This is a genomic window from Xenorhabdus szentirmaii DSM 16338 (genome assembly GCF_002632585.1).
Taxonomy (GTDB): domain Bacteria; phylum Pseudomonadota; class Gammaproteobacteria; order Enterobacterales; family Enterobacteriaceae; genus Xenorhabdus; species Xenorhabdus szentirmaii.
The window spans coordinates 1,553,326-1,610,996 of sequence record NZ_NIBV01000002.1; the positions used below are offsets into that span (position 1 = coordinate 1,553,326).

A 57,671-nucleotide genomic window follows, 5' to 3' on the forward strand; every position below is an offset into this window, starting at 1 on the left:
TAAAAAAGTTTCTTTCACATTACGAAAAAGTAGATTTTTTCTTTATAGAATGTTATTGTTTCCAGCACTAAATTTTATTTATTCAAACAATTAAATACCAACGCAGTATACCTTATATTATTATTCTTAAGTTAACATTCCTCGCTCTATATAAATAAAAGTAATATAAGTAGCTTGCATATGACCCTGATTGAACATTTATCCGTTGTTAAAGAAACACGCGCTGATATTAATCGTCAGTACGATCTGATTGATGTGATTTTCCTTGTCGTCAGTGCCATAAGGGGGTTGGTAGTACTCAAATCTAATTTGAGTCCGTTTGATTGGTTAGGCTAGTTTAATCTGCTTTAGGTTATAAAATGGTTAACTAAGTTTGTGTATACTCAATCTGAGTGCATATTGATAAGATTAGTTGGTATACAGTTAACTTACTTATTTATCCTATCCATTCTATGTAATTCCTTAACCTTCATTATGGTTCCATTTCTCCCCAAACCCCTAATTAAAAGGTATTAAAATGAAAAGACTATGTTATTACGCTTCATTAATGAGTATATTTATTTCTTTGATGCCCAATACGGGCTTAGCGAAAAGTTTAAAACAAAGCGACCCATATCCGAATCCACAATGCCGCATACAGGCTGAGAATATATGCCGACAGTATATTGATAAATCCTGGTTATATGATAGGTGTATGAAGATTGAATATGAAGAATGCATGGGGACGGGGGAATAGGCACTAATGTCGTGACCGAATCCAATGCCCTCGGCAAGTTGGGGTTTTGCGCCCATTTCATCGAAAAGTTCCATGATGTTAAAGTAAACTAAATATTTCATCATGTTGCCCAAAATTTATTAAATCCGGGCCTGAATGAGGAGGCCCTGCTCAACCTCCATACATTTATGAAAGGCAAGGAAGCCTTTGTGGACAACACCTGGCAGCAACTGATGAAGGCCAGCCGGTTATGGTGTCAATGGTGTATTGCCAAAGGGCGCCCGTATCTGCCGGCACTGCATGAAAGCAGGCTGGCACCCGCCACCATCAGTACGCCGCCATGCTGGACCTGTTACACCGGCAGGCAGGGCTGATCCCCGCGGGGACAGCCAGAAGGGAAACGGGTGTTAGAAAAAATCCACCGGGTGGCGATAGTGCAGGGTGAAAAAGCCGGCCAGGCGATCCCGTTCCGGATTGATACGGCATGGAACACGTCAAGGTTTGGTTTGATTGGCAATAATGCATTCAAAAAAGCCGGTAAAAAAACCGGCATTATGGTGATATCCTTCTCTTTCAATTGACTATTTTGCCAACGATTATCACTTAAAAGAGCTTGGATAGAAAAATAAGATTAATTCACAACAGCTTTATTTGCTTTTTCCAATTCTTCATTACGCAATTCTTTACGCAGGATCTTACCCACGTTGGTTTTTGGCAATTCATCGCGGAATTCAATGAGTTTCGGTACCTTGTATGCTGTCAGGTAACGGCGACAATGTGTTTTAAGTTCATCCTCGGTCAGGCTCGTGTCTTTACGAACTACAAATATTTTAACGGTTTCCCCCGAGTTTTCACTTGGAACCCCTACAGCTGCCGACTCTAATACTTTAGGGTGGGAAGCCACAATATCTTCGACTTCATTCGGGTAGACATTGAACCCCGAAACCAGAATCATGTCTTTTTTCCGGTCAACAATGTGGAAAAAGCCATTTTCATCAATGTTGGCAATATCCCCTGTTGCCAGCCAACCTTCTTTCAGTACTTCATCCGTCGCATCAGGGCGGTTCCAGTAGCCTTTCATTACCTGCGGACCACGCACCCACATTTCACCGGCTTCTCCCGGCAAAACTTCATTGCCGTCATCACCAATGAGTTTGAGTTCTGTTGACGCAACAGGCAAGCCGATACTGCCACTATAATGAGCCAAATCATAAGGGTTAGCGGCAACCAAAGGTGAACATTCCGTTAGCCCATAACCTTCCAGCAAGTGGCAACCAGTCAGGTTTTCCCACTTCTCAGCGACGGCTTTCTGCACTGCCATTCCACCGCCAACCGATAAATTCAATGAAGAAAAATCCAGTTTCTGGAATTCAGCATTATTCACCCAGGCGTTAAACAGCGTATTCACACCTGATAATGCGGTAAAACGATAGCGTGATAGCTCTTTGACCGTGCCATGGACATCGCGGGGGTTGGTGATCAGCAAATTCTGTCCGCCCAATTCAATAAAGAACAGGCAGTTTATCGTCAATGCAAAAATATGATATAGCGGCAATGCGGTAATAATGAGTTCTTGCCCTATTTTCAGTAACGGAGCATAACTGGCTTTGGCTTGTTCCAGGTTGGCCAACATATTGCGATGCGTTAACATTGCGCCTTTCGCTACGCCTGTCGTGCCACCGGTATATTGCAGAAATGCCAAATCCTCGCCATTAACATCGGGTTTGACATATTGCATACGATAGCCTTTATGCATTGCACTACGGAATGATATGGCATCCGGTAAGTGATATTTTGGTACCAACCGTTTAACGTATTTAACAACGAAATCGACAAGTGTTCCTTTTGGCCGCGACAGTTGATCGCCCATCCGCGTCAAAATAACGTGCTTAACTTGTGTATTGAAGACAACTTTTTCTAAGGTGTGTGCAAAATTAGAAACAATAACAATGGCAGATGTGCCGCTGTCATTCAGCTGATGTTCCAACTCACGCGGGGTGTAAAGCGGGTTGACGTTGACGACTATCATCCCTGCTCTTAAAATGCCAAACAATGCCACGGGGTATTGCAGCAAATTTGGCATCATCAATGCCACACGATCCCCTTTCTTCAGCCCCAACCCATTCTGTAAATAGGCAGCAAAGGCTCGGCTACGTTCTTCCAGTTTACGGAAAGTCATCACCTCGCCCATATTGATAAATGCGACTTGATCGGCATAACGCGCCACAGCATTTTCAAACATTTCAATCAACGACGAATAGCGGTCGGGATCGATTTCTGCCGGAACATCTGCCGGATAATGTTTTAGCCAGACTTTTTCCAAGTTGAATACTCCTGAAATCTAATTGCGATGTAACCACTGACCATAAAACAAACCAGACCTGTATATTTAACAAATTATTAACTCAGCGTACCAGTTTGGAAAGTGACAATGTTCAGGTTGGCGATATACATCACTAATTTAATGCGATCCATTGCTGCAAAAAAAATAAGGCAGCCTCCGCCACCCATATATTTTTTATTAATTATCAATTAGTTAAAACAAAAATAAACGAAAATGCTTATAATTTGTTGATTATACACTTATTTACAGATTTTTGACTTAAAGTCTAATGATTATTCCAAATAGCTATAAAAATAGCATATTAATAAAAAATACTTATTAAGAACATCATATATGACCGTTATCTCGTAAGATAACCTCAACATTTATTAGGTTATCTTACGTCATTTTCTTAATAGTGCGGTCAATTGGTTTTTAATCAGTCAACACTTTTTCAACTAATGCTGGCTGAAGTGGTGAAGAAATTCGCCAAAACGGGTCATAAGGCGTGCCATAGTAGTTCCATGGATCTGTGCCAGCAGAAGGAGGGAAAATGACCCGCTGTGATTCATGCCAACGTTTCAATCCCGTGACATCCACCGCAACGTAATCATAGGGACTATGACCAACCACTCCCTTTTCAAGCCCAACAACCCGACCAACAACAGTGACATAATGGTCTTTAAAATCGCTGGGCTCCAAGAAGGTTTTCACATACGCGTAAATACGCCCCAGAGAAGGTGCTTGCAAACGCGGGGCTGCATTATTTGCCAGGGGCATGGCAGAAATTTCCAACCGGGTCTGGTCTTTTTCGTTTAAAACACTCAGAACCTTTCCACCAAATCGTCCTTCATGCCCAATGTATAATTCAGGCATGTTCTTGACAGCAAACAAGTTTTCCACCGGTGTTTTGGTTGTCCCTTTGATAACGTCAGGAACACTTGAACAACCTGCAAGTATCAATGTTCCTAACAATATCACCGCTTGCAACATGCTTCGATTGATTGTTCCATTGGGCATAGTTCCTCCCACTCGGTATGAAATTGATAAGATAGATTAACTATAACTTATTTAACGACCGGGTAATTTCTTCCATGTTACTTCATTGCGTAAGTAAACGGGTTCAGCATGCTCAACCGCAGTTGCTTCTCCTGCTTCCCATTTCTGTAATGCCAGAGGGAGCATATCTTCTGCATGAGGTAAAGTAATGCCACTTACCAACAGTGTTAAAGAGGTATCCAATAATTGAGGATACGCCTCCCACCCTGTTCCAGCAATTGCCCACTCACCAGATAATGAATTCATTATCGTTCGGACTTGCTCAGGCTTCAGAACTGCTTCTGTTTCATCGCCTTCCCATTCATTCCGTGAATTGCGGGTATATTTCCCCCAATAAACTTCCCCCATACGCGCATCAATGGCAACCAAAACATTTGTTGCCCCTTTCAGGCGAAAAGCGCCCTGTGCCATCGTTTTTAAAGAAGAAACACCCAGCACCGGCAATTCAGCGCCCAATGCCAGTCCTTGTGCAATCCCAATCCCAATGCGTACCCCCGTAAAACTGCCCGGCCCCTGACCAAATGCTAATGCATCCAATTCTTGCAGGGTTATATGACTCTTCGATAACACGTCCTGAACCATGGGTAAAATACGTTGAGTATGCTCTCGTGGGGAAATTTCAAATTGTGTTTCAACAACACCGTTATTCCAAAGTGCAACAGAACAGGCTTCGGTTGCAGTATCAATAGCTAAAATCCGCGTGGACATGCCTTAACTCCGGCAAGAATAGAATTCAAAACAAAGGGCTATACTACCATAGCCCCGACAATTTTACCCTGACTGTAATGGGCGGGATTTGAGAAACTTGATTGCTTTTGATAAATCACGGGTACGGGGCGCCGGGGGCAGGCTGTTAAGAAAAACCTCGCCGTACGGACGCACCACCAACCGATTATCACAAATAATAACAACGCCATAATCATCAATATCGCGGATCAAACGTCCTACACCTTGCTTCAGGCTGATGACGGCATCAGGCAGCTGAACCTCATGAAAAGCATCTCCCCCTTTCAATTGGCAATCTTCAATACGCGCTTTAAGCAAGGGATCATCCGGCGCCGTAAAGGGCAATTTATCAATGATGACACAAGATAACGCATCTCCCCGAACGTCCACACCTTCCCAAAAACTGCCCGTGGCCACCAGCAATGCATTGCCAGAAGCAATGAACTTCGATAACAGCTGGCTTTTGCTGGTTTCCCCCTGCACTAATACCGGTAGCGTCATACTGGAACGAAATTCTTCCGCCAGACTACGCATCATTTGGTGGGAAGTGCAAAGAAAGAAACAACGTCCCTGATTACTTTCAATTAATGGCTTCAACATACGGGCCAGCCATTTTGCCCCGCCATTCTGATTGGGAGATGGCAAATGGCGAGGAACGCACAGCAACATCTGGCGTTGATAATCAAAGGGACTGGGCAGAAGCAATGTCCGGGCTTTTTTTAGCCCCAAACGTTCTGTGAAATGGTTAAGCTGTTCATTGACTGATAAAGTGGCCGAAGTGAAAACCCAGCATCCCGATTGTTCATGAATAATCTCGCTGAATTTGTCAGAAACGGACAATGGCGTGAGTGCCAGCAAAAAATGTCGCCCATGGCATTCAAACCAATAGCTATAGTTAGGCACTGTAACGTTAATGATCCGCTTCAGGCGATTTCGATAAACCGTCGCCCGCTCAAAAGCGGTATCCAGCATTGCGGAACGTCCCAAAGAAAGTTTCATCACGTCATAGCACAATTCCAAAGCATCATCCAACCGTATTAATGCACGTTGAATTTGTTGCTGTTGCAAGGCATCTCGGAGGTTTCCCCGGTAACTGCTTTCGCCCAGTAACAAGCGAAAATCCTGAGCGCTTTGAGTGAGGCGATCTGCACTTTTTTGCAATTGAGCCTGATCCCGTACGTCAGTGCGATAAGCCATAATGATATCACGTGATAAATCCATCAATTGGCGGCTACTGAGTTGTTGTCCGAAATATTGGCTGGCTATATCAGGAATTTGGTGTGCCTCATCAAAAATCACCACATCTGCCTGTGGGATAAGCTCGCCGAATCCGGTGTCCTTAACGACAATATCTGCCATAAACAGATGATGGTTAACGACAATCACATCCGCTTCCATCGCTTTGCGGCGAGCCTTGAGAACAAAACAGTCCTGATAATTCGGACAATCGCTTCCCAGGCAATTATCATTCGTACTTGTGGCTAGGGGCCAGACAGGGCTGTCTTCCGCAACATCATGGCAAGTACTGATATCGCCATTTTCCGTGTGCGTTGACCAGTGTTTCAGTTTGATGATTTCTGACAACATGTCAGCTTCTAGCTGAGAACTGCCCATTGACTGCTGTTCAATGCGTTCAAGGCATAAATAATTTGAACGCCCTTTCAACAGTGCCAGATTACCCTTAAAGCCCAAGGCATCAACGATGGTAGGAAGATCACGACTGTAAAGCTGATCTTGCAACGCCTTAGAGCCGGTGGAAATAATCACTTTCTTTCCAGAACGTAAAGCTGGCACCAGATACGCATACGTTTTACCAGTCCCTGTTCCTGCTTCCACGACCAATTGTTGCTGTTTTTCAATAGCAAGAGTAATGGCTGAAGACATTTCCCGCTGAGCATCGCGCGGTTTAAAACCCGGTATGGCTTTGGCAAGCACGCCATTTTTCGCAAAATCGTCTGACACGGACAGTCTCTTTCAATAAAATGATTCGAATAATAAAATATTTAATATAAACAAACAATTAATAAAAGACATGAAAAAATCATTAATCAAATCCATCAATAATGAGCACAAAACTCTTTCATTTTGATGAAAACCCATTATCCAAGTATCACCATTTGTAAATTATATTAAATATTATTTGAGTTTATTGACCTTCCCGTAAGGGGAAACTCTATAGTTTTTATCAAATTTACATAACCAAATAGGGTAATGCCATGAAAAAAATACTTCCTTTAGCTACTATTCTGATCACCGCGATTTCATTTGGCGCTTCAGCTAATCAAGCAAACTCCCACACTCACCCCGGCTCCTCAGAAACGACAACAGCCATGCAAAAGGAATTAAATAAATCAATGTCAAAAATGCATGAAAACATGGCTGAGAGCTTGAATATTGAAGATCCGGATGAAGCCTTTGCTGAAGGCATGATTGCTCATCATTTAGGGGCGATCGATATGGCTGCCATTGAACTCAAATACGGTAAAGATCCCGAAATGAAAGCATTAGCGCAAGCCATTATCAATGCTCAAGGTCCCGAAATTGAACAAATGCGAAAATGGCTTGAGAAAAGCAAAGCTAAAAAATAATTTCGCCATCAGACCGCTCTACCGTACACTCCCAACCCACCAAAACGGGATAAATCAACAGGAGATTTAATGACTATCAAACGTATTGATCCGGATACTCGCTGGTCAGAAGCAGTCATTCATAATGAGACTATTTATTATACCAGTGTACCTGAAAATCTGGACGGCAATATTACAGAACAAACCACCAACACACTGGCAGCCATTGATACCCTTTTGCTCCGCCTTGGATCAGATAAAAGCAAAATTTTGGATGCAACGATTTTCTTGGCAGACAAAACGGACTTTGCGGGCATGAATGCCGCTTGGGATGCGTGGGTTGTTGCGGGAAGTGCGCCTGTTCGCTGTACAGTTCAAGCCGCATTGATGAATCCTGAGTATAAAGTAGAAATCAAAGTGATCGCCGCTTTATAATTTGAATTTATCCCATCCTGAATAAGGCACCGGAGTCATTCATATTCGGTGCCTCTAATTCTGCAACATTATCCGGCAATGATAAAAATCATTAACCGGATAATGCTATCTTTAGTATTCCTTTATTTCATTATCGCTTGTCATCCCTCACGAACACCGATATTACAGCACTTCCTCCTCACAATTCATTTCCAATGCCAAGCTTAAGGCTTCAGCCAGAGTCCTTTTATTTTCACTATTTTCCATCAGGCTAAAATGATCCCCCGGAACAGCGGTTAATTGCAGCAAAGAATCAGGGATTATTTGATCCCAACCCAATGACGGTTCCATGGTTATCAACTGTAGCTCAACATCTGTCATAAACGGAAGTTGCGGATAAGGCTCCATCGCATAGAACTGCTGCAAGGTTATTGAAAGGGCTTGCGGCTCATACTTTTTGACCATCTGAACATAGTTACCCATTTGCTCCCAACGCCTTGCAATCAAAGCAGGGCGCAGATTCGATGGGTATAATCCCAACGCCTGCGCAGCAGCAATGAGTTGTGCCAAATTCAGTTCATCCAGTTTCTGATGCAATATCTCAATTTCCTGAGGATGCTCATTCATTGATTTCCTTGCCAAATCAGCCAGAAACTGAAGTTTGGGTTGAATAGCCAGTGTCTTGAAACGGTAAGGCGCAGGTGTATCGATCAGTCCCAAGAAGTTAACCGTCTCTCCTGCATTCAAAAGCTGCTCAGCAATGGCATAAGCCAGTATGCCACCAGAAGAGTAACCGTATATCCGGTATGGTCCCTTCGGCCTCACCGCTTTCATCAGAGTGACCATTCTGGCTGCCAAGGCTTCAATGGTTGGCAGTTCCTCATTAAGGATCGGCCAAGGCAATGCATAAATCGGGTAATCCGACTGAATATGCTGCGCCAGCCCGAAGACATAAGAATAGTCATCCATGCCGCTGGGAACAAAGAATAATGGCGGTTCACTACCCTCCGGCCGTACTGGTATGGCGCTGCTTTGCGATTGGGATAACGGATCTAATGTGATCTCTGCCACGAGTTCTGCCAGGACCGGGAATTGGAACAAATTATTCAATGAGCAAATCAACCCTCTTTCTGCGGCCAGATTCACCATCCGCATGGCAATCAGAGAGTGTCCGCCCAAGGCAAAGAAGTTGTCATGCCGGCCAATTTGCTCAACACCCAGTAATTCACGCCAGATAGCTGCCATCACGATTTCCGCTTCCCCTTGCGGCGCTTCATAAATTTGACGGGCAAAAGCATGTTGCTCCGGCACCGGCAGTGCCCGGTGATCCAGTTTGCCGTTCGGGGTCAATGGAAAGGCATCTAACTGCACAAAAGCCGCGGGGATCATATAGTCAGGTAACAAATCTCTCAAATGGCGATGTAACCGGGCCGCCAATCCATTATCTGCCAGCGCTGCTGGATTATTGGCTTGCTCACCTGCCTTATTCGCTTGTGCTGCATCAGACTGCACTGTGACATAAGCCACCAGCCGTTTATCCTGCCCCTCCCCCAATGCCAAAACCAGCGCTTCACGGACTTCAGGGGATTCCGTCAGCCGTGCTTCGATTTCACCGGGCTCAATGCGGAAACCGCGAATTTTTACCTGTTGGTCATTGCGGCCAACGAAAACCAGATTGCCGTCCGGCAAGTAACGGGCCAAATCTCCGGTTCGGTACATCCGGGCATCCGTTTGATTGCTGAACGCATCCGCCAGAAAACGGTCGGCCGTCAGCTCAGGGCGGTTGAGATAGCCGCGTGCGACACCCGCACCACCAATATACAATTCACCTACAGCGCCAAATGGTACTGGCTGGCTGTCATTATCCAGCAGATAAAGGCGTGTATTTGCAGTCGGGCGACCGATAGGGATTTGCATCTCTGCATAGTCTGGCGGGCAACGCCAACAGGTTGCACAGACCGTAATTTCTGTCGGGCCATAAGCATTGAACAGTGTTACCCGATCCCGCAGGGCCTGAAACAGTGCGGCGCTCGGCGCTTCTCCGCCCAGTATTAAGGTAGGTTTTATTGCCAGCCTCGGTAAATCAGTGCCATCCCGCAATAGTGCCGGCGTCAGGCAGGCGTGTGTTACCTGATGTTCTTCCAGATAATGCCAAAGGCTGAGTGGGTTTTGACGGATAGTATCGACAGGGATGTCCAACGTCGCGCCGCTGCACAATGCCATCATGATTTCCCAGATACTGGCGTCGAAACCGAATGAAGCAAATTGTAATACCCGGCTATTCGGACGAATGCCAAATTGGTTCATTTTATCCCAAATCAGATTAACCAAGCCGCGATGTTCTACCATCACCCCCTTTGGCATACCGGTAGAACCGGATGTATAAATGATATACGCCAGATGTCGTGATGTTAGCGCAGAAATGTAGGGATTATCGTCCGGCTGGTCAGGCTGGACAGTCGGATCAAGGACCGTTAATCCGGCAAGCGCCTGTTCGCCTAACGCGGTACGGCCCGCGTTGTCTGCCAATACAACTGATGGTGCTGCATCGTTGAGCAGATAAACCAGCCGTTCGACTGGATAAGCAGGATCTAAAGGAACATAAGCCCCACCCGCTTTCAGTACCGCCAGAAGTGCGATGATGCCTGCTGGTGAACGCGTGACGCAAATCGCTACCCGCTGGTCTGGCTTCACGCCCAATGCCATTAACTGATGGGACAATCGGTTGGCACGCGCATTCAGTTCCGCATAGCTGAAAGCTTGTGTTTCATAAATCAGCGCCGTTGCATCAGGGTTGTTTTCCGCCTGATGTTCAAACAGGTGATGAATACACAACGAATCCGGATAGGCAATTTGCGGAGCGTACCCGGTTTTCAACAATAAATGCCTTTCTGCTGCCGGTAAAATGTTCAGTTGTTGGATCGGGGTTTCCGGGGCATGTTCAAGTGCTGACACTAAACTCTCCAGCGCCTGTTGCATGTAACCGCACACCCTCCCTGCATCAAACGGCTGGGCGATTTGTGCCGTCAATCCCAGTGCATCACCAAAATCTTCCACTGACAGCGTAAACGGATAGTTCGTCCGCTCCTGTGCGCCAAGGAATTCAACACCGCTCATGATTTCATTGGAGGTTGCCGAACCGACATTGTGCCGATAGTTCAGCAAGGTACTGAACAGCGGTGTTCCACCTTGTACACCGCTGCAACGTTGGGCCAAGGCCAGTGAGGCATATTCATGTTCCAGTAATCCCGCCAGACGGTGATGGGTTGCCTGTACACTGTCCCGCACAGAGATGCCATCCATATCCAAGCGCAGTGGCAAGGTATTGATGAACAGCCCCATGCCATTTTCAGCCCCTTCACCTACGGCCATGCGTCCGAACAAGACCGTGCCGAATACCACCCGCGGCTGTCCGCTGGTACGCGACAGCACCTGTGCCCATGCCAGATGACACAGCGCTGCCAGACTGACTCCCGACAATCGGGCTTGATCACGCAAACGGCCATTTAATTCAGGCGATAACATCCGGTGCGATTCGGTTACCTGTGAACCATCATGGCGAACTTCTGCCAATCCAAACGGCAATGTCGGTTCATCGATTTCAGCCAACATCTCAGTAAAGAAACGGGTATGTTGTTCCTGACTCATCCCAAACCGGGCCTGTGCCACCAGATTGCGGAATGGTGCCGGTGCTGGCAGGTGCCCGCCCTGTCCATCAAGGTATGCCTGAACTTCGTTGCTCATTACATCCAAGGCAGTATGGTCACCAATTAAATGGTGCATCAGCTGCAATACAATCCAGCGGCCCTCGCCCTCCTGTGCCGCTATTTCCTTCGCTACAACTTCCTTCGCTATGACAAAGCGCAGCAATGGCGCCTGCCCCAAATCGAGCCGGTATCGACGTGGGTTGAATCGCTGTGCCAGTTGTTCACTGACCGAACCATCAGCCGGATCTAATGTCAATTCCGTCACCGACAGCGGCACCTGACGACAAACAACCTGAGCCGGCACAGACAATCCCTGCCAGATAAAGGCGGTACGCAGAATGTCATGGCGGTTAATCACTTGTTGAACCGCCGCCAGATAACGATCCAACAAAGAGCGGTCAGCAAAGGCCATCTGACCCGCCAACAGATAGGGGTCACCTTCATCAGCCAATAGATGGTGAAACAAGATCCCATCCTGCAACGGCGACAGCGCATAAATATCCTGAATATTGGCTATCCCGCCCGGCACTTGCCCGACGATATGATCAATCTCAGGCTGAGTGAGATCAATCAACGGCAGCATTTTCGGCGTTAACGCTGTGATGGCCGGTGTAATCACGTTGGCCGGCACTTTTTCGGTTTGATCCCATTTCAATTTTTGCGCCAGTTCAGACAGAACCGGAGATTGGAACAGCTGACGCACCGCCAGTGTTAAACCCAAATTACGCAGGCGCTCAACCATGCGCACCGCAAGCAGCGAATGACCGCCCAAGGCAAAGAAACTGTCATGGCGGCTGATCTGTTCAACACCCAATAATTCGCGCCAGATAGCAGCCAACGCGATTTCAGTTTCTCCCTGTGGTGCAACGTAAATCTGACGGGCAAACGCATCCTCACCCGGAGCAGGCAACACCCGGCGATCCAGCTTGCCGTTGGGCGTCAGCGGGAAAGCATCCAACCGAACAAAAGCTGCCGGCACCATATACTCAGGCAACAGTGCACTCAGATGCTCACGCAGGCGGTTAACCAGCCCGTCATCGGTTTTCGCCACCACATAAGCCACCAACCGTTTATCCTGACCATCACCCAATGCCAGCACCAATGCTTCATTCACTTCAGGGTATTCTGTCAGCCAAACTTCTATTTCCCCCGGTTCAATGCGGAATCCGCGGATTTTAATCTGCTGATCGTTACGGCCAACAAAGAGCAGATTGCCATCCGGCAGATAACGTACTAAATCCCCAGTGCGATACATTCTGGCATCAGCAACATCACTGAATGGGTCGGCAAGGAAACGCTCTTCTGTCAATTCAGGGCGATTGAGATAACCACGCGCTACACCAGCTCCACCAATATAAAGCTCACCTATGGCTCCTGATGGTACAGGCTGACCAAGGGCATTCAGCAGATAGAGGCAGGTATTCGCGGTCGGGCGTCCGATAGGGATTGAGCCATCGGTATAGTCTGACGGGCAACGCCAGTGGGTCGCACAAACCGTAATTTCTGTCGGGCCATATGCATTGAAAACCGTGGCTTTGCTATGCAGTGCCTTAATTAAAGCTACACTGGGTGCTTCACCACCCAATATCAATGTCGGTTTTAGCGTGAGCGAGGGTAACTCAGCCCCATCCCGCAGCAAGGCCGGAGTTAAACAGGCATGCGTCACTGATTGTTCTTGCAGGTAATGCCAAAGTCGGTGTGGATCTTGACGAACCGCATCATCAGGAATAACCAGAGCGGCGCCGCTGCATAACGCCATCATGATTTCCCAGACGCCCGCATCAAAGCCAAATGAAGCAAACTGCAACATCCGGCTAGCAGGGAGAATGCCAAATTGGGAGATTTTATCCTGAATAAGATTGACCAGCCCGCGGTGTTCTACCATTACCCCTTTTGGCATACCGGTAGAGCCGGAAGTGTAAATGATGTAGGCCAGATGCCGTGAAGTTAGCACGGGAATGTGAGGGTTATTATCTGATTGATTAACGTTGTCTGGCCTTTCCGACACAATCCCTTCCAACTCAATAGTGGGATCAAGAACCGTTAATCCGGCAAGCGTCTGTTCACCTAGCGCCATACGGCCCACATTATCTGCCAGTACAACTGACGGTGCCGCATCATTGAGCATATAAGCCAAACGCTCACCTGGATAGGCTGGCTCCAATGGCACATAAGCACTTCCCGCTTTTAATACTGCCAAAAGCCCCGCTATCCGCGCAGGTGAGCTTGCCATGCAAATCGCTACCCGCTGATCTGGCGCAACACCCAATGTGATAAGTTGGTGTGCCAATCGGTTAGCATCCGCATTTAATTCGACATAGCTGAAACATTTGCCTTCATACATAAGTGCCGTGGCATCTGGCGCACTTTTCACTTGTTGTTCAAACAGTTGATGAATGCACAATGATTCAGGATATGCGGTTTCAGTCGTATTCCAGGTTTTTAGCAACAGGGTGCGTTCAGTTTCCGGCATAATGTCTAACTGCTGTACTGGCATATCGGCTGCCTGCTCAAGTGCTTCTGCCAAACTTTCCAATGCCTGTTGCATATAACTGCATATCTGTTCTGGATCAAAGGGCTGCACCACTTGAGCCGTCAGCCCCAAATCAGTGCCGCCATCTTCTACCGACAGCACAAACGGATAGTTGGTCCGCTCCTGTGCCCCAAGGAATTCGATGCCGCTGACGATTTCATTGGGTGTTACCGGCTGCGTATTGTGCCGGTAGTTCAGCAACGCGTTAAAAAGCGACGTTCCGCTGGCTACGCCACTACAACGCTGCGCCAGTGCCAGTGAGGCATGTTCATGCTCCAATAACGCGGCCAGTCGGCTGTGGGCGGTACGTACGCTCTCCTGCACTGAGGTATTATCGATATCCAATCTCAATGGCAAAGTATTGATAAATAGCCCCATGCCACTGTCAGATCCTTCACCTACTGCCATACGCCCGAACAAGACCGTGCCGAATACCACTCTCTGCTGCCTACTGGTGCGCGACAGCACTTGTGCCCAAGCCAGATGGCACAGCGCCGCCACACTGACGCCCAACCGCCGCGCCTGATTACGCAAGCGTTCGTTTAATTCCGCTGCCAGCATCCGGTGAGATTCCGTTACCTGTGAACCATCATGGTGTACTTCCGATAACCCAAATGGCAGCGTTGGCTCATCGACTTCCGCCAACATCTCGGTAAAGAAACGGGTATGTTCTGCCTGACTGACACCCTGCCGAGCCTGTGCAACCAGATGACGGAACGGCACGGGTGCAGGCAAACTGTCTGTTCGATCGGTCAGGAAAGCCTGAACTTCGCTGTTCATTACCTCCAATGTGGTATGGTCGCCAATGAGATGATGCAACAATTGCAGTACAATCCAGCGCCCATCACTCTCTTGTGACACAACAAAACGCAATAATGGTGCCTGACTCAGATCAATACGATACTGGCGCGGATCAAAACGCCGAGCCAGTTGATCACTGATAAGCCCATCAGCCGGGTCGAGTGTCAGTTCCGTCACTGACAAAGGTGCTTGGCGGCAAACAACCTGAGCCGGGGCAGACAGTCCCTGCCAAATAAAAGCAGTACGCAAAATATCATGGCGGTCGACCACCTGTTGAACCGCAGCCAGATAACGGTCGAGTAAATGTCGGTCAGCAAAAGCCTGTTGCGTGACAAGCAGATAGGGATCGCCTTCATTTGCCAGCAAATGGTGGAATAAGATGCCATCCTGCAACGGTGACAGCGCATAGATATCCTGAATATTGGCTATCCCGCCCGGCATTTGTTCGACAATACAATCAATGTCAGCCTGAGTAAGCTCAATCAATGGCAGCATTGCTGGTGCTATGGCCGTCACTTCCGGTGTAATTCGGTTATCAGGCACACTAATTTCACGATGCTGGGCCAAAGACTGGGCCAAAACGCTTAATGTCGGCTGCTGGAATAACGTTTGTACTGACAGGCCTAAGCCAAGGCACCGTAAACGCTCAATCATTTTAACCGCCAACAGAGAATGCCCGCCCAAGGCGAAGAAACTGTCATGCCGGCCAATTTGTTCAACATTCAGTAAGTCACACCAGATAGCCGCTAATGCGAGTTCAATTTCCCCTTGTGGCGCCTGATAAACCTGACGGGCAAAGGCGTGCTGATCAGGGGATGGCAGCGACTGGCGATCCAACTTACCGTTAGGCGTCAGCGGAAAGGCTTCTAAACGCACAAAAGCCGCCGGCACCATATAGTCAGGCAAAATATCATTCAGGTGTTCACGCAATCTGGTTGCCAGTCCGTCATTTGCTTGCGCGATAACATAAGCCACCAGACGTTTATCCTGCCCTTCCCCCAATGCCAAAACCAGCGCTTCACTGACTTCAGCGTGTTCCGCCAATCGCACTTCTATTTCTCCCGGTTCAATGCGGAAACCGCGGATTTTCACCTGTTGGTCATTGCGGCCCATAAAAATCAGATTGCCGTCTGGCAAATAACGGGCCAAATCCCCGGTTCGGTACATCCGGGCATTCGGTTGATCACTGAACGGATCTGCCAGAAAACGTTCAGCCGTCAAATCAGGACGATTGAGATAGCCACGGGCGACACCGTCACCACCAATATACAATTCACCCACAGTGCCGAACGGCACCGGGTGGCCGTGATTATCCAGCAGATAAATAGAGGTGTTCGGGGTCGGACGGCCAATAGGGATCAACATCCCAGTATAATCTGCCGGGCAGTGCCAGCAAGTTGCACAGACAGTGATTTCTGTCGGGCCATACGCATTGAACAGAGTTACCCGATCCCGCAGGGCCTGAAACAACGCGACACTCGGCGCTTCCCCGCCCAATATCAACGTCGGTTTTACCGCTATTGCTGGCAGATCAGCGCCATCCCGCAGCAGCGCCGGTGTCAGACAGGTATGTGTTATCTGATGTTCTTCCAGATAATGCCAAAGGCGCTGCGGATCTTGCCGCACTGTTTCTGTCGGGATCACCAACATGGCTCCGCAACTCAATGCCATCATGATTTCCCAAACACTGGCATCGAAGCTGAATGAAGCAAATTGCAATACCCGGCTATTAGGGCGAATGCCAAATTGGTTCACTTTATCCCAAATCAGATTAACCAAACCGCGATGTTCTACCATCACCCCTTTTGGTTTACCGGTAGAGCCAGATGTGTAAATCACATAAGCCAGATGTTGCGGGGTCAATCCAAGAACCTGCGGGTTATAGTCCGGCTGCGGCAGCAAAGTATCCAGATCGAGCACCGTCAACGTTGCCAGAACTTCCCCACTGAATGCGGCCTGCCCGATACTATCCGCCAATAAAATAACCGGTGCGGCATCAGTGAGCATATAAGCCAGACGCTCACCGGGATAGGACGGTTCCAGCGGTACATAAGCACCTCCTGCTTTCAGGATCGCCAACACCCCGATTATTCTTACCAGTGAGCGTGCCGCACAAATCGCCACCCGCTGATCCGGCACGACACCCAACGCGATAAGCTGGTGAGCCAATCGGTTGGCGCGGGCATTCAGTTCTGCATAGCTGAGTGTTTCATTTTCATACTTCACCGCTATGGCATCCGGCGTCTTCTGCGCCTGTTGTTCAAATAACTGATGAATGCACAGTTGTGTCGGATACGGCTCTTCGGTCGCATTCCAGGTTTCCAGCAATAATTCCCGTTCCGTGGGCGACAATATATCGATGGCCATCACCGGTTGTTGGGGTTGGTTCACCATTGCCCGCAAGATAACCTGCAAATACCCGACCTGCCTTTCGATGGTTTCGTGGTCGAACAAGGCAGAAGAATAATTCAGCTCCCCAACGATTTCCCCCGCCTTCTCCGTTAATTCCAATTGCAGATCAAATTTCGCGATATCGTATTCCAGCTCAAATGGCGTGATTGCCAATTCCGGTAACTGCCACTCTTCCGTTTCACTCTCCTGCCAGGCAAACATCACCTGAAACAGTGGGGTATGTTCTGGCCTGCGCGGCGGTTGAACAATTTCTACCATTTGTTCGAAAGGCAAGTCCTGATGTTCCTGTGCGCCCAATGTCGTCTGGCGTACACGCTGCAACAACGTGACCACATCCGGCATGCCGGATAAATCAATTCGCAGCGCCAGTGTGTTGACAAAGAAACCGAGCAGCGGCTCAATTTCCCGCTGGTTACGGTTGGCACTCGGTATGCCAATGACCATATCATCCTGGCCAGACAGGCGTGATAACAGCGCAGACCACGCGGTCAGCAGTGTCATAAACAATGTGGTGCCGTGCTGTTGCCCCAACTGTTTTAAGTCCTGTACCAACGAGGCATCAAAATGTACGGCTGCTCGGCCGCCGGCAAAGGATTGTCGGGAGGGACGGGGTCTATCCAGCGGCAACTCAAGTAACACCGGAGCATCTGCCAGCGTCCGGCGCCAGTAATCACTCTGTGCCTGAATGCCTTCACCAGAAAATGTTTTCTGTTGCCAAGCCGCATAATCAGGATATTGAATGGTCAATGGCGGCAGCGGATCGGGTTGTTGATTTAAGCAAGCTGCATAAAGCGCCGCCAGTTCTGATTTCAGTATCCCTAAAGACCAGCCATCGGAGATGATGTGATGCTGAGTCAGCAAGAACAGATGTTCTTCTTCCGCCAATTGGAACAGTGCGCAGCGAATTAAGGGACCACGGGCAAGATCAAACGGTGTGTTAGCTTCCTGTGCGCACAAGTTTTTAAGCTGTTCATCCACATTGGCCACTGTACGCAAATCGTATTGTTGCATCGGCAAACCCAATTCTGCCGACAGCAGTTCAACCTGAGGCTGACCCTCTACGGTGACAAAAACTGAACGCAGCGCTTCGTGGCGGGCAAACAGGCGATTCAGGGCCTGCTGCCAAGCGGACAGATCAAGCCGGCCACGTAAACACAAAGCTGCCGGAATGTGATAGGTATCACTGACTCCCTCAAATTGCGCCAAAAACCACAGACGCTGCTGACCAAACGATAACGGCAAAATACTGTCACGGGATATTGGCTTAATTTCAGGCAATTTCGCACTGTTCGCATGACGTTGTTCGCAGATTTTTTCAGTAAATGCCACCAGTGACGGGGACATAAACAAAGTCGCCAGCGGCAGCTCGACACCGAAGGCGGTTATTCTGTTCATCATCCGCACCGCCAACAGGGAATGTCCGCCCAAGGAAAAGAAATTATCATGCCGGCCAATTCTCTCAACGCCCAGCAATTCACGCCAGATGGCCGCTACGGCGATTTCCATTTCCCCTTGTGGCGCGACATAAATCTGGCGGGCAAACGCATCCTCTCCCGGTGCAGGCAAAGCCTGATGATCCAATTTACCGTTTGGTGTCAATGGGAAAGCCGCCAAACGCGCAAAAGCCGCAGGCACCATATAATCAGGTAACACTGCGCTCAAATGAGCATGCAGAATGGATGCTAATCCGCTGTCCGTTTCGGCAACAGCTTCGGCTGTGATATAGGCAACCAGACGCTTGTCCTGCCCTTGCCCCAAGGTCACAGCGACTACCCGTGCTTCATGCACCATTGGATGTTCTGCCAACCGGGTTTCAATTTCCCCCGGTTCAATGCGGAAGCCACGGATTTTAATTTGCTGGTCGTTACGGCCAACAAACACCAGATTGCCGTCCGGTAAATAGCGAACCAGATCTCCGCTCCGATACATTCTGGCCTCAGGTGCATCGCTAAATGGATCAGCCAAAAAGCGTTCTTCAGTCAAATCAGGACGATTGAGATAACCACGGGCGACACCCGCACCGCCAATATACAATTCGCCCACTGCCCCCAATGGAACGGGCTGGCCGTCGTTATCCAGCAGATAAATTCGTGTATTCGCCGTTGGGCGCCCAATGGGGATCTGCATATCAGTATAGTGTGGCGGGCAACGCCAACTGGTCGCGCAGACTGTGATTTCGGTCGGGCCATAAGCATTGAACAGCGTTGACTGACCGCTTAGTGTCCGCAGCAGTGCAAGGCTGGGGGCTTCGCCTCCCAAAATCAAGGTTGGTTTTATTGTCAGCGTCGGTAAATCAGTCCCGTCTCGCAATAACGCCGGAGCCAGGAAGGCATGTGTCACCGATTGCTCTTCCAGATAATGCCAAAGGCGACATGAGTCTTGGCGGACAGTTTCGGCCGGAATAACCAGACAGGCTCCACTGCTCAATGCCATCATGATTTCCCAGACACTGGCATCAAAGCCAAATGAGGCAAACTGTAACATTCGGCTGGTGGGATGAATGCCGAATTGGGCGATTTTATCCTGAATCAGATTGACCAGCCCACGGTGTTCAATCATTACCCCCTTGGGCATTCCGGTCGATCCGGAAGTGTAAATCACGTAGGCTAGATGGCGGGAGGTCAAGGCAATGACTTCCGGATTGCTGTCCGGCTGGTCAGGTAAGACTGTTGGGTCCAGTACCGTCAATCTTGCCAGCGCTTTTTCATCCAATGTGGCTTGTCCGGTACTGTCTGCCAGCAATATATCCGGGGCAGCATCGGTCAGGATGTGTGACAGCCGTTCCCCGGGATAAGCCGGATCTAAAGGCACATAGGCCCCGCCCGCTTTCAGCACGGCCAATACGGCTATCACCCGCGCGGGAGAGCTTGCCATGCAAATCGCTACCCGCTGATCGGGTTCGATTCCCAAGGCAATGAGTCGATGGGCGAGCCGGTTAGCGGCGATATTCAGTTGCCCATAACTTAGCGTTTGATTTTCATGCACCAGTGCTGTGGCATCCGGTGTTTTTTCCGCCAGCTGTTCAATTAATTGATGGATACACAATTGTTCCGGATAGGGGGTTGCAACCGTGCCCCACGTTTCCAGCAACAGCGTGCGTTCCGATGCCGGCAAAATGTTAAGCGCCCGGACTGGCGTTTCCGGTAAAAATTCCAGCGCATCTGCCAGACTTTCCAGCGCCTGCTGCATATAACTGCATACCCGTTCTGAATCAAACGGTTGTACCACCTGAGCCGTCAGGCCCAATGTATCGACACCATCCTCCACCGAAAGAACAAATGGGTAGTTGGTGCTCTCTTGTTCACCAAGGAACTCAATTCCCTCCATCTTCTCATGTGGTATCACCGGTTGTTCATTGTGTCGGTAATTCAATAAGGCACTAAAAAGTGGTGTGCCGCTCTGTACGCCACTGCAACGCTGTGCCAATGCCAGTGAAGCATGTTCATAATCCAGCAATCCGGCTAATCTGGCATGTGCCATCCTGACACTATCGTGTACCGAAGTACCGTCTATATCCAACCGCAATGGCAGGGTATTGATAAACAGCCCCATGCCGCTGTCAGCCCCTTCTCCTGCCGCCATGCGCCCAAACAACACAGTGCCGAATACCACTTTCTCCTGTCCGCTGGTACGTGACAGTACTTGTGCCCACGCCAAATGACACAGGGTTGCCAGACTGACGCCCAGACGCCTCGCCTGCGCCCGCAGACGGTCATTCAATTCAGGAGGCAGAATTCGGTGTGCTTGTATGACTTGTGAGCCATCGCGATGTACCTCGGTCAACCCAAACGGTAATGTGGGTTCATCCACTTCCGCCAGCATCCCGGTAAAGAAACGGGTATATGTTTCCTGATCAACCCCTTGATGGGCCTGGGCCACCAGATGACGGAAAGGAACTGGCGGTGGTAAATCATCCCCCTGCCCGTCAAGACAAGCCCGCACTTCACGGTTCATCACTTCCAGCGTGGTATGGTCGCCAATCAGATGATGTTGCAGTTGCAATACATACCAACGGCCATCCGTTTCTTGTGCGATTACAAAGCGCAACAACGGTGCCTGATTCAGTTCAAGCCGGTAGCTACGGGGATCGAAACGTTTCGCTAACTGGTCACTGACAAGTCCGTCAGCCGGGTTCAACACCAATTCAGTGATCGATAATGAAGCATGACGCCAAACTACCTGCGCCGGAACAGACAATCCTTGCCAAATAAAAGCGGTACGCAAAATATCATGGCGGTTAACCACTTGTTGTACCGCAGATAAATAGCGATCCAGCAAGTCACGGTCAGCAAAGATCATGGGATAGGCCAGCAGGTACGGATCACCGCCTTTCGCCAGCAAATGGTGAAACAAGATACCGTCCTGCAACGGTGACAACGCGTAGATATCCTGAATGTTCACCACCCCGCCCGGCACCTGCCTGACGATGTGGTCGATGTCAGACTGGGTCAAGTCAATCAACGGCAACATCGCCGGCGTCAGTGCCGTGGTTTCTGTGGTAATGACATTCGGCGGCACTGCCACAATCTGGTGTTGCTCCAAGGCTTGGGCCAATTCCGCCAGCACCGGAGACTGGAACAGGTCGCGGGCAGCCAGTGTCAGGCCTAAATGGCGCAGCTGTTCAATCATGCGCACGCCAAGCAGCGAATGACCGCCCAGAGCAAAAAAGCTGTCATGCCGGCTGATCTGTTCAATGCCCAATAATTCGCGCCAGATAGTAGCCAATGCCATTTCCCGCTCCCCTTGCGGTTCGGCATAAATCTGACGGGCAAAAGCCTCTTCACCGGGTGCCGGTAAGGTCCGACGATCCAGTTTGCCATTGGCAGTGAGCGGGAATTCATCCAACTGTACAAAAGCCATCGGCACCATGTAATCCGGTAGCCGCGCGCTTAAATGTTCACGCAAACGGGCAGGCAATGCGTTGTCCGGCTCTGCCAGCACGTAAGCCACTAACTGTTTCTCTTGCCCTTCACCTGACACGATTATCACAGCTTCACGTACTGCCGGATATTCCACCAGCCGGGCTTCAATTTCCCCCGGTTCAATGCGGAAGCCACGAATTTTAACCTGCTGGTCGTTGCGTCCCAGAAACTCCAAATTACCATCAGGCAAGTAGCGGGCTAAATCTCCTGTTCGATACATCCGCGCATCCGGAACGTCACGGAATGGATCAGACAGAAAGCGTTCCGCGGTCAATTCTGGGCGATTGAGATAACCGCAAGCGACACCGTCGCCACCGACATAAATCTCGCCAGTCATTCCCAATGGCACTGGCTGGCCTTGCTCATCCAATAAATAAACCCGTGTGTTGGCAATGGGGCGGCCAATGGGAATGCTGGTCGTTCCTGCGGCCAAAGTTTCAATTCGGTATGTCGTGGTAAAAGTAGTGCCTTCGGTCGGCCCATAAGCATTCAACAATTGCTGAGGCGGGTGACTGCGTAAAACGTGGGCAATGACATGGGGGTCAAGAATATCGCCGCCGACAATAAGTTTTTTCAGCTGCGGCATAATGGGGGATAAATCTGCTACCAATCGATTGAACAGCCCGCTACTTAACCACAGGACTGTAATTTGATGGTGGTTCAATGCCTGTACCAATTCCGGTGGCGTCAATAATGTGGTGTGGTCAATAACTACCAGCGCCCCGCCATTGAGCAAAGGCGCCCATACTTCAAAGGTGCTGGCATCGAATGCAGGATTGGCGGCGAAAGCAACCCGGTCATTAGTTTCAATTTCGGTATAGCCATTATTGATAACGAGCCGGACTACAGCGCGGTGAGGTACGATCACCCCTTTTGGTGTGCCGGTGGAGCCGGAGGTATACATGATGTACGCTGGTGCAGTACTGGAACAAAGTAGGTCGGGATTAAGCTCTTCTTCACCCTTACTTATATCTGCCCCGTCAGAAAAACGAATTAGCGAAATATCCAGATCAGCGGGAACATCCGCCTGTATATCGGTGAGCAATAATTTAGCCAAGCAATCATTTATCAGCCAGTATTTCCTCTCGTCCGGTACATTGGGATCGATAGGAATATAAACCGCCCCCGCCTTGAGAATCGCCAATTGTGCCACGACTAATTCAATAGACCGCTCCAGCATGATTGCCACGTGGTCATTCGGGCCAATTCCTTGTTTAGTGAGCCGATGAGCCAATCGGTTCGCACGGGCATTTAATTGTGCATAACTCAGGATTTTATTGCCTGATATTAATGCCGTTCCTGTCGGTGTTTTTTCTACTTGCCGTTCAAACAACTGATGAATACTTAACTGGTCAGGATAAACGGTTTCAGTGGCATTCCATGTTTCCAACAACAGTGTACGTTCAGCCTCTGACAACTCATTAAATTTCTCGTTACTGCCCTTTCCTGATGATACTTGCACTAATTCTGTGTCAAAGATAATTCCCTTTTTAGCAACCTTGCTATCTTTCATCTACTTACTACCTCAACGAATCTGCTATTTATTTGAAAATTGTCATTCCCAGCAGCCGTCAAAAATGTTTTGCTTTTATTTCTTTATGGAAAGAAATAAAAATAAGAAAACACTGAGCATCAATTAAGATCCTCAGGCAGCACATTTTCTTAGGCATTAAAATTAATAACCCGATTAATAACTGAATAATTAAAATTTTTAGGTATTTATGTCCCCAACGATGTAATAAATAACTCATACGGCGAACTGGAAAAATACGCCGAACTTATTCCTTATTTTTTATTAATCACCTTTAGTTTTATACAACGCTTATAGGCCAGCACAGGATTTCATAATTAAATGAAAAATAATTTATTTAATATATTCATTGCGTTAAGTTAAAAAACCCTGCATTTCCTCCAATCGTAATTAATTTTATTGTGCAATTATTTAATTTGAAATTAATTCATTATGCGGTCTGGGAAAACCTTTATGCTCTCAATTAATATCGACATTTACTTTGATCAATATCAGGGAAATTAACCTCTCAGCATTCAAAAGGGAAAGTCTTCGCTATAAAAACATTATTTATAATTTCATTAATTTATAATTTGTAATGATTACCATGTTCACAATAAATAATTAAACTGACTGAGTTACACCTCATTTTATAATAAAAAAATTAGTTTAATACATACACCAATTGCGTTAATTTTCATCTTAATATGGTTTTTAATTGGAACTAAATTTGAAAATATAATTTCAAATATATAAAGTAGTGAATAAATATATATTCATTAAATTTAGTATGATTAATTGATGGTTTATTTTTGAAATAATAGATAAGTAGATAATATGAAGGGAACCCGGTCTGCTTAGATTCAGCCAATACAGGCAATTTGACCAAGTCATTTAGTGTATATGAGCAGGAAGGATGCAAAAAAAAGCCGGGCATAAACCCGGCTTGAATATTGTGTGTGAATTTTATACGTGAATCTAATGGGAACTAAAAAGCATTCAGTTTATTCAAATTCATTCCATGAGCGCCCGTCACGGGTAATCATGGCAATAGATGCCACTGGCCCCCAAGTACCAGCCTGGTAAGGCTTCGGTGGTTCGTTATCTGCGGCCCAGGCTTCCATAATGGAGTCTACCCATTTCCAGGCTTCTTCCACTTCATCACGGCGGACAAACAACGCCTGAATGCCACGCATTGCTTCCAGCAACAATCGCTCATAAGCATCTGCAAGGTGTTTCTGGTCAAATGTTTCAGAGAAACTCAAATCCAGTTTGGTCGTTTGCAGGCGGTGTTTATGCTCCAGCCCCGGTGCTTTATTCAGTACTTCGATATCAATACCTTCATCGGGTTGTAAGCGGATCGTTAATTTATTCTGCGGTAATTGCTGGTAAGATTCAGCAAACAAGTTCAGGGAAGGCTCCTTGAAGTAAACGACAACCTCAGAGCATTTGGCCGGTAAACGTTTCCCTGTTCTCAAGTAAAAAGGGACTCCGGACCAACGCCAATCATCGATATCTACACGGATAGAAACAAAGGATTCCGTTTTACTGGCTTTGTTCGCCCCCTCTTCTTCGAGATAACCCGGCACTTTTTTGCCATGAACAAAACCGGCAGTATATTGACCACGAACCGTTTTCTCTCTGATGTTGGTATGATCAATCCGGCGCAATGAACGCAAAACTTTGACTTTTTCATCACGAATACGGTCTGCTGTCAAATCAGCCGGTGGTGACATGGCAATCATCGTCAGGATTTGCAAAAGATGGTTCTGGATCATGTCCCGCATCTGTCCGGCCTGATCAAAATAACCCCAGCGCCCTTCAATACCGACTTCTTCAGCGACCGTAATTTGCACATGATCAATTGTACGGTGATCCCAGTTATTGACGAACAGTGAGTTGGCAAAACGCAATGCCAATAAGTTAAGCACCGTATCTTTACCTAAGTAATGGTCAATCCGGTAGATTTGCTTTTCGTTGAAATATTTAGCAACTTCGTCATTGATGGCACGGGAAGAGGCAAGATCCGTGCCCAGGGGTTTTTCCATTACAACGCGGTTAGGTTCTTTATTTAAACCTGCCGCTCCCAGCCCATGGCATACTGCACCAAAGGTACTTGGTGGCATGGCAAAATAATGAATGGCCGGCAAATTACCTTTATTAAGCACCTTTGCCAATTGGGTGAAATGATCCGTTTCATTCACGTCTAAATTGCAGAACTCCAGACGTGAACTCAGCTTATTCCATAATTCTGCGTCCAATTTCTCGGGCATGAATGTCGTTAACGCTTCTTCAACAACTTTGGTGTAGGCTTTTTTATCCCAGTCAGCACGACCAACGCCGATAATCCGGGTATCAGGATGGATATAACCCGCTTTCTCTAACTGGTACAGGGAAGGCATTAATTTCCGGCGTGCTAAGTCTCCTTTCGCCCCAAAAATTACCAAATCACAAGCCTGAGCTGTAGACGTTACCGCCATGTTGCATCTCCTCAATTACGGGATATTGTAATTTTTTTACAGAACCTGCGGGTAATGTACTCTTTTGATTATAAGCAGTAAACACTGTTTTCATAATCCCCTTTATCTTCAATGTCATCGTTCCTTTGATAATCATTCAAAACTGATGAATACCCGGGAATACATTCATGCTGAAATCACATAAAGGCCACAGGGTAAATTCATACCGAATAATGAAAGCAAATTGAAAATTTACAACGTGTAAGAAGTAATATTACCAATTTGAAAGTTAGACACTTGTCATACTTTTATGAAAAATCCCGAGTTATCTGATTGTTGCTACTGCCAGTGCCCAATAACAAGTAGTATATTTTCATGAAAATGACATAGATTTCTCCTGTTAATGAAATCGCTAAAACCGAGGTGAACTGCGTTTTATGAACATACTGGAACGGCTCCAAAATAATCTTGATGTTTTGAGTAAGTCAGAGAAGAAGGTTGCGCAGGTTATCCTTGATTCACCACAAACGGCTATCCATTTAAGTATTGCGACATTGGCCAAAATGGCAGATGTGAGTGAACCTACCGTTAATCGTTTTTGTCATCGCATGGACACCAAAGGGTTTCCGGATTTTAAATTACACTTGGCACAAAGCATTGCCAACGGCACGCCTTATGTGAACCGAAATGTCGAAGAAAGTGACAGTGTCACTTCATATACTCACAAAATTTTCGAATCCGTTATGGCCAATCTGGAAACAGTGAAAAGCAATCTGGATATTTCGACGATTAATCGTGCAGTAGATTTGCTGACACAGGCCAGAAAACTTTCCTTTTTCGGTTTGGGTGCATCTGCTGCAGTCGCCCATGATGCCATGAATAAATTTTTTCGCTTCAATATTCCCGTCTGCTACTTTGACGATATTGTGATGCAAAGGATGAGCTGTATTAACAGCACAGAAGGTGATGTTGTCGTACTGATCTCTCATACAGGGCGAACAAAGAGCTTAGTTGAAATCGCTAAACTCGCTCGTGAAAATGATGCAACCGTGATTGCCATTACATCAACGGGATCGCCACTGGCTCACGAAGCGACCCTGACTATTCTGCTGGATGTCCCCGAAGATACTGACATTTATATGCCAATGGTTTCCAGAATTGCCCAATTAACCATCATTGATGTGCTGGCAACCGGTTTCACACTGCGAAGAGGCTCGAAATTCAGAGATAACTTGAAGAGAGTCAAAGACGCGTTACGTAATTCGCGGTTTGATAAACAGGAATGAATCCGAAAAATAGACTGTGTTTTTGTTCACTATTTATCAGCTCTCCGGACTGATAGCATATAAAGACGTTACCTTAGCTGTATATTTACAGCATGGAGCGAATAATTAATGGATAAAATAGTCATTTTTTAATAATCAAAAAGTCATATACTCAATCTATTTTGAGTTGCAGTACAACGGCAAAGAAATCAATCCCCTGAAACATAACCAATATGTAACTGACGGGAAGTCAGCGCCGCCGCTAGCACCGCAACCTGAAAACAGAGGGTATACTTCACCGGTCAACGGAGTAATACATGTCCAGACGGCTCAGAAGAACAAAAATCGTCACCACACTTGGCCCTGCTACAGATCGTGACAATAATCTAGAAAAAGTTATCCGTGCGGGAGCCAATGTCGTCCGCCTCAATTTCTCTCATGGTGTCGCGGAAGATCATATCCAGCGTGCCAACAAAGTGCGTGAAATAGCAGCTCGTTTAGGCTGCAATGTTGCCATACTTGGCGATCTCCAAGGGCCTAAAATACGCGTATCCACCTTTAAGGAAGGGAAAATATTTCTGAATGTCGGGGATAAATTTCTGCTGGATGCAAATCTGGCCAAGGGAGAAGGCGATAAAGAAAAAGTCGGTATCGACTATAAAGGATTACCGTCTGATGTGACAGCCGGCGATATCCTGCTCTTGGATGACGGACGGGTTCAGTTGCGAGTTCTGGATGTCCAGGGCATGAAGGTCTATACAGAAGTGACTGTAGGCGGCCCACTTTCTAACAATAAAGGCATCAATAAATTAGGTGGGGGATTATCCGCCGAAGCACTGACGGAAAAAGATAAAGAAGATATTGTCACGGCTGCCAAAATCGGGGTTGATTATCTTGCTGTCTCCTTCCCCCGCTCAGGGGAAGACCTGAATTATGCCCGACGACTTGCCCGTGATGCGGGTTGCGAAACCCAAATTGTCGCTAAAGTTGAACGAGCGGAAGCGGTGAGCAGCGACGAAATCATAGATGAAATCATTCTGGCTTCTGATGTTGTTATGGTTGCCCGTGGTGATTTGGGTGTTGAAATCGGTGACCCTGAACTGGTCGGTGTGCAGAAGAAACTGATCTGTCGTGCCCGTCAACTTAATCGTGTCGTCATTACTGCCACGCAAATGATGGAATCGATGATTACCAATCCTATGCCAACCCGTGCTGAAGTGATGGATGTCGCCAACGCGGTATTGGATGGTACTGATGCCGTCATGCTTTCAGCAGAGACAGCAGCGGGTCAATATCCGGCAGAAACGGTGGCAGCGATGGCGCAAGTCTGTCTGGGTGCGGAAAAGATGCCGAGTATCAATGTCTCCAAACATCGTTTGGATATGACATTCGACAGCATTGAAGAAGCCATTGCAATGTCCACCATGTATGCCGCCAACCACCTGAACGGTGTGAAAGCCATTATCGCCATGACCGAATCTGGGCGCACTGCCCGCATGATGTCCCGCATCAGTTCCGGACTGCCTATTTTTTCCATGTCCCGCCATGAGTCAACTTTAAACCGTACTGCATTATACCGTGGCGTTACGCCTGTTTATTGCGGCTCTCACATTGACGGCATTGCGGCGGCAAATGAAGCAGTAAACCGCCTGCGTGATAAAGGCTATCTTGTTTCTGGTGATTTGGTATTGGTAACACAGGGGGATCAAATGGGAACCATCGGCAGCACCAACACCTGCCGCGTGCTTGAAGTAGAATAACAACCGAACCCAATAAACGGTGAAGGGGCTGATACCGCCCCTTCATCATCATTATTATTTATTGAGAAATTAAAGATCGTTCCTTTTATAAGGTTCAATATCCCCTTCTTTACGTGTCTTGAGCAATTTTAGTATCCATGTATATTGCTCCGGATTCGGGGTAACCAAATTTTCCAGTTCCTCATTCATGCGACGGGCAATATAGGTATCATTCTGCCCTGCAATATCATCCATTGGGGGACGGATATAAATCTCCAACTGATGAGTCTGACAGTTATAAACCGGAAATAGCGGAACAACGGCTGCACGGCACACTTTCATTAAACGACCAATCGCGGGCAATGTAGCCTTATAAGTCGCAAAAAAGTCAACGAATTCACTGTGTTCTTCACCGTGATCCTGATCAGGTAAATAATACCCCCAATACCCTTCCCGAACGGAGGCAATAAAAGGTTTAATCCCTGCATCACGGGAATGCAGACGCCCCCCAAAATGATGACGGGCTTTATTCCACAAATAATCCGCTACCGGATTCGATTGATGATGAAACATGGCCGATATATTTTGACCACGAGCCAGCAATAACATGGCAGGGATATCAACGGACCAACCGTGCGGAACCATAAAAATGACATTTTTGCCCTGCGCTTTCAAATCTTGAATAATTTCTTCGCCGTGCCATTGAGTGCGGGAAAGTATTGAATCCGCCCCTCGCAAACAAAGTTCCGCCAGCAAAACAAATGATTGAGGTGCAGTCGCAAACATGCGATCAATTAATTCTTCACGCTGTTGCTCTGTTAACTCAGGAAAACAATAAATTAAATTGACTTTGGCCCGACGGCGTGCGCTTTTCGCTTTTCTCCCCGCCCAAACACCTATCTTAGCCAACATTGGGGAACGCCATTTTACCGGAATATACGCTAATCCTGCCAAGACGCCCACACCAGCCCAAAGCCCCCAATAACGGGGATGCAAATAAGAACGATGAAATCGAGGTGTATATCCCAATTTACTATCTGTATCTTTCTCTTTATTCATGAGTTAACTCTGAGAATTCCAACACTCGCCTTCTAAACGCAAGTTTCCAACAAAAAACATAAAAGCGGATGATATCAATCATCCGCTTTTATGTCTGTCAATAATTGAAAACCGGGCACTTAATCCAGCAACAGTTGAGGTTTAATTTCCTTAACCATCGCAATATATTCAGCACGCTCTTTACCACTTAAGCCACCTGAACGCGGTAATTTTGCTGTAAGCGGATTAACAGGCTGTTGGTTATCCCAGAATTCGAAATGCAGGTGTGGACCTGTTGAACGCCCTGTATTACCTGATAATGCAATACGTTCACCCCGTTTCACTTTTTGCCCCGGTTGCACCAATATTTTTCTTAAGTGCATGTATCGGGTGGTATATTGGCGGCCATGGCGGATGGCAATAAAGTTTCCTGCTGCGCCATCAAATTTCGCCACCGTGATTTCCCCATCACCGACTGCCAAAACAGGCGTTCCCACCGGCATGGCGAAATCGACACCTCTATGGGCGGTAACGCGTCCTGTAACTGGGTTTAAGCGGCGTGGATTAAAAGGGGATGAGACTCTGAACTGTTTGGTGGTAGGAAAACGCAGAAAGCCACGTTCCAGACCGGAAGCTGTACTATCGTAGAAACGGCCATCATTAGCCCGGAAAGCATAATAATCATTTCCGCCGCTTTGCAGGCGAACGCCCAGTAACTGGCTCTGTTCGCTCTTTCCATCCAGCATTTCACGAGATATCAGTACAGAAAAACGATCACCTTTACGCAACTTACGAAAGTCAATCTGCCATTGCAGTGCTTTCGTCACTTCTCTGGCTTCACTACTCGTTAACCCTGCTGAGAACGCGCTTCCGTTAAAACTACCATCCACAATACCGGTGATGACATTATTCTTCCACTCACCTTTTTGGTATTCCTTGGTTTCTTTAAAAGAATTACCTTCGCGGGTATACGTGCGGGTTTCACGACGTGATATATCCCACGTCAACGCTTTCAGATTACCATTTTCATCGACGTCCCAAGACAACGACTGACCGATACCTAAATTACGCAAAGCGCCATACTGATTTGCCAACAAGGCCACATCAGAAGAATCAATTCCAAACTGCGTTAAAATTGAACTCAGTGTATCACCACTGGAAACAACATACTGATGGGGAACTGATTCTGCCGTCGTTCCCCCATCTTCATCACCAATCCCTTCATCGGGGAATTGTTCGTTAGCATCACCTGCTACATCATCTGTTGCGTCCGGGATTGTTTGGGGTGTACTGAGAATAATGTTGCCTGTGCGCTCTTCCCGATCATGGAAGAGAACCGGCCGCCATACTGCGACAGCCAGAGTGACTAATGTCAACGAGCCAAGCATTATTTTGTGTGGCTTTGGCAGATTGTTGTATACCAGAACAATAGTTTTAGCTATCTGCTGCACTAATAGAATTCCTTATTGTTTTAATTCAGACAACCCGCATATTGCTGTGACAGCTGAGTTATAAATTTCATATAGCTATCTTTATTCAATGCGATGTCACTGCCCAAAGGATCAAGTATTCCGATACGTACATCGGTGCCTTTTGCGATGGCATGAATGACAGCCGGTCTGAATTGAGGCTCAGCAAAAATGCACTTTGCTTTTTGCTCAACCAATTGTGTTCGTATGTAATGTAATTTCTGTGCTCCGGGTTGTATTTCAGGATTCACTGTAAAATACCCGATTGGAGCCATCTGGTAGTGTTTTTCAAAGTAATTGTATGCATCATGAAAAACAAAATACCCCTGCTTTCTCACAGGCTTTAAAATATTAGCAATATTCTTATCAGTTTGTACAAGCTGTCCATTGAATTTACGTAGGTTTACGTCTAATTGTTCCTTTTTTTGCGGATAAAGCACAACAAGTCGTTCATATATTGCCTGAGCGGCTTTCCCTGCAATCTCTGGCGAAAGCCAAATATGCATATTATATTCACCATGATGATGATGTTCGTGATCAGTTTCATGTTTATGCTGATGCGATTCACCTGATTCATCATTATCTTCATCATTTTTTAATAATAATGGCTTAATAGTCGATAATTCAGCCAGTTCCAATTGTTTATTTTGCGCAATCTTACCGATAGGCTTCGCTAAAAAAGTTTCCATATCCGGGCCAATCCAGACAACCAAATCAGCCTGATTAATTTTACGGACATCTAAAGGCCGTAACGCATAGTCATGCGGAGAAGATCCATCAGGCAAAAGGACTTGCGTACCTGTTACCCCCTCAGTCATAGCCGCAGCAATAAATCCCAGCGGGCGGATAGACGTCACAACATCCGCCTGAGCAGAACAGTTCATTCCAACAACCAATGAAGATATCAATGCTGTTTTATAAAAAAATTTATGCGCGTATCTCTGTGATTTGTGTAACATAAGATGAATATTCCATGCAGAAAGAACAAGTGATGTTATACTATAACATTAAAGTGATTCTGCAAGATACTTTTAACACGTCAACTATGATTACCTTAAAAAATATTACGGTTGAGTTTGGTAACCGCAAAGTATTAAACAATATTTCTTTCAATCTGAGTCAGGGAAAAATCCTAACGCTGATCGGCCCGAATGGTGCAGGAAAATCAACATTGGTGCGTGTCGTTCTCGGCTTAGTCCAGCCCACCACAGGCACAATCGAACACAGTCAGGTACTGAAAATTGGCTATGTTCCCCAAAAGATTAACCTTGATCCTACACTTCCTTTGACAGTCAAACGCTTCATGATGCTCAGGCCCAAGGTCAAAACATCAGATATTATGCCTGTACTGAACAGGGTCAACGCCGGGCATTTGTTAGAACAACCCATGCAAAAACTGTCAGGCGGAGAAACTCAGCGTGTTTTGCTCGCCAGAGCCTTGCTCAATCATCCCCAACTTTTGGTTCTGGATGAACCGACACAAGGTGTGGATGTCAATGGTCAATTAGCACTTTATGATTTAATCAATCAGATTAGAACTGAACTTAATTGCGCGGTGCTTATGGTATCTCATGACCTGCATTTGGTAATGGCGAAAACAGATGAAGTTTTATGCCTTAATCAACACATTTGCTGCTCCGGTACACCGGAAGTGGTGTCAATGCATCCAGAATTCATCGCAATGTTTGGCCGCCACGGTGCTGAGCAACTGGCTGTTTATCGTCACCACCACAATCATCATCATGATCTGAGGGGAAAAATTATTTTGAAAAAGGGTGGAGAACCGCGTCGATGATTGAATTATTACTTCCCGGTTGGCTGGCAGGGATTTTATTGGCAATTTCCGCAGGCCCTCTTGGTTCTTTCGTGGTCTGGCGAAAAATGTCTTATTTTGGTGACACGTTGGCGCATGCTTCATTACTTGGTGTAGCATTTGGTTTTTTACTGCATCTAGATACTTTTTATGTCGTGATTGCCGTTACACTGATATTAGCGGTGATTTTAGTCTGGCTCGAAAAACGCCCGCAATTGGCGGTTGACACATTACTGGGTATTCTGGCTCACAGCGCGCTATCTCTGGGTTTGGTCGTTGTCAGCTTCATGACCAACGTACGGGTCGATATGATGTCATATTTGTTCGGGGATTTGCTGTCCGTCACTTATGAAGATCTCGTCTTGATTGCAATAGGTGTTGCAATTGTGACCGGGTTATTGATATGGCAATGGCGTGCGTTATTGTCAATGACAGTCAGCCAAGATTTGGCATTTGTTGACGGGATTAAAATCCAGCGCCTCAGGATATTATTAATGTTAGTGACGGCATTAACCATTGGTCTGGCGATGAAATTCGTTGGTGCGTTAATCATCACTTCCCTGCTGATCATTCCTGCTGCAACTGCCCGCCGCTTTTCACGTACACCAGAACAAATGGCGGTTTTTGCCATTATTGTCGGGATGCTTTCTGTGACGGGAGGGTTGACATTATCAGCATTTTATAACACACCAGCCGGGCCTTCTGTTGTGCTTTGTGCCGCTATGTTATTCGCGTTGAGTCTGACGAGTAAAGCAACAGCAAACTAATCTTTATCCTTTAACAGCCTTCGCTCTTTCAGAGAAAAAGGCTGCTATTGGCATTCCAAAGACAATGAACAAGGGCTATAGCAAATTTGCTATAGCCCTTGTTCATTGATGTGCCCCACCCTCATTATGGAGAGTGCAGATTGTGGACAGTGCCGAATTTGTTTTTTTATCCACTTTTCTGGCTTATGAACTCTTTTATGGCTCAATAGGTTATAAACTAACGGGCAAATTTACTCATTTTCTTTACTTAAACCAAAATGCCGATAAGCATGATTCGTCGCAATTCGGCCTCGCGGTGTTCTCTGGATAAACCCTTGCTGGATCAAAAATGGCTCGAGGACATCTTCAATGGTTTCCCGCTCTTCACCAATCGCCGCGGCCAAGTTATCCAGCCCGACCGGCCCGCCCATAAATTTATCAATAATGGCAACCAGCAACTTACGGTCAAGGTAATCAAACCCTGCTGAGTCAACGTTCAGCATATTGAGAGCCTGAGCGGCAATATCACTGTTCACTGAACCATTGCCCTTGACCTCAGCGAAATCACGTACACGGCGCAATAAACGGTTTGTAATGCGGGGCGTGCCACGGGAACGCATTGCGATTTGCCTTGCCCCGTCTTCAGAAATATCCAATCCCATATAGTGGGCGCTGCGGGAAACAATGCTTTGCAAATCATCGACATTGTAAAATTCGAGCCGTTGTACGATACCGAACCGGTCGCGCAATGGTGAAGTTAAAGAACCCGCTCGTGTAGTCGCGCCAACCAAAGTAAACGGAGGAAGATCAATCTTGATGGAACGGGCGGCAGGCCCTTCCCCAATCATGATATCGAGCTGGTAATCTTCCATCGCAGGATAGAGGATCTCTTCCACAACGGGGGATAAACGGTGGATTTCATCAATGAACAGAACATCATGAGGTTCCAGATTGGTCAGCATGGCCGCGAGATCACCGGCCTTTTCCAATACAGGGCCCGATGTTGTACGGAGATTAACCCCCATTTCATTTGCAACAATATTTGCCAATGTGGTTTTACCCAATCCCGGGGGACCAAAAATCAATAAATGATCCAGTGCATCACCGCGCTGACGTGCCGCCTGAATAAAAATTTCCATCTGTTCGCAAACGTGGGGTTGCCCGACATATTCAGACAAAAATTTTGGCCGGATAGCGCGATCAATGGCTTCATCATCTTGCAGAACCCCTGCTGAAACCAAACGGTCAGCTTCAATCATCACTCAACTCCTGCAATTACAAAGCTGCACGAAGCGCTTCACGTATCAGCGTTTCACAATCTGCGCCCGGTTTCGCCACTTTGCTCACCATCCGGCTGGCTTCTTGTGGTTTATAGCCCAAAGAAACCAATGCTGCCGCAGCTTCTGCTTCAATATCAGCATCAGAATTCTTTTGGTTGGCGGTCGCCGGCAAATTGATGTCATTACTTTGATTACTTTGATTAAAGAGATCACCATTCAGGCCTTTAAAGCGATCTTTCATTTCTACCACCAGTCTTTCAGCCGTTTTTTTACCGACTCCCGGCAGTTTAACCAATGATGAGATGGATTCTTGCTCAATCGCCATTACAAATTGCTGGGCAGACATACCAGAAAGGATAGCCAGTGCCAATTTTGGCCCGACACCATTGACCTTAATCAGCTCACGGAAGAGCGCCCGTTCCTGCTTATCATTAAAGCCATATAACAACTGGGCATCTTCACGTACAATAAATTGTGTAAATAAGATAGCTTCTTGACCAATCTCAGGCAGTTCATAAAAACAGGTCATTGGCATATGAACTTCATAACCGACACCGTTAGTTTCCAATAAAACCAATGGCGGCTGTTTTTCCAATACAGTTCCTCTTAAACGCCCTATCACTGTTTACCCCCTGAAAATAAAAATAAATCGTTCCGCTAGCTTATAGCACAAAAAAAGCTGGACGTATATCCAGCATTCAATTATTTCAAACGCCCTCGCGTTAAATTTAATCTTGCATCCCCAACCCGCAACAAATTTTGGCTGAGATGGCAATGCGTAATGGCGATAGCCAGAGCATCGGCAGCATCTGCCTGTGGATTGGCCGACAGCTTCAACATTGAGCGTACCATATGCTGGATCTGGCTTTTTTCCGCCGCACCGGTGCCTACCACGGTCTGCTTCACCTGACGGGCTGCATATTCAAAGACCGGAATAGTCTGGTTCGCCGCAGCAACAATGGCGACGCCACGGGCTTGCCCCAATTTCAGGGCTGAATCCGGATTTTTTGCCATGAAAACCTGCTCTATCGCAAAGGCATCAGGCTGGAATTGCGTGATGATTTCAGTCACGCCCGCATAAATTCTTTGCAAACGGCTGGGCAAATCATCTACTTTTGTTCGAATGCAACCGCTGCCAATATAGATAAGTTGCCGTCCTTGCTGACGGATAACACCATATCCCGTCACTCTGGAGCCGGGATCAATACCAAGGATAATCGCCATATCGACTTATTCACCTAGTCTTCGCCTAGTCATCACCTAGATATGTGCCATATGATATGGGATAAAACGTTAGAGAAAGCGCTCTTACCCGTCATCTTTCAAGTTGCAGCTTTGCTGGCCGCATCTTGAAATCCAATGAAAATCCACTGGGTATACAGCAGAAGCACTTTCTCTACGCTGTGAACCCTGACGTTAATTACAGCAAGGCTGCAACTTCATCAGAAATTTCACCATTGTGATAAACTTCTTGCACATCATCAGAATCTTCAAGCATATCGATCAGACGAAGTAATTTAGGTGCAGTATCCGCATCCAATTCTGCCTTGGTGGATGGGATCATGGAAACTTCAGCCGAATCCGCCTTGAAGCCCGCGGCATCCAGCGCATCTTTAACTTCTCCGAAAGACTCCGGAGTAGTATAGACATCAATCGCGCCATCTTCATAAGTTTCAACGTCGTCAGCACCCGCTTCCAACGCAGCTTCCATGACGGCATCTTCATCCAGGCCCGGTGCGTAGGAAATGACCCCTTTTTTGGTGAACAGATAAGAAACCGAGCCGTCTGTACCCAAGTTACCGCCGGTTTTGGTGAACGCATGGCGAACTTCAGAAACAGTACGGTTGCGGTTATCACTCAAGCATTCAACCATTACCGCTGTACCACCCGGACCGTAACCTTCATAGATGATGGTTTCCATGTTATCTGCTTCATCATTCCCAACACCACGGGCAATCGCGCGATTCAGCGTATCGCGGGTCATGTTGTTGGACAAAGCTTTATCGACTGCTGCACGCAAACGAGGGTTAGAAGCCGGATCACCACCGCCCAGACGCGCTGCTGTAACCAATTCACGGATAACTTTGGTGAAAATTTTACCGCGTTTTGCATCCTGCGCAGCTTTGCGGTGTTTGGTATTGGCCCATTTACTATGACCTGCCATGAATATATCTCCGATAAAACGTCTTGTAGACTAAATAACAAATTCTTCAATTGCCTGCCGATTGCTCCACGACTTGGTCAGCGCAGCGGCCTCTTCAGCCACCAGCCATTGGTAAGCCAGATGTTCAGTCAGCAGGATCACACGTTCTTCAGGTAACGCCAGTGAGAACCAATGTTCTTTATTACGCGTGATCCCCGGCGCATATCGATATCTTAGATGTGAGAAAATCTCATAATAGAGGCTGCATTGACAATCCATCAGTTCAAGATTTTCGTTGACAATGTCAACGCCTATCTCTTCCTGTACTTCGCGCAACGCAGCTTCCTTCGGTGTTTCTCCCTCTTCAAGGCTCCCCGTTACGGATTGCCAGAATTCAGGATCATCCCGTCGCTGTAACATCAGCACCCTTTTGCTGTCAAAGGCATAAATCATAACCAGCACAGATTCAGGGCGCTTGTAAGCCATTATTCGCTCTCTTTTTTAACTACTGAAATTGCCAGTTCTTCCAGTGATGCGGGATTAGCTAAACTTGGTGCATCGGTCATCAGACATGACGCTGCCGTTGTTTTCGGGAAAGCAATCACATCACGAATATTATCTGTATCGGTCAGCAACATGACGAGGCGATCCAAACCAAAAGCCAGGCCGGCATGCGGAGGAGTACCGTATTTCAGGGCATTCAATAAGAAGCCAAATTTTTCCTGCTGTTCCTGCTCACTGATGCCCAAAATACGGAATACAGCCTGCTGCATATCATTACGGTGGATACGAACAGAGCCACCGCCCACTTCATAGCCATTGATAACCATGTCGTAAGCGTTTGCGATAGCGGATTCCGGATTGTTTTCCAATTCAGGGGCTGACAGATTACTCGGAGAGGTAAATGGATGATGCATTGCCGTCAATCCGCCTTCTCCGTTATCTTCAAACATAGGGAAATCAACAACCCAAAGGGGTTTCCAGGCTGCCAGATCGGTGATGTTCAAATCACGGCCCAGTTTCAGGCGCAATGCTCCCATTGCATCGGTAACCACATTTTTCTTGTCAGCACCGAAGAACAGAATATCACCATCCTGCGCATTGGTACGGGACAACAGGCCTTCAACCACCTCAGCAGACAGGAACTTAGCAATCGGGCTTTGTACCCCTTCCAAGCCCGCGGCACGATTGTTGACTTTCATCCATGCCAAACCTTTCGCGCCATAAATGCCGACAAATTTACCATATTCATCAATTTGCTTACGGCTCAACTCTGCCCCGCCGTGAACACAAATCGTGGCAACACGGCCTTTCGGGTTATTGGCAGGCTCAGCAAAAACAGCAAACTCCACATCTTTAACCAGATCAGCAACGTCCACCAATTCCAGAGGGTTGCGCAAATCGGGTTTATCCGAACCAAAGCGACGCATCGCTTCTGCGAATGTCATGATTGGGAAATTGCCCAAATCAACACCCCGAACTTCCTGCCACAATTCACGGATCATTTTTTCCATGATTTCGCGCACTTGTTCAGATGTCATAAACGAGGTTTCAACATCTATCTGAGTGAATTCAGGCTGGCGATCTGCGCGCAGGTCTTCATCGCGGAAACACTTAACAATCTGGTAATAACGGTCAAAGCCGGACATCATCAGCAATTGTTTGAAAAGCTGCGGAGACTGGGGCAGTGCGTAAAATTCACCTTTATGAACGCGGCTTGGCACCAAATAGTCACGCGCACCTTCCGGAGTTGCCTTAGTCAGCATCGGCGTTTCCACATCAAGGAAACCTGCATTATCCATGAAACGACGAACAAAGCTGGTGATTTTCGCACGCGTTTTCAAACGCTGCGACATCTCAGGACGGCGCAGGTCAAGGTAGCGATATTTCAGGCGCTGTTCTTCGCTGTTATTCTGGTTGCTGTCCAGTGGCAATGGCTCGGAACGGTTAAAAATCATCAGGCTTTCTGCGAAAACTTCGATTTCACCGGTGGCCATATCTTTATTGATTTGGCTATCAGGGCGTGCACGCACAATTCCTGTAATTTGAATACAAAATTCATTACGCAGTTCAGACACCTGAGCAAAAGCCTCTTTTTTGTCTGGATCAAAGAATACTTGAACGATACCTTCACGATCTCGCATATCAATAAAGATCAAACCACCCAAGTCACGACGACGGTTTACCCATCCACACAGGGTTACTTTTTGGCCTTCATGGGCTAGGCTCAATTGCCCACAATAATTAGTACGCATACAATATCCTTTTACTCAGCTCATTGTGCTTTCTGCTGCGGAAATTTTGGCATTGTTCTTTTTTAGGAAGAATTGTCAAAAAAAGATAGCCATTATACTGGAAATTCTAACCGGAGATAAGGCCATAACTTCGTTCTTAACAAGACAATTTTTTCTTATCCGATAATATTCATAGAATTAACCATTGAATACTACAATTTATAGCGACAGTTTCATTTTTGGGGTTTATCATCATTCCGCCGTTTTTTGGGTTAGGCAATGGAGTTAAAAAATGGTTAGCTCGCTTTACATCGTTTTGGGTGCACTGTTGTTGATTAAGCTATCTTTGGATGTCGTCAAATTAAGAACACAATACCGGGTAGCTCATGGCGATGGTGGTTTTTACGAATTGCAAACCGCCATTCGGGTTCATGGCAACGCAGTTGAATACATTCCAATTTCGATGCTTTTATTGGTAATGATGGAAATGAATGGCGCTGCTGTCTGGATGTTGCATATTTGTGGGTTAGTCCTGCTGTCCGGCAGATTACTGCACTATTTTGGTTTGCGTCATCGTGAGATGCAGTGGCGGCGGATGGGAATGGCTGCAACCTACATATCAATGTCCATAATGATTATCATCAATATTTATTATTTACCGTGGGAGCAGATTTTCTCTCTTTACATATAACTTGACAAGAACCTGTCCAGACAGATTGCAGCTTGCCGCAAGGCAATAAAAACAAATCCACAGGAGCGTTCCCCCAATTCATACTGTCATTATCTCCAAAGCAGTATCATGCTGCTTTGGGAATTCCATTGATTATCCCTTTCTGCCTTTTCTTGCATTCTGTTAGAATAGGGGTTTCTTATTGTTTCCAAAATCAATGCTGTTATGTCAAATCAAGACCCTCATAATCAACGGGACAGTCTGTTCTCTGCCCCAATTACCAATTTAGGTGACTGGAGTTTCGACGAACGAGTTGCCGAAGTTTTCCCCGATATGGTGAAACGTTCCATTCCCGGTTATTCCAATATCATTTCCATGATAGGTATGTTGGCAGAACGTTTTGTTACGCCGGACAGCCACATTTATGATCTCGGTTGTTCCCTTGGTGCGGCGACATTATCAATTCGACGTACCATCAGTGCCGATGATAAAAATATCCATGGTTGCCGCATTATTGCTGTTGATAATTCTCCCGCAATGATTGAACGCTGCCAGCGTCACATTGATTCCTTCAAGGCAAGTATTCCCGTTGAGGTAATAGAACAAGATATTCTTGATACCGACATTCAAAATGCATCAATGGTTGTGCTGAATTTCACATTACAATTTCTGCATCCTGACAATCGCCAAAAAATGCTGGATAAAATTTATTCTGGATTAAAACCCGGCGGTGTTCTGGTCTTATCTGAAAAATTTAATTTTGAAGATAAACAAATTGGTGAACTGTTGTTCGATATGCACTATGACTTCAAACGAGCCAACGGCTATAGTGAACTGGAAATCAGTCAAAAACGCAGCATGCTGGAAAATGTCATGCGGACAGATTCCGTTGAAACCCATAAGTCACGCCTTAAAAAAGCAGGATTTCAACATGTTGAAGTCTGGTTCCAATGTTTCAATTTCGGTTCCTTATTGGCTATAAAAGGAGCTGACGCATGATCGATTTTGGTAATTTTTATCAACTGATCGCCAAAAATCATTTAAGTCACTGGCTGGAATGCCTGCCTGCACAACTGAATCACTGGCAAAGGGAATCGCTGCACGGGCAATTTAGCTCATGGCTGAAAGTGCTGGAAAGACTGCCTGACATTCAACCGACTCACGTTGACCTGAAAAACGGTGTCATTGCCACCCATGAACCGGAACTGTCCCACGGCGAGAAAGAGTGTATCCACAATATCCTGAAGATATTCATGCCGTGGCGCAAAGGCCCTTTTTCCCTTTATGGCGTTGACATTGATACTGAATGGCGTTCTGACTGGAAATGGGATCGGCTTATCCCCCATATCTCCCCTTTAGAAGGCAAAACAGTACTTGATGTTGGTTGTGGCAGTGGTTATCACATGTGGCGCATGGTGGGAGAAGGTGCACAATTTGTCGTCGGCATCGATCCGACCCAACTTTTCCTTTGCCAGTTCGAAGCTGTCAGGAAATTACTGGGAAATGACCAACGCGCCCACCTTCTTCCTTTAGGCATTGAACAATTACCCGATCTGAAAGCCTTTGATACCGTGTTCTCCATGGGGGTTCTCTATCATCGTCGTTCTCCCCTTGATCATCTGTGGCAACTGAAAAATCAGCTGGTATCCGGAGGGGAACTGATTTTAGAGAGTCTGGTGATTGAAGGTGACGAACATCAATGCCTCATTCCGGGTGAACGTTACGCGCAAATGCGAAATGTTTACTTTATTCCGTCTGCCAAAATGCTGAAAGTCTGGCTGGAAAAATGCGGTTTTGTCGATGTAAGAATTATCGACCAATCAGTGACAACACAGGGTGAGCAACGCCAGACAGAATGGATGAAGACTGAATCATTAGCGAACTTCCTTGATCCAAACGACCAAAGCAAAACAATTGAAGGCTATCCGGCACCATTACGGGCCGCCCTTATTGCCCGTAAACCATAGCATTTTTTTGTCTTGGCGCTTTTTTCCTGAGTCAGGATATTGAAAGTGCCGAAAGTGTGAATTGCCCTCATTCGCAGTTCACACTTTCAATACCTCATCCTAGAGTCAGTATCTAATCCGAAGTCAATATGTCAACCTTTCCTGTCTCAGGTAACTCCCTAATTTTTCCGTTTAATCAGGCTGATAATCCCTTTCATCGATTCAACTAGCTGCCCATCAACGCTGTAGTGAGAATACTCATCCAAATCACGGTCGTCCGAACTCATTGTCACGCCAGCTTTCCGATATTTCATGGAAGAAGGGACTATTTTGCCTGCTGAACTGTGAACTTCTACCATCCCATTTTCCAGAAACTTGCTGATGTTGCTGACTCTGACACCCGCTCCGGGCATAATGATTGGTCCCTGACTGGCTTGAACCAATTCTTTCAATAAAGGTAACCCCATCTCGGCATTTTGCTGCTGACCAGAGGTCAGAATGCGCTGAACACCAAGCTCAGTGAGTTGTTGCAATGCAACATGGGGATCAAAACACATGTCAAAAGCACGATGAAAAGTGACTGCCATATCCCCTGACAGTGACATCAATTGCCTCATGCGGAGTCTGTCAATATGACCCTCTTCATTCAGTACCCCGAAAACGACACCAGGAAATCCCATGTCACGGATACGGGCAACATCATTCTTCATGACCTGAAAATCGGATTCGTTGTAACAAAAATCGCCTCCCCTTGGTCGTACAATCGGATGTACAGGTATAGATAATCGTTGCAGTGCCTGTTGCAACGCACCAAAACTGGGAGTGACTCCTCCATCCAATGGGCTTGTACTCAATTCAATACGATCAGCGCCAGCTTCCTGCGCAACCAAAGCACAACTTATGCTATAGCAGCAAATTTCCAGCTTCATCATTCAAAGCCCCTTAATGTAACTCCGTAGTAGACAGTCCAGACAAATGAACTCTCCAAACCATGACCTCCCCTGATTCAGGGGCTGCGTCTTGTCCCATTCCTTATTGTATTTCGCTCCTGTTTTTCGCTGTATATTTTCACTATATGTACGTTTTCACTATATGTACGTTTTCACTATATGCATGTTTTCACCATATAGTATTAGACATGATTTTCGCTTATCACAACATCGGAAGGTTCACACAATGAAACATTAAGTGAACATTTAATACAATAAATGTTTAATTTTATTATAATCACATATGTATAATATTAGTAAAATCAGTAACACCTTGCCAATAAAATGAACAAATATCTATTAAATCAATACATTAAAAATTAATCATGATTTCTATCACATTAAGATTTTATCTCTTGCTCCCTGAATTAAAGCTGCGGTTTCAAATTAACAATAAAAAAATCCGGTGCAAACAAAACACACCGGATTATAATATCAACATTAAATAATTAAATATTATTTACTATATTGTATTCCTCTGTACCATTATTGGCCGCCAGCGCCTTATTCATTGCCTCAACCAAACTCATTCTATTTTCATTATCCTCCATCATGCTTATATGGTTACCAGAGACAGCGATTAGCTGAAGTGATATCTCGGGTATGATATCTGCCCAGCCTAATGACGGTTCTACACTCTCAGTCTCAGGCTTTTCTTCCGTCTCTAAACCGATAACCGGCACGGGTTCTGCCGCATAAAACTGGTGCAGAATTATCGGCAATGCTGACGGTTTATAATCCATAGCTATTTGTGCATAACGATCAATTTGCTCCCAACGTTTTGCAACCACATCAGCACTCAGGTTTGCCGGATATAATGCCAGCTCTTGTGCCGCTTCAATGAACTGCACCATGCTTAACTCATCAATTTGTTGGTGCAAGATTGCAAGCGCCCCTGAATTTTCTTTTCCTGCCTGCCAAGCAAGGCCATCAAAGAAGTGATATTTAGCCTGTTTGTGTTTTTCCTTCACAAGAGAAGGAGAATTTGTATCTATCAATCCCAGAAAATCAACCTGTTCTCCCGCATTCAACAATTTCTGCGCAATAACATATGCCAATATTCCACCAGAGGAATAGCCACTAATCCTGTATGGGCCTGTTGGTTGAACAGCTTTCATCATGATGACCATTCTATCGGCCTGTTCTTCTATCGTTGACATTGGCTCTTCGTTGATGGAAGGCCAAGGCAGCGCATAAATGGGATAGTCAGACTGAAGACACCGCGCCATCAAGAAAACATAAGAATGGTCGCCCATACCTGTAGGAACAAAAAACAGCGGCACTCCCATTCCTTCTGACCGTATCGGTATAGCGCAACTTTGTGACCCGGACTGTGAGTCAGAGGTGATTTTCATCGCCAGTTCAGCCAGTACCGGAAACTGAAACAACGTATTCAACGTGAGGATAATGCCCTGATTGGCGGCCAGATTGATCATTTGCGAGGCAAGCAACGAATGCCCTCCCAAATCAAAGAAGCTGTCATGGCGGCTGATTTGTTCAATGCACAATAATTCAGACCAAATTGCTGCCAACATTATTTCAACCTTTCCTCGGGGGGCAACATAAGCCTGACGTACAAACGCCTCACCGTCTGGCATCGGCAATGCCCTACGATCTAATTTGCCGTTAGAGGTCAATGGAAAAGCCTTCAAATGCACGAAAGCCGCCGGCACCATATAGTCTGGCAAAATCGCGCTGAGATGGGTGCGCAAGCGATTTGCCAAGCCCATACTGTCTTCTGCGACGACATAAGCCACCAGCCTTTTGTTCCCTCCTTCTTCTTGTACCAACACCACGGCATCACTGACAGCCGAATATTCTCTCAATCGAGCCTCGATTTCCCCCAATTCAATGCGAAAACCTCGGATTTTCACCTGATGATCATTGCGCCCCATAAACTCCAGATTGCCATCGGGCAGATAACGGGCCAAATCCCCGGTGCGGTACATCCGTGCACCTGGCTTATTGCTGAATGGGTCGATAAGAAAACGTTCCGCCGTCAATTCGGGGCGATTCAGATAGCCACGCGCGACGCCAACGCCGCCAATATACAGTTCGCCCACCGCTCCCAACGGCACCGGCTGCCCTTTCGTATCCAACAGGTAAATCCGAGCATTGTCGATGGGTCGCCCGATAGGCAGTTTGTCGGTTGCTGAATAATCTGCCGGACAGTGCCAAACCGTGGCACAGATTGTTGCTTCGGTCGGGCCATAAACATTGGACAATGAGAACCGGCCACTTAGGGACTGAAAGAGTGCCGGATCGGGGGTTTCTCCCCCCAATATCAAGGTCAGTTTGAGCGTGGAGGCGGATAATTCATCAGAAATACCCCGCAATAAGGACGGCGTCAGGGAAGCATGCGTCACGGCATTCGTTTCCAAATATTGCCAAAGGCCACGCGAGTCCTGACGTACCGTTTCGTTTGGAATAACCAGACAGACACCACAACCCAATGCCATCATGATCTCCCAGGCACTGACATCAAATCCCAATGAAGCAAACTGCAATACCCTGCTGGTACTGTCAATATTAAACCGCTTGATGAGGAAGAGTGTCAGATTTACCCAGCCTTGATGCTCAACCATCACTCCTTTCGGTATTCCGGTTGAACCGGAGGTATAAATGACGTAGGCCAAATGCCGTGATGTCAAGCCGATTATCCGTGGGTTGTTGTCCGGCTGCGCAGGCACAATATTCGGGTCAAGTACCGTCCGCCCTGCCAGAACTGTTTTTCCCAGTGCGCTAAGCCCAACATTATCTGTCAACACCAGCACCGGATCGGCATCCGCCAAATTTTGTGCCAGACGCTCACCTGAATAGGCCGGATCCAGAGGAACATAAGCTCCACCGGCTTTTAATACTGCCAACAATCCCACGACCATCGCCGGTGACTTTGACACACAAATCACCACCCGCTGCTCCGGCCCGACACCCAATGCAATCAATTGATGAGCCAGCCGATTGGCGCGGATATTCAGTTCTGCATAACTGAGATGCTGCTCCTCATAAACTAAGGCTATGGCTTCCGGTGTATTTTCTGCTTGCCGCTCCACTAACTGATGAATACACAATGAATCAGGATAAGGAACTGCCGTCGCGTTCCAGTTTTCCAGCAATAACCGGCGCTCTGATGGAGGCAGGATATCGATATCCCTGAGTCGCTGCTGGGGCATTGCTACCATCATCTGCAACACATTATGCAAATAACCGATATGTCTTTCTATTGTTTGTTGATCGAACAAAGCGCTGGCATAACGCAATTCCCCGACTATCTTGTCTTCCCTTTCATACAAATTGAGTTCGAGATCAAATTTGACAACCTTTAAGTCTCTCTCAATCGGTGACACCGTCACTCCCGGCAATGCCCAATCCATACTTTCATTATTCTGCCAGGCAAATATCACCTGAAATAACGGCGTATGCGCCAATTGACGGGGTGGTTGCACAATGTCTACCACCTGTTCAAATGGTAAATCCTGATGCGCCTGTGCTGCCAAGGTGGTTTTCCGAACCTGTGCCAACAATTCCGTCACGGTCAGCTCATTTGATACATCCAGACGCAATGCCAGTGTATTCACAAAAAATCCAATTAACGCTTCTACCTCCTGACGACTGCGGCCAGCGCTGGGAGTTCCAATGACAATATCTGTCTGGCCGGACAGACGGGATAACACCACTGCCCAAGCGGTCAACAATGTCATAAATATTGTGGTGCCGTGCTGTTGGCTCAGATGTTTCAATGCCGCGGTCAAGTCCACATCCAGACTGATCGGTAACCCCTGCCCGATAAATGATTGTTCCAATGGACGGGGCCGATCAGTCGGCAAATCCAACAACACGGGTGCATCAGCCAACACAGTACGCCAATAATCAGACTGTGCCTTAATACGTTCAGTGGAAAACCATTGACGCTGCCAAACTGCATAATCCGGATACTGAATAGTCAACGGAGGTAAGGGATCATGCTGCCCAGTGAGATAAGCTGCATAAAGTGTGTTCAGTTCCCGTATCAGTATATGGAATGACCACCCGTCAGAGACAATGTGATGCTGTGTCAGCAAAAACTGATAATCGTCATCCGCAAGCCGGATAAGCATTGCCCGCATCAGTGGGCCACGGTTGAGTTCAAAGGGCTCAGAGGTGGTTTCAGAATATAACTGTTCAAGTGTTGCTTCCACATTCGCGTGTTTACGCAAGTCATGTTGAGACAGCGGCATCCCGCAATCTGCCTCCAGCAGCTGCACCTGCGGCTGGCCGCCAACAGAAATAAACACGGAACGCAAGGCTTCATGCCGTGAAAACAACGTATCCAGTGCTTGCTGCCAAGCGGCTTGATCCAGTGTCCCCCGCAAACGCAGCGCGATTGAAATGTGGTATGTTTCACTGACACCATCTAGTTGCGCCAAAAACCACAAGCGCTGTTGGGCAAATGACAATGGCAATATTCCCTCACGGGGAACGGGTTTGATGGCAGGCAACAGACTATTCTGTGTCTTACGCTGAATATCGATCGCCTTCGCCAGTTCAGCCAATAATGGGGTATTGAACAGCACAGACAATGGCAATTCAGCACCGAGTCCCGTTATCCGGTTCATAACCCGTACCGCCAGCAACGAATGTCCTCCCAGGGCAAAGAAATTATCGTGCCGACTAATGTGTTCAACACCTAACACATCACTCCAAATGGCAGCCAATGCAGTTTCAGTTTCGCCCTGAGGTTCCGCATAAATCTGACGGGCAAAGGCCTGACCGTCTGGCGCCGGCAGGGCATTGCGATCCAATTTTCCATTCGGGGTCAATGGGAAACTATCCAGGTGCACAAAGGCGGCCGGTACCATATAATCCGGCAACATCGCACTTAAATGTGCACGCAGATCGCTCGCCAGTGTCTCTTCCGGCTCCGCCACAATATACGCAACCAGTTGTTTTTCCATCCCCTCACCCAGTGCCAGCACCACAGAATCACGCACTGACGGGAATTCTCTCAGCCGCGCCTCGATTTCCCCCGGCTCTATCCTGAACCCGCGAATTTTCACCTGTTGGTCATTACGGCCCAGAAACTCCAAATTGCCATCGGGCAGATAACGTGCCATGTCTCCGGTGCGATACATGCGGGCATCCGGTTTGTCACTGAACGGATCGATAAAGAAACGTTCAGCGGTTAATTCAGGACGGTTCAAATACCCCCGAGCGACCCCGTCTCCTCCTATATAGATCTCGCCTGCCATGCCCAATGGTACAGGTTGAGCATGATCATCCAGCAAATAAATCCGTGTATTTGTCGTCGGGCGACCAATAGAAACCATTCTCCCCTGATAGTCTGGCGGACAACGCCAACTCGTCGCACATACCGTCGCTTCGGTTGGACCATAATCATTGAACAGCATAACCTGTCCGTGCAGCCCCTTAAGCAGTGCCGCACTGGGCGATTCCCCTGCCAGTATTAAAGTCAGTTTTACCGTCAGTGGAGGAAAATCGGAAATGCCCTGTAGCAGGGAGGGTGTCAAGCAAGCATAAGTGACCGCGTTTTCTTCCAGATATTGCCAAAGGCGAAGCGGGGCCTGACGAACCTCATCGCCCGGGATAACCAAACACGCGCCACTACTTAACGCTGCCATGATTTCCGATACACTGGCATCAAACCCCAATGATGCAAACTGCAATACCCTGCTGGTTTCATCAACATTAAACCGGTTGATTTGGGCGAAAGCCAAATTCACGACGTTTTGATGTGTCACCATCACCCCTTTCGGAACGCCGGTTGAACCCGAAGTATAGATGACATACGCCATATGCCCTGATGTTAATTCAGCGACTTGAGGATTGTTGCCCGGCTGCTCAGGCAAAATATTCGGGTCAAATACCGTTCTTCCTGCCAATGCCTGTTCACCCAATGCCATGAGTCCAACTTTATCCGCCAGCACAAAAACGGGGTCGGCATCCATCACACTCTGCCCCAGGCGCTCGCTGGAATAAGCCGGGTCCAGTGGCACATACACCCCACCGGCTTTCAGAACCGCCAGCACCCCCACTATCATGGCGGGTGATCGTGATACACAAAGCACAACCCGCTGCTCCGGAACAATACCTGACACAATGAGTTGATGTGCCAATCGGTTAGCCCGGGCATTCAGTTCCGCATAACTGAGGTGTTGGTGCTCATACACCAAGGCCGTGGCTTCTGGTGTCTTGTTCACCTGTTGTTCGAATAACTGATGAATACACATTTCCGTCGGATAGGCGGCTTCTGTCTCATTCCACGTTGCCAACAGCAACCTGCGCTCTGTTTCCGGCAGAATTTCCAGTTCCTTGACCGGCATGTCCGGCGTACTCTCCAGCGCTTCAGTCAGGCTTTCCAATGCCTGCTGCATATAGCCACAAATCCGTTCCGGCTCAAACGGCCGGGCTATCTGAACGGTCAGGCCCAACGATTCACCAAAATCCTCTACCGATAACGCCAGCGGATAGTTCGTTCGTTCCTGCGCCCCCAAAAATTCAATCCCTTTTATCAGTTCATTCGATGTGATTGGCAAAGCATTATGCCGATAATTCAGTAACGCATTAAAAAGAGGCATGTTCCCCTGCACATGACTGCATCGCTGGGCCAATGCCAGTGACGCGTGTTCATGGGCGAGTAATTCGGCCAGCCTGACATGAGCAATTTGCGTGCTGTCCCTGACTGAAGTGTCATCCATATCCAGCCGCAATGGCAAGGTATTGATAAACAGGCCCATGCCGTTATCAGCGCCCTCTCCCGCTGCCATGCGCCCGAACAGCACGGTACCGAACACCACTTTTCCCTGTCCACTGGTGCGCGACAGTACCTGTGCCCAGGCCAGATGGCACAACGCGGCCAGACTGACGCCCAGACTCTTGGCCTGCCTGCGCAGGCGTGCATTCAACGCAGGTGGCAGCATCTGGTGAAAATCAGTGACCTGTGAACCATCGCGATGTACCTCCGTCAAACCGAACGGCAGGGTGGGTTCTTCTACATCCCCCAACATCTTGGAAAAGAAACGGATATGCCCTGCTTCACTGATGCCCAAACGTGCCTGTGCCACTGAATTACGGAATGGCACCGGTACCGGCAGGCTGGCTTCCTGTCCATTCAGGCAGGCCTGAACTTCACGGTGCATGATATCCATCGTTGTATGATCACCAATCAGGTGATGCAACAGTTGCAGGACAATCCAGCGGCCATCCTCCTCTTGTGCCACAACAAAACGCAATAACGGGGGCTGACTGAGATCAAGGCGGTAATGGCGGGGATTAAAGCGCCGGGCCAATTGCTCATGGACAGGCCCGTCCGCCGGATCTAAGTTCAACTCCAGCACCGATAAGGAAGCCTGACGCCAGACGACCTGCACCGGCACAGAGAGTTCCTGCCAGAGAAAGGCAGTACGCAAAATATCGTGCCGGTTGACCACTTGTTGCACGGCTGCTAAATAGCGATCCAACAACGCCCGTTCCGCAAATGCCATTTGTGCCATCAGCAGATACGGATCGCCTTCATGGGCCAATAAATGGTGGAACAAAATCCCGTCCTGCAAAGGGGACAACGGGTAAATGTCCTGAATATTCATTATGCCATCCGGCACTTGCCCGGCAATGAGGTCAATATCTGCCTGAGTCAAATCCACCAGCGGCAACATTGCGGGCGTAATCACGGTGACATCAGGGGTAATCATATTGGCGGGTATCAGGGCCGCCTGATGCTGCCCCAGTGTTTGTGCCAGCGTTGACAGCACCGGTGACTGGAACAAATCCCGGATTGCCAGTGTCACTCCCCGTTGACGCAGGCGTTCAATCATCCGCACCGCCATCAAGGAATGGCCCCCCAGGGTAAAGAAATTATCGTGTCGGCTGATCTGCGCCATGCCCAGCAATTCGCTCCAAATAGCGGCCAATACCGCTTCTGTTTCACCTTGAGGCGCTGCATAAACTTGACGGGAAAAAGCCTCACTGTCTGGCATCGGCAGGGCACGGCGATCCAATTTTCCATTCGGAGTCAACGGGAAACTATCCAGGCGCACAAAGGCAGCCGGTACCATATAATCCGGCAAAATTGCATTCAAGTACGTGTGCAGGGTATTTGCCAATTCTTCATTGGCTTTCTCGATAGCATGGGTTTCTTCGGCAATATTAGCTTCTGCGACGACATTAGCTTCTGTGACAATATAAGCCACCAACCGTTTTTCCTGCCCATCTCCCAACACCCGCACTGTGGCTTCACGCACTGCCGGATGTGCTGCCAATCGAACCTCGATTTCTCCCAGTTCAATGCGGAAGCCACGGATTTTCACCTGCTGGTCATTGCGGCCCAGAAACTCCAGATTGCCGTCGGGCAGATAACGCGCCAGATCACCGCTGCGGTACATACGCGCACCCGGTTTATCACTGAAGGGATCGGCCAAGAAACGTTCAGCCGTTAATTCAGGACGATTGAAATAACCGCAGGCAACACCATCGCCCCCAATATACAGTTCCCCTACCGATCCCAGCGGCACTGGTTGCTGCGCCGAATTCAGCAGATAAACCCGTGTATTGGCAATGGGGCGCCCAATCGGAATGTTGGTTGCTTCCTGTCCAACGGACTGAATCGCATAGGTGGTCGTAAAGGTCGTGCCTTCTGTCGGGCCATAACCATTCAAGAGCTGTTGGGGAGGATTCGCCTTCAATACCTCACGAATAACATGGGGATCAAGGGCATCGCCCCCGACAATCAGGCACTTGATCTGCGGCAGCACCGGTGACAATGTCACGGCCAACTGATTGAACAAGCCGACAGTCAGCCACATCACCGTGACACCATGAGTTTGTAACGCGTGTACTAATTCCGCCGGAGTCAATAAAGTATTTCGGTCAATAAGGACCACTGCCCCGCCGTTGAGTAACGGAGCCCAAATTTCAAATGTACTGGCATCAAACGCCGGATTTGCCATAAAAGCGACCCGATCATCCGGCCCAATGTCTGCATAACCATTATTGATGACCAATCGGCTCACGGCACGATGTGGCACCTGAACGCCTTTGGGGGTTCCGCTTGAGCCGGAGGTGTACATGATATAAGCACAGTCGGCACCAGAGCGCGGCACGTCTGGGTTAATGCCGCTTTGCGCGCTGTTTGCCTCATCTTCATTTGTCAGGCAAAGCAGCGGTACGCCCAGTTCCGCCGGAATATCTGCCTGTTTATCCGTGATCAGCAAGCAGGCAGCACAATCCCTGATTAATCCCTGTTTCCGCTCATCCGGCAAACCGGAGTCAATCGGGACATAAACGCCGCCGGCTTTCAGCACCGCCAATTGCGCCACGACCAGCGCCACTGAACGCTCGAATTGCAGTGCCACATGCTGGCCCACACCAATGCCCTGTTCGATAAGCTGATAAGCCAACCGGTTGGCACGGGTATTCAGCTCGGTATAACTGAGGATATCCCCTTCATGTACCAACGCAGTCGCATTCGGGTTTTGCTCTGCCTGCCGTTCGAATAACTGATGGATGCACATTTCCACCGGATAAGTGGCTTCTGTCTCGTTCCACGTTGCCAACAACAGCCTGCGCTCTGTTTCCGGCAGAACTTCCAGTTCCTTGACCGGCATGTCCGTCGCACGCTCCAGCGCTTCCGCCACGCTTTCCAATGTCTGCTGCATATAGCCACAGATCCGTTCCGGCTCAAACGGCCGGGCTATCTGGACGGTCAGGCCCAACGATTCACCAAAATCCTCTACTGATAGCACCAGCGGATAATTCGTCCGTTCCTGTGCGCCCAAAAGTTCAATGCCCTCGATCAACGGCTCCGACGTGACTGATACATCATTATGCCGATAATTCAGCAGGGCACTAAAAAGCGGAATATGACTGTCAACACCGCTGCATTTCTGGGCCAATGCCAGTGACGCATGTTCATTCACCAATAATTCGGCCAATCTGGTATGGGCAATCTGCGCACTGTTCCGTACTGAGGTATCATCCATATCCAGCCGCAACGGCAAGGTATTGATAAACAGGCCCATGCCGTTATCAGCGCCCTCTCCCACAGCCATGCGCCCGAACAGCACGGTGCCGAACACCACTTTTTCCTGTCCACTGGTGCGCGACAGTACCTGTGCCCAGGCCAGATGGCACAATGCCGCCAGACTGACGCCCAGACTCTTGGCCTGCCTGCGCAGGCGTGCATTCAGTGCAGACGGCAGCATCTGGTGAAATTCAGTGACCTGTGAACCATCGCGATACACCTCCGTCAAACCGAACGGCAGGGTGGGTTCTTCTACATCCCCCAACATCTTGGAAAAGAAGCGGGTATGCTCTGCTTCACTGATGCCCAAACGTGCCTGTGCCACCAAATTGCGGTATGGCACCGGCGCCGGTAGGTCGGCCTCCTGTCCGGCCAGATAGGCCTGAACTTCACGGTGCATGATTTCCAGTGTCGTGTGATCACCAATCAGGTGATGCAACAGTTGCAGGACAATCCAGCGGCCATCCTCCTCTTGTGCCACAACAAAACGCAATAACGGGGCCTGACTGAGATCAAGGCGGTAATGGCGGGGATTAAAGCGCCGGGCCAATTGCTCGCGGACAGGCCCGTCCGTCGGATCTAAGTTCAACTCCAGCACCGATAAGGAAGCCTGACGCCAGACGACCTGCACCGGCACAGAGAGTTCCTGCCAGAGAAAGGCAGTGCGCAAAATATCGTGCCGGTTGACCACCTGTTGCACGGCTGCTAAATAGCGATCCAACAACGCCCGTTCCGCAAACACCATTTGTGCCATCAGCAGATACGGATCGCCTTCATGGGCCAATAAATGGTGGAACAAAATCCCGTCCTGCAAAGGGGACAACGGGTAAATGTCCTGAATATTCATTATGCCATCCGGCACTTGCCCGACAATGTGGTCTATATCCGCCTGGGCCAAATCCGCCAGCGGCAGCATCGCGGGCGTAATCACAGTGCTTTCGGGGGTAATCATATTGGCGGGTATCAGGGCCGCCTGATGCTGTCCCAGTGTTTGTGCCAGCGTTGACAGCACCGGAGACTGGAATAAATCCCGGATAGCCAGTGTCAACCCCTGCTGGCGCAGGCGTTCAATCATTTGCACCACCAACAGGGAATGGCCCCCCAGGGCAAAGAAATTATCATGTCGGCTGATGCGTTCAATACCCAATACTTCACGCCAAGCAGCAGCCAGCACGGTTTCGGTTTCACCTTGTGGCAACTCATAATGCTGACGGGCAAACGCTTCAGTGCCTGGTTCAGGCAGTGAGCGATGATCGAGTTTGCCATTCGGCGTGAGCGGGAAGGCCTCTAAACATACAAAGGCTGACGGGATCATATAATCCGGCAAAATAGAGTTTAAGTGGGTACGCAGATTGTTCGCCAATTCCTTGTCCGCATTTGTGACAACATAAGCCACCAGCCGTTTATCTGACGCCTCCCCCCGAACCAATACCGCCGCCTCACGCACGGCCGGGTATTCCCTCAGCCGGGCTTCAATTTCCCCCAGTTCAATGCGGAAGCCACGGATTTTTACCTGATGGTCATTGCGCCCCAGAAACTCCAGATTGCCGTCGGGCAGATAACGGGCCAAATCCCCGGTGCGGTACATCCGTGCCCCCGGCTCATTGCTGAATGGGTCAACAAGAAAACGTTCAGCCGTCAGTTCAGGGCGGTTCAGATACCCACGCGCGACACCAGCACCCCCAATATACAGTTCCCCCATCGCCCCCAGCGGCACTGGCTGTCTTTCCGCATCCAACAGATAAACCCATGCATTGTTGATAGGACGCCCGATAGGAAGTTTGTCGGTTTCTGAATAAGTTGACGGGCAGCGCCAAACCGTGGCACAGACCGTTGCTTCGGTTGGGCCATAAGCATTGAACAGTGAAACCTGACGACTCAAGGCCTGAACGAGTGTCGGATTGGGCGTCTCTCCCGCCAATATCAAGGTCAGTTTTATCGTGAGGGCGGGTAATTCGGAAATGCCCCGCAACAGGGAAGGCGTCAGGCAAGCGTGCGTCACTGCATTCGTTTCCAAATATTGCCAAAGGCCACGCGGGTCCTGACGCACCGTCTCGTTTGGAATAACCAGACAGGCACCGCATCCCAATGCCATCATGATGTCCCAGGCACTGGCATCAAACCCCAATGAAGCAAACTGCAATACCTTGCTGGTGTTATCAAGATTAAACCGGTTGATTTGGAATAGCGCCAGATTCACCCAGCTTTGATGCTCAACCATCACCCCTTTAGGTATTCCTGTTGAACCGGAAGTATAAATGACGTAGGCCAAATGCCGTGATGTCAATCCGGATATCCGAGGATTGCTGTCCGGCTGCGCAGGCACAATATTCGGATCAACCACCGTCCGCCCTGTCAGGACCGATTCACCCAATGCGGTAATTCCAAGATTATCTGCCAATACAAGCACCGGATCGGCATCCGTCAGATTCTGTGCCAGACGTTCGCCTGAGTAAGTCGGGTCCAGAGGGACATAGGCCCCGCCGGCTTTTAATACTGCCAATAACCCCACTACCATCGCCGGTGATTTTGAGACACAAATCACCACCCGCTGATCCGGCCCGACCCCCAAGGCAATCAACTGATGAGCCAGCCGATTGGCACGGGTATTCAATTCTGCATAACTGAGGTGCTGGTCTTCATAAACCAATGCAATAGCTTCCGGCGTATCCTCTGCTTGTCGCTCAAGGAACTGATGAATACACATTTCTGTCGGGTAGTCAGTTTCCGTCCCATTCCAGCTTTCCAGCAATAACCGGCGCTCTGATGGAGGCAGGACATCGATATTTCTCAGTGGCAGACCGGGCGTCGCTGCCATTTGTTGCAACGCCTGATACAGGCAACCGAGATGGCGTTCAATTGTTGTGTGATCAAACAAGGCCGAGGCATAATTCAGCATCCCGACAACCCGGTCACCATCCTCAGACAGAGTCAGTTCAAGGTCAAACTTGGCAATATCCGGTGTTTGATCAACCTGTGATACTTCAAGTCCCGGCAATTTCCACTCCGAACGTTCATTGTTCTGCCAGGCAAACATCACCTGAAACAGCGGGGTATGTGCCAGCTGACGTGGTGGCTGCACAATTTCCACTACCTGTTCAAACGGCAGATCCTGATGTGCCTGTGCCGCCAACGCAGTTTTCCGGACTTGTGCCAGAAATTCTGTCACGGTCAGTTCACCTGAGACATCCAGACGCAATGCCAGCGTATTCACAAAGAAGCCAATCAAGGGTTCAATTTCCTGACGGCTGCGGCCTGCACTCGGGGTACCGATAACAATATCCGTCTGACCGGAAAGGCGAGATAACACCAGTGACCAGGCAGAGAGCAAGGTCATAAATAACGTAACCCCGTGTTGTGCGCTCAACTGTTTCAGGGCCGCGGTGAGTTCCGCATCCAGAGTGATCGGTATCATTTTTCCGGCAAGGGATTGCTCCGCCGGACGAGGGCGATCGGTCGGCAAATCCAGCAGTACCGGGACATCCACCATCACCGTCCGCCAATAGTCCGATTGCACCTGCATGTGCTCAACAGAAAGCCACTGATGTTGCCAGGCAGCATAATCCGGATATTGAATCGCCAGTGGCGGTAAAGGATCGGGATCTCCGGATCGGTACGCCATATAGAGGGCATTCAACTCCCGCGCCAGCACATTCAATGACCAGCCATCGGATACAATATGGTGCTGGGTCAGCAAAAAATGGTAGTCATTATCCGACAACCGGATAAGCATTGCCCGGATGAGCGGGCCACGGCTGAGTTCAAAAGGTTCAGATGCAGCCTCTGTGCATAGCTGGTCAAATACCGTTTTGGCATCCGGCTCCCCACGCAAGTCATGCAGGAACAACGGCAATGTTGCATCAGCCGGCAGCAGCCGGATCTGCGGCTGGCCGTCAACAGAAATAAACACGGAACGCAGGGCTTCATGACGGGCAAACAAGGTATCCAGTGCTTGCTGAAAAGCCGTAATATTAAGCTGACCACGCAAGCGTAATGCGATGGGGATATGGTAAGTTTCACTCAATCCCTCAAACTGAGTCAGTAACCACAGGCGCTGTTGCGCAAATGACAATGGTAATAACCCTTCACGGGGCACCGCCGTTATGGTCGGTAACGCGTTGTTCTGTTGTGCATCAATCCAATGCTGGATTTTTTCTGCCAAGGCAGCCAAGGATG

At 48.0% G+C, this 57,671-nt stretch carries 29 protein-coding genes (1 of these 29 running past the window's edge); 12 read left to right on the forward strand and 17 right to left on the reverse strand.

Annotation, left to right across the window (positions count from 1 at the left end):
- Positions 1–180: 180 nt before the first annotated feature.
- The 3 genes from Xsze_RS21860 to Xsze_RS22245 all read left to right on the forward strand — a co-directional run bounded on the left by Xsze_RS21860 (position 181) and on the right by Xsze_RS22245 (position 1,296).
- A complete protein-coding gene (locus Xsze_RS21860) occupies positions 181–336 on the forward strand; it encodes a hypothetical protein (protein ID WP_156935871.1) in 156 nt (51 codons plus the stop codon).
- A gap of 588 nt (positions 337–924) precedes the next feature.
- Complete coding sequence (locus Xsze_RS22240; RefSeq protein ID WP_156935872.1) at positions 925–1,089, forward strand: hypothetical protein; 165 nt, start codon at positions 925–927, stop codon at positions 1,087–1,089.
- Between the two features lie 30 nt (positions 1,090–1,119).
- Positions 1,120–1,296: a hypothetical protein gene (locus tag Xsze_RS22245; protein WP_156935873.1), complete on the forward strand. Its 177-nt coding sequence runs from the start codon at positions 1,120–1,122 to the stop codon at positions 1,294–1,296.
- A 50-nt stretch (positions 1,297–1,346) separates the two neighbouring features.
- On the opposite strand, the gene fadD is transcribed toward Xsze_RS22245, so the two are convergent.
- The 4 genes from fadD to yoaA all read right to left on the reverse strand — a co-directional run bounded on the left by fadD (position 1,347) and on the right by yoaA (position 6,785).
- Positions 1,347–3,038, reverse strand: a complete 1,692-nt coding sequence (gene fadD, locus Xsze_RS16840) for a long-chain-fatty-acid--CoA ligase FadD (protein WP_038235930.1) — start codon at positions 3,036–3,038, stop codon at positions 1,347–1,349.
- A 435-nt stretch (positions 3,039–3,473) separates the two neighbouring features.
- Positions 3,474–4,058: a Slp family lipoprotein gene (locus Xsze_RS16845; protein ID WP_038235932.1), complete on the reverse strand. Its 585-nt coding sequence runs from the start codon at positions 4,056–4,058 to the stop codon at positions 3,474–3,476.
- Between the two features lie 51 nt (positions 4,059–4,109).
- Positions 4,110–4,805, reverse strand: coding sequence for a tRNA (adenosine(37)-N6)-threonylcarbamoyltransferase complex dimerization subunit type 1 TsaB (gene tsaB, locus Xsze_RS16850; RefSeq protein ID WP_038235934.1), 696 nt, complete (start codon positions 4,803–4,805; stop codon positions 4,110–4,112).
- A gap of 63 nt (positions 4,806–4,868) precedes the next feature.
- Complete coding sequence (yoaA, locus tag Xsze_RS16855) at positions 4,869–6,785, reverse strand: DNA repair helicase YoaA (protein WP_038235936.1); 1,917 nt, start codon at positions 6,783–6,785, stop codon at positions 4,869–4,871.
- 254 nt (positions 6,786–7,039) lie between these two features.
- Here yoaA and copM point away from each other — a divergent pair, with 254 nt between their 5' ends.
- Complete coding sequence (gene copM / locus Xsze_RS16860) at positions 7,040–7,411, forward strand: CopM family metallochaperone (RefSeq protein ID WP_038235937.1); 372 nt, start codon at positions 7,040–7,042, stop codon at positions 7,409–7,411.
- Between the two features lie 69 nt (positions 7,412–7,480).
- Complete coding sequence (locus Xsze_RS16865; RefSeq protein WP_038235939.1) at positions 7,481–7,825, forward strand: RidA family protein; 345 nt, start codon at positions 7,481–7,483, stop codon at positions 7,823–7,825.
- 162 nt (positions 7,826–7,987) lie between these two features.
- Here the strand turns inward: Xsze_RS16865 and Xsze_RS16870 are convergent, their stop codons facing one another.
- Together Xsze_RS16870 and zwf are read right to left on the reverse strand one after the other, a co-directional pair.
- The gene (locus Xsze_RS16870) at positions 7,988–23,692 is read right to left on the reverse strand and encodes a non-ribosomal peptide synthetase (protein ID WP_099139149.1); all 15,705 of its coding nucleotides are present in this window, start codon (positions 23,690–23,692) and stop codon (positions 7,988–7,990) included.
- Positions 23,693–24,693: 1,001 nt separating this feature from the next.
- Complete coding sequence (gene zwf, locus Xsze_RS16875; RefSeq protein WP_038240493.1) at positions 24,694–26,169, reverse strand: glucose-6-phosphate dehydrogenase; 1,476 nt, start codon at positions 26,167–26,169, stop codon at positions 24,694–24,696.
- Positions 26,170–26,585: 416 nt separating this feature from the next.
- Here zwf and Xsze_RS16880 point away from each other — a divergent pair, with 416 nt between their 5' ends.
- Together Xsze_RS16880 and pyk are read left to right on the forward strand one after the other, a co-directional pair.
- A complete protein-coding gene (locus tag Xsze_RS16880; protein WP_038240494.1) occupies positions 26,586–27,434 on the forward strand; it encodes a MurR/RpiR family transcriptional regulator in 849 nt (282 codons plus the stop codon).
- A gap of 296 nt (positions 27,435–27,730) precedes the next feature.
- Positions 27,731–29,173 (forward strand): pyruvate kinase, encoded by a 1,443-nt coding sequence (gene pyk / locus Xsze_RS16885; protein ID WP_038240496.1) that lies wholly within the window; start codon positions 27,731–27,733, stop codon positions 29,171–29,173.
- Between the two features lie 69 nt (positions 29,174–29,242).
- Here pyk and lpxM read toward each other — a convergent pair whose 3' ends face one another.
- From lpxM to znuA, 3 genes are all read right to left on the reverse strand, one after another.
- Positions 29,243–30,211, reverse strand: coding sequence for a lauroyl-Kdo(2)-lipid IV(A) myristoyltransferase (gene lpxM / locus Xsze_RS16890; RefSeq protein WP_038240497.1), 969 nt, complete (start codon positions 30,209–30,211; stop codon positions 29,243–29,245).
- 119 nt (positions 30,212–30,330) lie between these two features.
- Complete coding sequence (gene mepM, locus Xsze_RS16895) at positions 30,331–31,641, reverse strand: murein DD-endopeptidase MepM (protein ID WP_038240498.1); 1,311 nt, start codon at positions 31,639–31,641, stop codon at positions 30,331–30,333.
- Positions 31,642–31,661: 20 nt separating this feature from the next.
- On the reverse strand, positions 31,662–32,618 hold the full coding sequence (znuA, locus tag Xsze_RS16900) for a zinc ABC transporter substrate-binding protein ZnuA (RefSeq protein WP_038240499.1): 957 nt from the start codon (positions 32,616–32,618) through the stop codon (positions 31,662–31,664).
- 32 nt (positions 32,619–32,650) lie between these two features.
- Here znuA and znuC point away from each other — a divergent pair, with 32 nt between their 5' ends.
- On the forward strand, positions 32,651–33,454 hold the full coding sequence (gene znuC, locus Xsze_RS16905; protein ID WP_051462481.1) for a zinc ABC transporter ATP-binding protein ZnuC: 804 nt from the start codon (positions 32,651–32,653) through the stop codon (positions 33,452–33,454).
- Entirely contained in the window at positions 33,451–34,239 is a 789-nt protein-coding gene (gene znuB / locus Xsze_RS16910) for a zinc ABC transporter permease subunit ZnuB (protein ID WP_038240500.1), read from the forward strand. Before znuC ends, znuB begins: the two co-directional genes overlap by 4 nt.
- Positions 34,240–34,469: 230 nt before the next feature.
- Here znuB and ruvB read toward each other — a convergent pair whose 3' ends face one another.
- From ruvB to aspS, 6 genes are all read right to left on the reverse strand, one after another.
- The gene (ruvB, locus tag Xsze_RS16915) at positions 34,470–35,477 is read right to left on the reverse strand and encodes a Holliday junction branch migration DNA helicase RuvB (RefSeq protein ID WP_038240501.1); all 1,008 of its coding nucleotides are present in this window, start codon (positions 35,475–35,477) and stop codon (positions 34,470–34,472) included.
- Between the two features lie 16 nt (positions 35,478–35,493).
- A complete protein-coding gene (gene ruvA / locus Xsze_RS16920) occupies positions 35,494–36,120 on the reverse strand; it encodes a Holliday junction branch migration protein RuvA (RefSeq protein WP_038240502.1) in 627 nt (208 codons plus the stop codon).
- Positions 36,121–36,200: 80 nt separating this feature from the next.
- On the reverse strand, positions 36,201–36,722 hold the full coding sequence (gene ruvC / locus Xsze_RS16925; RefSeq protein ID WP_038240503.1) for a crossover junction endodeoxyribonuclease RuvC: 522 nt from the start codon (positions 36,720–36,722) through the stop codon (positions 36,201–36,203).
- A gap of 196 nt (positions 36,723–36,918) precedes the next feature.
- Positions 36,919–37,662 (reverse strand): YebC/PmpR family DNA-binding transcriptional regulator, encoded by a 744-nt coding sequence (locus Xsze_RS16930; RefSeq protein ID WP_038240505.1) that lies wholly within the window; start codon positions 37,660–37,662, stop codon positions 36,919–36,921.
- Between the two features lie 30 nt (positions 37,663–37,692).
- Positions 37,693–38,127 (reverse strand): dihydroneopterin triphosphate diphosphatase, encoded by a 435-nt coding sequence (gene nudB, locus Xsze_RS16935; RefSeq protein ID WP_038240506.1) that lies wholly within the window; start codon positions 38,125–38,127, stop codon positions 37,693–37,695.
- The gene (aspS, locus tag Xsze_RS16940; RefSeq protein ID WP_038240507.1) at positions 38,127–39,896 is read right to left on the reverse strand and encodes an aspartate--tRNA ligase; all 1,770 of its coding nucleotides are present in this window, start codon (positions 39,894–39,896) and stop codon (positions 38,127–38,129) included. Before aspS ends, nudB begins: the two co-directional genes overlap by 1 nt.
- A 271-nt stretch (positions 39,897–40,167) precedes the next feature.
- Between aspS and Xsze_RS16945 the strand changes: the two genes are divergently transcribed.
- The 3 genes from Xsze_RS16945 to cmoB all read left to right on the forward strand — a co-directional run bounded on the left by Xsze_RS16945 (position 40,168) and on the right by cmoB (position 42,512).
- On the forward strand, positions 40,168–40,566 hold the full coding sequence (locus tag Xsze_RS16945; protein ID WP_038240508.1) for an MAPEG family protein: 399 nt from the start codon (positions 40,168–40,170) through the stop codon (positions 40,564–40,566).
- 204 nt (positions 40,567–40,770) lie between these two features.
- Positions 40,771–41,544, forward strand: a complete 774-nt coding sequence (gene cmoA, locus Xsze_RS16950; RefSeq protein WP_038240509.1) for a carboxy-S-adenosyl-L-methionine synthase CmoA — start codon at positions 40,771–40,773, stop codon at positions 41,542–41,544.
- The gene (gene cmoB / locus Xsze_RS16955) at positions 41,541–42,512 is read left to right on the forward strand and encodes a tRNA 5-methoxyuridine(34)/uridine 5-oxyacetic acid(34) synthase CmoB (protein WP_038240511.1); all 972 of its coding nucleotides are present in this window, start codon (positions 41,541–41,543) and stop codon (positions 42,510–42,512) included. The genes cmoA and cmoB overlap by 4 nt, the downstream gene beginning before the upstream one ends.
- Positions 42,513–42,670: 158 nt before the next feature.
- On the opposite strand, the gene cutC is transcribed toward cmoB, so the two are convergent.
- Together cutC and Xsze_RS16965 are read right to left on the reverse strand one after the other, a co-directional pair.
- Positions 42,671–43,423: a copper homeostasis protein CutC gene (gene cutC / locus Xsze_RS16960; RefSeq protein ID WP_038240512.1), complete on the reverse strand. Its 753-nt coding sequence runs from the start codon at positions 43,421–43,423 to the stop codon at positions 42,671–42,673.
- Positions 43,424–43,929: 506 nt separating this feature from the next.
- On the reverse strand, positions 43,930–57,671 hold the 3' portion of the coding sequence (locus Xsze_RS16965) for a non-ribosomal peptide synthetase (protein ID WP_099139150.1). 6,772 nt of this gene lie beyond the right edge of the window; the window shows 13,742 of its 20,514 coding nt (coding positions 6,773–20,514); the start codon falls outside the window, past its right edge; the stop codon is at positions 43,930–43,932.

Excerpts from the sequence above, each read along its gene's own strand:
- ruvC (WP_038240503.1), bottom strand. The coding sequence starts at position 36,722 with ATGGCGATTATCCTTGGTATTGATCCCGGCTCCAGAGTGACGGGATAT.
- copM (WP_038235937.1), top strand. The coding sequence starts at position 7,040 with ATGAAAAAAATACTTCCTTTAGCTACTATTCTGATCACCGCGATTTCA.
- zwf (WP_038240493.1), bottom strand. The coding sequence starts at position 26,169 with ATGGCGGTAACGTCTACAGCTCAGGCTTGTGATTTGGTAATTTTTGGG.
- znuB (WP_038240500.1), top strand. The coding sequence starts at position 33,451 with ATGATTGAATTATTACTTCCCGGTTGGCTGGCAGGGATTTTATTGGCA.
- znuC (WP_051462481.1), top strand. The coding sequence starts at position 32,651 with ATGTTATACTATAACATTAAAGTGATTCTGCAAGATACTTTTAACACG.
- cutC (WP_038240512.1), bottom strand. The coding sequence starts at position 43,423 with ATGATGAAGCTGGAAATTTGCTGCTATAGCATAAGTTGTGCTTTGGTT.
- tsaB (WP_038235934.1), bottom strand. The coding sequence starts at position 4,805 with ATGTCCACGCGGATTTTAGCTATTGATACTGCAACCGAAGCCTGTTCT.
- Xsze_RS21860 (WP_156935871.1), top strand. The coding sequence starts at position 181 with ATGACCCTGATTGAACATTTATCCGTTGTTAAAGAAACACGCGCTGAT.
- cmoB (WP_038240511.1), top strand. The coding sequence starts at position 41,541 with ATGATCGATTTTGGTAATTTTTATCAACTGATCGCCAAAAATCATTTA.
- znuA (WP_038240499.1), bottom strand. The coding sequence starts at position 32,618 with ATGTTACACAAATCACAGAGATACGCGCATAAATTTTTTTATAAAACA.
- lpxM (WP_038240497.1), bottom strand. The coding sequence starts at position 30,211 with ATGAATAAAGAGAAAGATACAGATAGTAAATTGGGATATACACCTCGA.
- ruvB (WP_038240501.1), bottom strand. The coding sequence starts at position 35,477 with ATGATTGAAGCTGACCGTTTGGTTTCAGCAGGGGTTCTGCAAGATGAT.
- aspS (WP_038240507.1), bottom strand. The coding sequence starts at position 39,896 with ATGCGTACTAATTATTGTGGGCAATTGAGCCTAGCCCATGAAGGCCAA.
- Xsze_RS16870 (WP_099139149.1), bottom strand. The coding sequence starts at position 23,692 with ATGAAAGATAGCAAGGTTGCTAAAAAGGGAATTATCTTTGACACAGAA.
- pyk (WP_038240496.1), top strand. The coding sequence starts at position 27,731 with ATGTCCAGACGGCTCAGAAGAACAAAAATCGTCACCACACTTGGCCCT.
- Xsze_RS16880 (WP_038240494.1), top strand. The coding sequence starts at position 26,586 with ATGAACATACTGGAACGGCTCCAAAATAATCTTGATGTTTTGAGTAAG.
- Xsze_RS16845 (WP_038235932.1), bottom strand. The coding sequence starts at position 4,058 with ATGCCCAATGGAACAATCAATCGAAGCATGTTGCAAGCGGTGATATTG.
- cmoA (WP_038240509.1), top strand. The coding sequence starts at position 40,771 with ATGTCAAATCAAGACCCTCATAATCAACGGGACAGTCTGTTCTCTGCC.
- nudB (WP_038240506.1), bottom strand. The coding sequence starts at position 38,127 with ATGGCTTACAAGCGCCCTGAATCTGTGCTGGTTATGATTTATGCCTTT.
- Xsze_RS16865 (WP_038235939.1), top strand. The coding sequence starts at position 7,481 with ATGACTATCAAACGTATTGATCCGGATACTCGCTGGTCAGAAGCAGTC.
- Xsze_RS16930 (WP_038240505.1), bottom strand. The coding sequence starts at position 37,662 with ATGGCAGGTCATAGTAAATGGGCCAATACCAAACACCGCAAAGCTGCG.
- Xsze_RS16945 (WP_038240508.1), top strand. The coding sequence starts at position 40,168 with ATGGTTAGCTCGCTTTACATCGTTTTGGGTGCACTGTTGTTGATTAAG.